This window comes from Sulfurimonas sp. (genome assembly GCF_028713515.1).
Classification (GTDB): Bacteria; Campylobacterota; Campylobacteria; order Campylobacterales; family Sulfurimonadaceae; genus Sulfurimonas.
Genome location: NZ_JAQTOD010000001.1, coordinates 1 through 57,671, shown reverse-complemented (window position 1 = coordinate 57,671; position 57,671 = coordinate 1). Strand labels below are relative to the sequence as shown.

The following is a 57,671-nucleotide window of genomic DNA, read 5'->3' as shown; positions in this document are numbered from 1 at the left end:
AACGCATTAGTGGAAATAGATGCAATAGCACTAATTAAGTAGATATTAGAAAAACTATAACCTACTCTAAACCGTAATCTTTAGCATTTTTTGGTTCTCCGTGATAGTATCCTTGGACATAGTCAACTCCAAGTTTTCTAACACACTCAAAAAGCTCTTTCGAGCTTACAAACTCAGCTATTGTCTTAACATTGACGCTTTTTGCAAATCCAACAAGCCCTCTTATCATTATCCTTGCTTTTTCAGCATCTAACAATCTCGTTGTTATTGTTCCATCAATTTTTATATAATCAATATCCAACTTAAATAGATTTGTAAAATTTGAATACCCACTACCAAAGTCATCTATAGATATTTTACAACCGTACTCTTTAACCATTTTGATAAAATTTTCAACTATTTTATATTCAACTATCTCTTCTGTTTCAACTATCTCAAAAGTAATTCTCTCTCCACCATACTTCTCAAGTCTATTCTTTATATACTCAAGCATAGTTTTTGATTTTATATTTTCATATGTCAAATTAATTGATATTTCACAGCTATTATTGCCATAGACAATAAAAACTTTCTGCATCATCTGCCTTGTAAAAAACTCAAATGTTTTATCTTCTATTGCAGTATTTAAAAAATCAATTGGTGAGATTACCCTTCCATCAGGAAGCACAAGTCTTGCCAAAGCCTCATATTTAATTATTTCTTCAGTAGAAGCAGATACTATAGGCTGAAAATACGGGACAATATGACCATCATGAAGTGCAGTTTTGTATACTCTAAACTTGTCGAGAGTTGCCTTTTTAAGCTCTAATCCATCAGCATTTTTATCATAAATCTTATAACGAGATTTAGATAGCACGGCTTCTTGTATGGCTATATTGGCTCTATGATAAAGATGGTCTCTACCATACGAAACTCCGACTGTAAAATCTGATAAAATCTCACCATAAGTTTTGGAATTATATACAGAATTATCAATATTGTTAAAAATAGAAAACTTTAGTATTGAAAAGTATCTATCAAAGAGCGCCTTATCTCTTACTAAAATAGCAAATTTCTGAAAGCTTATACTATAAAGAGAGACACCACTCTCATTTATTATGGATTTTAGCTTACTAGCCTTGTCTGTAATAACTTCTTTTAATACCTCAGCCCCATACAACTGCTTGATAGCATCTGTTTGATTAAGCTGAAAAACAATCAACATAGCCTCATCTTCCAGCAACTCTATATCTTCAATTAAAACTTCTCTGCCAGAAAGAGCGTCTATCTTTTCTACATTTTTTATTTCAAAGCTAATCTCTTCAAGATCTTTAGATTCCAGTATTGTATCAATCAATTGAAAAAATAGCATCTGCTGATTATCTGTGCTTTTTTTATAAAAATCTTTTAATTTCTCAAGATAATCTAAAATATTTCTATCTTTGTTCATGATATTCCAAACCATATAATTTCTAAAATATTTATATAAAAAAATTATAAAACTTTAGCACATATTGCTTTAATGGGTATTAATTTATTTATTGGTACAATTTTATTTTATAGGTCAGGGGCTAAATGCTACTATATATTCATATCCCATTTTGTGACTCTAAGTGTTACTACTGTGCTTTTAACTCTTATGTTGATAAATTTCATCTCAAAAATAGCTATATGCAGGCACTCTGTAACCAACTGGAATTTGAACTAAAAAGATTTGATGTAGTAGCCAAAGAGATAGAGGCACTCTTTATTGGTGGTGGAACTCCGTCTTGTGTTGAAGCAAAACTCTATAAAAAACTCTTTGAAATGCTTTCTCCATATTTAAAAGACGGTATCGAGATAACAACAGAAGCAAATCCAAATAGTGCGAATAAAGAGTGGCTAAGCCAGATGCACAACCTGGGTGTTAATCGCGTTAGTTTTGGCGTTCAGAGCTTCAATGATGCAAAACTAAAACTGCTAAACCGAGCGCACAGCTCAAAACAAGCAAAAAAGGCTATTATAAACGCTAAAGAGGTTGGATTTACAAATATTTCACTAGACATAATCTACGCAACACTAGGTGACACAAAAGAACTCTTAGAAGAAGATTTAAACACTGCATTTTCTCTGCCTATAAATCACTTAAGCGCTTATGCTCTAACCATCGAAGAAGCAACACCCTTTGCTCTAAAACCATATATGTCGAAAGAGAGACTAACTATCACAAAATGGTTGTTTAATAAAATCAAAAAAGCTGGATTTAAACAATACGAAATTAGCAACTTTGGTTCTTATAAAAGCATACACAATATGGGATACTGGCAATACAAAGACTATATAGGACTAGGTAGCGGTGCTGTTGGTAAAATGGATATGAACAGATTCTATCCAACCACAAATCTCGAAGAATATATAATAAATCCACTTAACATAAGCGTGGAGGCGCTAACAGAAGAAGATAAAAAAAGCGAACAAATTTTTCTAGGATTTCGTTCTTGTGTTGGCTTAAATAAAAACCTTTTAAATACAAATGAACTAGAAAGAGCAGATATTCTAGTTTATGAAAAAAAATTAACTCTAAAAGATGGCATATACTACAACAATAACTATCTTCTAGCGGACGAGGTAGCACTCTTTATATCCTAGTTTAATTATTCTTTAGCTAAAATTCGCCCTATTATAATTTTTAAGGATTTTTTATGTTTGGTATGGGTTTTTCAGAGATACTTCTTATCGCCATTGTAGCCGTAATTTTTCTTGGGCCAGATAAGCTTCCAAGCACAATGGTTCAAATAGCTAAATTTTTTAAACAAACAAAAGAAACGCTTGGTTCATTTAAAGACTCAATTGAGCAAGAAATGAATGTAAGAGAGCTAAAAGACGAAGCTCTGGCATACAAAAAAGAACTACTAGATGCAAGCAATACAGTTAAAAGTGCAACTGACACGAGATCTATTGCAGCAAAATTAACATCATTTGAAGATGACTCTTTTATGCACAATGATTCTCTTGATTCATTTAAAGAAAAAACAAACAAACCAGAAGAAGTGACTTTTAAAAAAAACAAAACTAAAGAAGATGTAAATGTTTGATGATATAAGACCTCACTTAGTTGAACTAAGAAAAAGATTAGTAATTTCTGTTGTGACTCTAATTGTTATGTTTTTTATTATGTTCTCTTTTAGCCAGGAACTGCTCACATGGTTGGTTCAGCCGCTGAACGATGCTCTTGTCTCGGTCGGTAAACAATCTTTAACTGATGGCACTGCAAATTTTGCAATTGATGGAAAAGTTACTACAAACCAAATAGGCGGTGCATTTTTTGTGGCAATGACTGTTTCATTTTTTGCAGCGCTCATTGCTTCTTTACCAATCATCCTTGCTCAAATATGGCTTTTTGTGGCTCCAGCTCTTTATGCAAACGAAAAAAAACTTATTATTCCTTTTGTAGTCGGCGGAACAGTAATGTTTGCACTTGGTGCCGCGTTTGCATACTATGTTGTAACTCCATTTGGTTTTGACTTTCTAATCGCATTTGGTAGTTTCAAGTTCACTCCACTTATAAATATAGAAGATTATGTAGGCTTTTTTACAAAAATTATGTTTGGCTTTGGCATAGCGTTTGAACTACCTATTTTTGCATACGGTTTGGCTATCTTAGGTTTAGTTAATGATAAGCAGATGTCTGGATTTTTTAGATACGCTATTGTTATAATTTTTATTATTTCAGCAATACTAACTCCTCCGGATGTTTTAACGCAATCTCTTATGGCAGTACCACTTGTAGTTTTATATGGGGTTTCCATAATAATAGTTAAATTTGTAAATCCTGCCGAAGATGAAGAAGAGGATGAGGATGAAGAAGACACAGAAGAGCCACTAGCGCTAGAGAATGATAACAAATAGTGCTTCTCTACTAACTTCGAGTTATGATTTTTCTCTTCCAAAAGAGCTAATCGCAACTCATCCTGCTTCACCAAGAGATAGCGCAAAACTCTTGGTTTACATCAGAGAAACAGACGAAATCATACACACAAATTTCTCTAATCTTGAGGAGTTTATCCCCAAAAATTGCGCCATTATTTTCAATGATACAAAAGTTATAAAAGCTAGACTTTTTGGTAAAAAAACAAGTGGTGCAAATATTGAACTTCTAATCAATAAGCCCTTAAATGCTCTTGATATAAGCGTTTATATTAGAGGCAAAATGAAAGTAGGCAGCGAACTTCTTTTTGATGAAAATTTAACTGCTATTGTTACCAAACTTAACGAGGACGGAAGCAGAATTGCACACTTCTTTGTTAATAAAAAACCTCTTAGATTTGAGGAGTTGCTACCCATAATAGACAAAATTGGTCATATTCCCTTGCCACCATACATACAAAGAGAAGATAATAAAGAGGACGAGAGTGAATACCAAAGTGTATTCGCAAAAGAAGATGGAGCGGTTGCAGCTCCAACAGCTTCACTTCATTTCACAAAAGAGCAGCATGAGAGAGTCTGCTCGCGTTTTACTCACGCATTTGTTACTCTGCATGTAGGAAGTGGGACATTTAAACCAGTTGAAACGGAGATTATCACAGATCATCCGATGCACTCCGAATACTACAGCATCTCCAGTGAAGCTAAAAATATACTGCTCTCGGATGCGCCAATACTTAGCGTTGGAACCACGACGACAAGAACAGTTGAGTTTTACATGAGAAACAGAGATCTGCAAAAAGGTGAGGCAAATCTATTTTTACATCCAAACAACAAACCACTCAGAGTAAACCATCTTTTAACAAACTTCCATCTACCAAAATCAACACTACTGATGCTTGTGGCATCTTTTGTTGGAATTGATAAAACTCATGAGCTATATAGGGCAGCTATAGAGAGGGACTATAGGTTCTACTCTTATGGCGATGCTATGTTAATCTTATAACAACTCCGTTAACCACTTTTATCTCTCCGTTAAGCTCTGCCTCAAAAACTCTATTTTGATATTTTTTCATAGCCTCTTCATAAGTTGGGTTTTTGCTGCAATAGAGAAGAAAATCATCCTCAACAATCGAACTGTTTTTACCTTTTAAAGTAGTGCTAAACATTGCTACAAACTCATCCATATCATAGATAGCTTTTGCTTTGCCATCTTTTAGCAGTTTATTTGTTCCTTCACTCTCACCTAGTCGCTGTGGAAGTACAAAAATCTCTTTTTTCATCTTTAGAGCAAACTCAATGCTCCTCATGGTTCCGCTATCTATATCTGCTTCACCGACAACTAAAGCATCACCAAGTGCCACTACTAGCTCATTTCTAACAACAAAACTCCATGGCGTTGCTTTAAAACCAGCATCAAATTGGCTAAGCAACAGTCCATCTTTAGCAATATCTTCTAAAAGATTTTTATTTATAGCAGGGTATCTCACATCAATGCCGCAAGGCAAAACAGCTATAGTATTTGATGCTCCGGCCCCACTGTGCGAGAGTGCATCCACACCCATGGCTCCGCCACTAACAATACAAACTCCATTTTTTGAGAGTAAAGATGAGAGTTTTTGGATTTGAGTACGAGAGTATTGTGTTGGCTTTCTACTGCCAACTATAGAAATTTTTGTTCTTTTTAGAAGTTCAAGATTTCCATCGTAAAAAAGTTTTTCAGGATAGCTTTTCATAGATAAGAGCTCTGTGATTTTATCTCGAATAACACTCATCTAGTATATCTTATCTACAAAAACCAGCTCAACACTCTTTAAAAGTTCCTTAGATTCACTAATCGCCAAGATTGTATTTTCATGAGGATGTCCAATTGCTATAGCGTTACCATGTAGTTTTGCCATCTCAACAGCTTTTTTAATTTGAGATTTTACATATCCTTTGTCAGCTTGATGGTCCAAAAATATGTCTCTACCAACATATTTTTTACCGTAGCTCTCCATAACTTTTTGAATCTTTGTTGAAGCCACTGTTCTACTATCTATAAAATTTATATTCTCTTTATCAAGCGCATATATAAGTCTGTTTACAGATGCTTCATCTGATGTAAACTTGCTGCCGGTATGATTATTTATGTAATGCACTCTTGGAAAAAGCTCTTTTATTGCTCTTACTCTTTGGGATATCTCACTTTGAGAGTCGCTTACCCTCAAAGTAAACGGCTCCTCCTTTGTGAAATTTTGAGCTTCCATTGGCAGATGCACCATATAAAACTTCTCATTTTGTGCCAGAATATTTGATTTTGGTCCATTTTCACTTGGTGGAAGAAATGACATTGTGATGGGAAGATTTAGCCCATGTACTGCGCTTACATGTGATTTTATACTAACATCATCAATAATAATTGCTAATTTTGGTTTTTCTGATGATGCACGCACACCTCTCTTTGGAGGTTGCGGCAGAGTTGATGGGTCGTACTCGTGCGAAGAATCTATAGTTTTTAGTGCTGTCTTAGTTTCAGCTTTTAGTTCTTGTTTTTTTGGCTCTTTTTCCAACTCTGCTTTAGGAGCAATTTTTACACTTTCATTAACATCTTTTTCTACTTTTTTTTCAATCTCCTGCTCTACTGCTGGTTCGTTTTTTTTTAAGAGCTCATCAGTTGTTTTATCTTTTCCAATACTCGCGTTTTCAAGTTTTTCTAACATCTCCAATCTTACTTTCTCTTTTTGAGCCATATCCTCTTTTGCTTCACTATATCCAAAATAGTAGCCCCCCAAAAGTGAAAAAAGCACAGTTGCAATAAAAATCAGTGCTATAACTATATATTTTAAACTATTTGAATTTTTACCAGAACTTCTACTTCTTCTTTTTGCCATAAACTCTCCAAAAAAATATTACTATTTTGCCCAAAAAACACTATTCTATGGACATCTCGTTTTATATAAGGGAGTATTATACTATTGTTTTTTTAAGTATTGTTTATGTATAATTCCGCGTTCCTTTCTCTTTGTATCGAAAACTCTCGATATATACTACATCCGAAAGGGAAACAAAAGCCGACTTAGGCGAAATACCAAAGGGAGATTCACTCTATGAGACATTACGAAAACTTAGTAGTCGTAAAACCAACACTAACAGCAGAAGAGATTCAAGCTAACATTAAAGTAATTGAAGAAATTATAACTTCAAATGGCGGAGAAATAGCAACAACAGACTCTATGGGAATGAGAAAATTAGCTTATCCTATAGATAGAAATGAAAGAGGTTTTTATTATGTAATTTATTACACTATAGCTTCTTCGGCAATTTCTGAAATTGAGCGTCGTTTTCGTATCAACGAAAATTTACTCCGTTTCATAACAATCAAGTATGACACAAATCGTGAAATAGTTGCTTGGAAACAGTTAGTGCAAAAAGCTATCAAAAGAGCTGGATCACCAACTTCAACTGAAGCAGAAGCAGAAGTTGCAACTAATGCAGCAGCAGAAGAAACAACTGAAGCAGCAGCAGAGTAATTGGCAAATAGCCTAAACAGATAAGGAATACTCATGTATAACAAAGTTATTTTGGTTGGAAACTTAACTAGAGAAATAGAACTTAAATACTCTCAAGGCGGGATGGCAATTGCCAACACTGCTCTTGCTACTACAAGAAAATTCACCGCAAATGGTGAGAAAAAAGAGGAAGTCTGTTTTATAGATATTACATTTTTTGCAAGAAGTGCAGAAATTGCTAATCAATACCTAAGAAAAGGGAGTAAAATCCTAGTCGAAGGTAGACTTAACTTTGATCAATGGGTTGATCAAAATGGACAAAAACGCTCAAAACACTCTGTAGTTGTTGAAACTATGCAGATGCTTGATTCAAAAAGTGATAGTCATAGTCAAAATGATTATGATGCACCTCAAAGTCAGGCACCACAAGGTCAGTCTCGCACTGAACCAGCTTATCAACAACCGAGCTATAAGCAACAGCCTCAAAGCTATCAAAAGCCAGCTCAGCAGATGCCAAGCAGTAGTCAGATTCCAGTGATCGACATAGATGAAGATGAGATTCCATTTTAGAAACAAGATAACAAAAAGGATATAAGATGGCAGAAAGAAGAAAATACAAAAAAAGATTTTGTAAATATTGTGAAGCAAAAGTTGATTTTATGGATTATAAAGATATTGGGGCTCTTCGCTTCTCTCTTTCAGAAAAATATAAAATTATGCCTCGTCGTTTAACAGGAAACTGTAAACGCCACCAAGATATGATATCTACAGTTATAAAGAGAGCTCGTGCTGTTGCATTGGTTCCATATACTGTAACAAGAAAAGCAGTAGTAACTGCGCCTTTCGAAAACTTAAGATAGATTGCTATAAAGCCTTTTTCTGGGCTTTATACTTCTTTTATATTCCACTGTTTTAAAAAAAATAATCCTAAACTTTTATTCATAAAAATTATCCTGATATAATATAAACAAAAAAGGCTTTAAAATGTTAGCTACCATAGATGGAAATAACTCTGCAATTAAAGATATATTAATACAAGAGGTAGATAAATTTGACTATAGATTTAAAAGATATGGGATAAATTACTCTGTAATGATTGGATTCTCAACTGAGCCTATTGATTTTGCACAATTTTCTTCATCTATCCGAAAAAGCGACTCTTTTGTGCTCATTGCACCAAATTTATGTGCCATAATACTTGATTCTGTGAACAACTCCAATGGGATTAAAGCAGCAAATAAGCTACTGACAAGTTTTCAACAAACATATTTCTCTAAAAAAATCTACTCTTGCGTAGTTACTGCAAGCAATCATGAAAGCGTAAAACAGATGATCGATGAGCTTTACTATCTTTTGACATATGCTATTACGAATGCCATTGACGATACTCTTGTGGATAACTCATATCTATCAAAAATATATGTACAAATTGACAAATAGGATTTTACCTATTTTATCAATATACTTAGTTATGCAACGAACATCATTTTTGCGCAAACAACTATAAAAAATCCTAGAACTATAACTAACTTGTGGAAGTGATTTTGCATAAAAGCTATCTTTTTTCTACCTGTAAGTTTTGTAAAGAGATTATAAAGAACACCTAAAATTATTATAGATGCCAAAGTAATTTTTACGACTAATATTTTTTGCAAATCAGTCTCGAAAAATCCTGCAGTAGAGTTTATGTATTTTGACATCATCATACCACCACTTAAAACTATAAAAAGAAGCGCAATTGGGAAAATTTTAAAGCTTTTAGCTCCCAGTGTTTGCTCTATCTTCTTATCATTTTCTTTACCAAATTTACCTTTTAATGCTGAGATTATAACTAAGTCAGTAAAAACATAACCTAAGAAAATTATTGCCAAAATGAGGTGTATTATATTTGCGTATGGATAGATTACTTCCATTTGAACTCCTATGTTTATTGATGTTATACACAAAAACGAACAAGTCCGTCTTTGTGGTAGGGACTCATCGTCCCTTCCGATCCCATAAAGCTACGAAAAACAAGTTTTTCGATAATTACAAGATATTTTTACGCCATTTTTTACAAAAACGCGTAGTCTCGGTGGCTAATCACGCTTTGTTGTTTTTCTTTTTTTTGACGCTGGTGCTTTTTTAGCCTCTGCTGGCTTCTTTGTACCTACCTTTTTTGAATCTAATTTTTTAAAGGTTGACTTTTTAGTGCTATATTTTTTTGAGCTCTGCTTTTTTTCAGCTGACTTATACTCACTTTTTATTTTTACTTCATCTTGATCTTTTCTTCGTACAGACTTATCTGGCTCAAAGCCCTCAACAACCTCTTTTTGAATCTTCTTTCCTATAAGCTTCTCCACTGCCTTTATATCAAAAACATCATATATATCAAGCAGTGAAATAGCTATGCCATCTTTACCTGCACGCCCGGTTCGCCCAACCCTATGGACATAATCCTCTGGAATTGATGGCAACTCGTAGTTTATAACAAATGGTAGATCTTCGATATCTAGCCCTCTTGAGGCTATATCAGTAGCTACTAAAACTTTTATTTTTCCCTCTTTAAACTCATTTAGAGTTTTAAGTCTATGCGCTTGAGTTTTATCTCCGTGGATAACGCCACACTTTAATCCATCGTTTTTAAGCTCTGCTATCAGCGAATCAGCACTTGCTTTTGTTTTTGTGAAGACTAAAACTTGTCTAAAGTTTCTTGAGCCGATTATATATGCCAAAAGCGCCGCTTTTTTGTCTGTATCCACTAAATACGCAACTTGATTTATTGTCTCAACGGTTGAATTCTTTTTAGAGACTTCTACAAAATCTGGCTTTGTCAGAAGCAATTTTGATAATTTTCTCACCTTATCACTAGAAGTAGCTGAAAAAAGTAGTGTTTGATGTCTTTTTGGTAGAAGTGGGTGGATAACTCTTATATCTTTGGCAAAGCCCATATCCAGCATTCTGTCAGCTTCATCTAACACAAAAATCTCTATGCTAGCCAAGCTAACGCCCTTACTCACCAGCTCCATAACTCTTCCAGGAGTTCCGATAATAATATCAACCCCTTTTTTGAGTAATTTTTGCTGGGTCTCTATATCTTTGCCACCCACCAAAACTGAAATATCAAGATCCATTCCTTTAGCATAATTTTGCAAATCTTCATAAATCTGAATAGAGAGTTCGCGAGTTGGCGCAAGTATAAGACCTCTTATTGCCCTGCTCTCATCTGCAGTTGTTTTTCTAAGTCGCTGAAGCATAGGAAGTCCGAATGCAGCGGTTTTACCAGTTCCGGTTTGAGCAGTTGCAAAAACATCGCTCTTTGCCAAAACTAGAGGAATGGCTCTTTTTTGAATAGTTGTAGGTTTTTCATAGCCTAAATCTTTTATAGATTTGAGAAGTTGTTTTATAACTCCTAATTTTTCAAATGACATTTTTACCTACTTTTTTATTTTGTAGCGAATTTTATCATATTATCACTCTTTATACTGACTCCAGCTAAAATTATCAAATATTGGCTCATTTAGATATAACTCATCTTTGCTTGATATGAAAAAAAGTGCTGGAAAGATTTGCGTGTAAAAAAGCTCTATTGGATAACTATTTTTATTTTCAAAGAAAACTGCTACGGGAATATATTTTTTATTTACAACTCTTATAATCTCTTCTTTTGCAAAAATATCAACCAGTATCTTCTTGGAATTTTCAGAATTATCTTTTAGTATAAGAAGCAGTATATCTTTATTCTGTGCTTTGGCTCTCAGCAGAGTCTCTTCATAACTGTTTTGCCATTTTATATAATCAGAGAACAAGAGTGAAGAGAAAAAGAGAGAGATAAATAGGATTTTTATCACCTGCTTAAGACTCTCTCTATTTTCTGTAACTCCACAACAAGTGGGTTTGGAAGTTGAGGATACATCTTTTTAACCACATCACTCACCCATTGCGGATAGATTCTAAAATTTAATTTTACTGTTACTTTTAGAGGGTATTTTAGCTCTGTTTTTATATTATAACTCTCTACTCGTCTCTCTCCGGCTGGGATTGTTGTATCACTTAAGAGTTTTGTATATCTCCAAAACATAAGCCCAACTGGCTTATTTTCATCGTCACCAAAAACTTTCATAAAGATTCTAGAATTATCTTCAATATTTCCATCACTCTTTAATTTTCCACTAGAGAGCACAACTTTACCATCTGCATCTCTTAGAGTTATATCAAGCCACAACTCTCTCAAATCTGCAACTCCAGTTGGTAAGTTGTGCCCTGCTCCAACATTTTTAATACCAACAATCAATTTCCCATCTTTAACATCAACATCCATTTTTGCAGAAGTTTTTAGAAGTTGCAGAGTTTGTGCTTCTGCTGTTTTATTTTTAAGTCCTATCAAGAAGTGATTTGAGCCTGCAAAATAGTGAGTTTTTACACTATTTTTTACTACTCCGCCATCCGTTGAAGCTCCTTTTAGTGGCGAAAACTTACCATCTTTTAGGTTGCTCATGTGGCAGTCTATACAGCTTTTGTGTTTGGTTTTATCTTTTGGATTGTTAAACGATGATTTTTCCCACTGCTCATAGGTTGATACAATCTTAATGGCTGTTTTTGGATGAAACTCATTGTGACATGAAGCACAGTATCTGCTCTGTTTGTAGAGTGGATTTGAGTAACTGTCTTTATGCTCTTTTGGTTTTGAGTTAATAAACTTCTCCCCAAACCATCGCCCAATATCAGACTTGCTATCTTCCATGACATATCTTTTTCGGTTCTTTAAATCTACTGAGTATGAGCCATTTCCAGTGCTATTTGCATCGGTTATTCTATGACACGCCACACATGAGACGCCCTCTTCTAATCTAAAATTCCCATGAGAAGCAAAATCATTTTTAAGCGACTGTGCACCACCCAGAAACAGCTCACTACGAAGAACATTGCCATCCATTGCATGAGTTGACTTTTCAAGCCCAGTCGTTAGTCCACTTGGATTATGACAGCCCATACACCATTTTCTAAACTCTACTCCCTGATCCTCTCCTGCTAAAGTTTCCATGGCCATATAGTATGGATTTGAACCTGCCATGTGATTATGATTTGAGTCTGCCCATTGGTTAAAAATTTCATTGTGGCATGATTTGCACTTTGTTGAGTTTGTCCAATCTTCGCTGTGACTTCCATTGACTTTAAGCAAAGAGAGTTTATCTTGTGCGTAAGTTGGTGCCGGAACAAATAGAGACAGTGCAAAAAATAGTGTAAATAGTTGTAGTTTTGCACGCTGTAAGTTTATGTGATAAAAAAGAAGTGCTAATAACACAAATGAGCCATAAAGATGTACATAAAAAGAGTATGTGCCCAAAAAATCTCCTCCACGGTTACCAACCAAAAAGAGATAAACTCCACTAATAGTAATTAAAAAAAGAGAGATCGCCAAAACAACACCATCAACAAATCCAGCTCTTCTTATACTTCCCCAATAACGAATATGTCTATAAACAAGTGGAATAAGCAAAAAGGTAGTTATTATTATGGCACCTATGGCGTGAATGACTTGAATAGTTGTAAAATAATTCCAATTAAGCTTTACTAAATCCATCTGCAAAACCCCACTTATAAACATAAAAAGTATGGACATTTTTATACCGCTAATTTTCATAGAGTATCATCTCCTTTTGCTTTTTTATAGTCAATCAAATCTCCGTTTAGTGTTATTAGAAATGCAACTATCTCATCAATCTGCTCATCACTTACATAGCGTCCTGTTTGATATTTTGCCATAATTTCAACAGCTTCTCTTAGCTTAGGTACGGCGCCATTATGAAAATATGGTGAAGTTTTTGCAACATTTCGTAGTATTGGAACCCTAAATAGATATTGATTGTTTCTGCCTAAGAATCCGCCTCTGTTTTCAAATGGAAACTCATACAATGAACCATCATTACCAGATTCACCATGCAAATTAACCCTAAAGTACGAAGCAAGCACAACCATTCTCACTGGAAATCTCTGAATACTCTGACCACCCAAGCTCACACCCGTATGACACCCCTTGCATCCAAAGTTTATAAAGTTTGCTAAGCCTCTCTTTGCTTCGCTACTGATTGCCTTGTTGTCTCCATCCAAGAATCTATCATAGCTTCCTCTCGTAATGAGCGTCTTTAGATAAACCGCAATAGCTTTTGAACTGTTGTTTATATTTGGTTTTTCTCCAAAAGCTTCCTGAAACTTATCTATAAAGTATCTGTTTGAACCAAGTCTCTCCTCCAGCTCTTTTGGAGATAAATTTAGTTTATGATGAGCCACGATGGAATTTGCACTCTGCTCCTCTAGGCTTTTAACCTCTGCATTCCATGTAAAGTATTTTGCCAAAGATGCATTTAGTACGGTCTGCGTATTTAGCAGTTGCGGATATTCTATACCATTATCTCCAACAGAGGATGTAAATCTATCAACTCCGCTTTGGTCCTGCAAGTGGCACATAGCACAATCTGTAAATTTTTCGTTTTTTGATAAAACAACTTTTCTAATAGCGCCTCTGTTTTTTAAATCTCTATCAAAAGAGTGACATGTTGCACAACTTGTAGCTCTGCTTTTTGATAAATTTGTATCAAAAAACAGCTCTTCGCCGAGTGAGATTTTTTGCATAGTTATTGGATTCTTTGGTGAGTCTAATAGCTTTTTGAGCTCATCTAATGTTGTAGGAGTAGATCTCAAACCTCTTGAGAGTGCTATTTCTCTTAAATTAGCATCACTATATTTTGGGAACTTTTTAGCAGGAATAATAAAAGGAATAGAAAATAAAGCGGTAACAAAAATTAGTGGAACAACAACCACATAAAATAAATACTTTTTCATATATGCTCCAAAAATATATTTAAAACGACGATTTTATTTCTACAAACAGCATTGATTACTCTTTGTATTTTACCCTATTAACCCAAATTACTGATTGTATGTGTAGCTAAAACTACTTTTGACACAAAAAGATTGCCATGATTTGATAGTTTGAGTATATAAAAAAAGAGAAATACAATCAAGAGTTTTTTGGCAGTAGAGAGATTTTATTTTAGCAGTAGAGGGATTTTGTTGTGTCTTTAGTCTTTATCATCTGCATAAAGTTTCCATTTTTAAAGTCAACAATTGTATTGGTGCACAACATTTAGCACTTGGTTAAGAAAAGCAGAGATTCATTCACAGTGGCGTTTATATTGGTTTTTTGCAAAGTTTTGCCCAAACCATTTAATGAAGCGATAAAAGAATTATCCCCTTATCGCGTTCATAGGATTTCAATGCCCCACAAAAAGAGCCGGCGTTTTCATTTTTGCAAAATACCCTCAATCTCAACATTGATCTTGACCTCATCGCCAACCATCACACCGCCTGCTTCAATAGCCTGATTCCACATAAGTCCAAAATCTTTTCTGTTAATCGTTCCACTAAGTGAAAGACCTGTTCTTGTATTGCCCCAAGGATCTTTTACTGTGCCGCCGCTAAGTTCAAGATCCATCGGTACATCTTTTGTTATGCCATGGATGGTAAGTTTTCCGTATGCTTTATTTCCAACCACTTTATCAAGAGTATAGCTTATGGTCGTGTATTTTGCCACATCGAAAAAATCTGCACTTTTAAGGTGTGTATCTCTTCTTGCATTATCTGTATTAATTGACAACACATCCACATCGCCATGCAGAGCCTGAAGCGTTTTTGTTTTTTCATCATATACAAAAGTTCCACTAAATTTTCCAAACTGACCTTTAACATTTGAAATCATCATATGTTTGACTTTAAAAGCCACACTCGTATGATCAGCATCCACTTTATAATTCCCTGCAAATAGCGTCCCCACAGATAGAAGTGACGCTAACAAAATAGTTTTTATTTTCATAATAGATCCTTTTATTGTGCTTTGTTTAGTTTTCGAAGAAGTGAAAACAGTGTATCTACCTCATCATCGCTCAAAACATCAAAGTAGTCTTCAAAATTTTTCGCATGATTTGGAAACAGATTTTCTATAATATCTTTACCTTTTTGGGTAATGCAAAGAATCGAACTTCTTTTGTCATTTTCATGTAAAACTGAACTGATCAAGCCATCGCGTTTGAGATTTTTTACCACAACCGTTGTATTGCCGTGTGTTCCCATTGTCAGCTTTGTAATCGCTCCGACACTAAGTTCACCTCTATGGTATAAAACCTCCAGCACCTGAAACTGGTTCATTGTTAAACTAAATGACTGAATATAAGCCGACTCTTTTGCTCGTATCTTATTGTACGAACGAAAAAGCTGAATCCACGCACCCATAATTCTATCAGCCCGTTTGCCATAACTTTTTGTCGGATGAATCTTCATATCAATCACCTCAATAAAACTATATTACTAATTAGTAATAATGTCAAGAGAATGTATTAGTTCACAACATTTGGCACTTGGTTAAGAAAAGTTGGGATTTACTCAGAGGGGCATTTCTCCAGTTTTTTTATTTTTAAAATAGATAAACAAAAATAAAACAAATCCCTTAAAATAGCGATTATAGAAAATTTGTTTTTTGTTTTTTATAAAATTTGTTTTTTATTTGACAATAAAATAAACCATATTTTTCTTTTCACCATCTTTTTCAACTTCACCACTTACTACCATTTTGTAAACCACTCTTCTTAAATACGAAATATCCAAATCATCTATCCTTTGATGAATTTCAGATATTTTACTTTTTGGATATCTCTCTTTGATACAAGCTCTTAGATAAAATTCCCTCTCCTCATCACTTTTAGAAGCCGATAAAAGTAGATGATTTGTCCAAGAAATTTCTGTTACCACTGGCGACACTTTTTCATTGTCTTTGTAAGTTTCATAAAATTGCTTCATACGCCAAAGACTTCTAGCTGTAAATCCATTTATCGTTGGTTCTTGCAACTTGATATAATCAGCCAACTCTTTAACTACACCTTTACCCCAATTTTCTTTGATGGTTTTGGTGCTTATTTATCTTCTTTTCATCATCCTAGTAGCTTTTTAAAATCTTCTTAAAAAACATTGCAACTTGTCATTTTATTTATTGATTTTGTATTTATTTTGAAGGTTGAGCGTTGAAAACGAGGGGAAATGCAGAACTTTTTGACATGTTTTTAAAAATAGTATATAATTCTTCCACAATTCGCCTTCGGGCACACCCGCTTTTCAAGTGGGGTCAATCAATCTCTTTATTTTCTCTTGAATCGTTTTAAAATTTTCCTTGTCAACCATCCCAATTCTTTTCATCAATCGTTTTGTACTAAAAACTTTGACTTGAAGTATCATTGCAGATGTATTTACCATCCTTTTTGATTCATGATTGTATTCAAATGTATGAAAGTAATCATCATGTTTTAGAGCAGTTGCAGTAGGAACTCCTAAAAACAGATCATGTGTCAACTTTCGGATAATAATAACGGGACGCGTAAAGTTTTCGCCTTTGCCATATTCCTCAGAACCAATATTTTGCCCAATCTTTACCCAAAATAGCTCCCGAGATTTGATACCCACTTTTCGTTCATTAACTTCTGTCTTTTTTTTCGTCTCATTCCACGCATCAAACCGTTTACTCATCATCCTCCCCTTTTTTTGTCATACTATCCTCTTTTAAAAATCTCCTTAAAAAACATTGCAATTTGTCATTTTATTTATTGATTTTGTATTTATTTTGAAGGTTGAGCGTTTGGAACGAGAGAAAGTGGAGATTCACTCACAGGGGCGTTGCTTGCACAACATTTGGCACTTGGTTAAGAAAAGTTGGGATTTACCTAGAGAGGTGTTTCTCCAGTTTTTTTATTTTTAAAATAGATAAACAAAAATAAAACAAATCCCTTAAAATAGGGATTATAGAAAATTTGTTTTTTGTTTTTTATAAAATTTGTTTTTTATTTGCCAAAAAATAAACTTTATTTTTCTTTTCTCCATCTTTTTCAACTTCACTATTTATTACCATTTGGCTAGTTCCCATCGTCTTGATGGGAATTCATACATCTATGAGAGATGGATTTGAGTATGTATTCCCAAGCTGGAGCGTTGGGAACGAGGAAAGAGACACAGGTTGTACTTGAAGCCTCTTTGTTTCAAAATATTCTTCTGCTAAAATCGTGGTAATAAAATCGGCTTCTTTATTGGTAAGTTCCGCTACAGCTGCCCTAATCATCTCAAGATCCACTTTGAAGAATTCTTTTCTTAGATTTACTGCGTTGACACGACTATTCATAAATTTCTTGTGAAGTTCCGATTCAAGCTTTGGTGCATCATCAAAAGCAATCATTGCATGAACATCAAATCTAAAAGGCACACTGGCATCCCCGAGCTCTTTGACTCTATCCATAGGGTCAAGTCGTCGCGTCATTCCTATCTTGTAGACATTTTCACCAAATGATCCAATATTGCTGATAATATATACATGTCCTCTTCGTGTTTGTTCAGCCATACTCTTTGCGCGACATTCCTTGTTTTCTGCCTCTTCTAGTTTTCTTTCAAGCTCAGCAATCTTAAATTCTGCAAGAATAATTTCCTCACCACCTGCTTTTGCAAGCTCCTCTCTCGCTTTGCTAAGCAATTCTCGATATAAATGTTCCTCTTTCTCAGCTTCTTGTATTGCCTTCTCGGCTTCTTGCATTGCCTTTTGCTCTTCTCTCATTTGCTCTCTTATGAAACGCTGTTCTTCTTTTTCTTCCTGTTTCTTTAAGGCAAATTGGTACTGAAGCTCACACTCTTCTAATTTAAGTAATATATACTCATTATTAAAACCGAATTCAAGAGTCAATGAGTTTTTTTCGATATCATTTGCTGCTTTACTAATTCTCTCAAGAGTCCTTGCAAAATTACCAGGGCTAACATTTTCAATCAAAAAGTCACATTCAATATTAAATGTTTTTAACATCATAATTATTTGGTTTTTAAATATTCCGCTATCCAGTGATGTGTATTTGGAGATGGTATTTCTTTCTGGAAATAAGACCGCTTTTTTGTCCATAATCATCTTTTTTTGTGTGTTGCGTATAATTTTTATTTCTTCAGCATATCTTGCGGAAGTCTCATAGAGATATTGAGGTATCTCAAAGTGCCCATAATCAATAAATTCATCAATTCTTGAGTAAAGGTCGGCTTTTCTTGTGATATTTTTTATTTCTGCGGTCAGTGAAGCTATTTTTGCTGCGTCTTTTTCCATTTTTTCGTTTGATGCTTGAATAGATTGTCGTAATTGCTCTTCCTGCGTCTTAAGTCTTTGCAGATCAGCTGTTTCCTTGCTTAGGCCATCAAATGAGGCTTTTGCTATTGCTATCTCATCAGAAATTTTCTTTGCTTCAACGCTCTTATTTTGTATATCATCATCAATGGTCTCAAGAGACAATTGTTTCATCTTCAGTTTAGAATCAAACCTTGAGATTTCTTCATTTTTTAACTTCACTTCTAGCTCTAGCTCAGCAATCGCATCATCAATAGAATTGAAATAAGAAATCTTTTCGTTTGTATTCTTATTTCTTTCAAACAAAAATACCATAATTGCTACTACAACCAACAATGCCAAAACGATAAATATTTTTGTTTCCATTCTTCCTCTTTACTTGATATTTTTTCGAATAAATGATTCGACTAGTCGCCGTCTATCGTCTTGTCTTAACTCAAACAATCTCCTTGAAACTTCAATCATGCTATCTAACTCATTCTTGTCGATATCTCTTTGTCTTGCTGCCTGAAGTTTGCTATTCCATCGCCGCTCCTCTTCCTCGATACGCTGTAAGTTAGCTATTCTTCCTGCCTCTCTAGCTTCTTCAGCTTGTTTGCTATTCCGTCGGCGCTCCTCATCTCTTAAAGTCTGTGCTGTGATGTGCCTCTGCCTCTCCTTCTCCTTCTCTATTAATCTTGCCTGCTTTTCTTTCTCTTTTGCAGCTTTTGCATTTGCCTTATTTATCGCTTTAGCAACTTTAACCACTGCACTAAGAAATCCACCCCTTCCCATATCTAATCCTTTAATAATCTTTGAAATTATTTATAATTGAAATTGCTTCAATATCTACATCTCTTTAATTGTCTCTTTTTGAACAGGTCTCTATCTTCCGCAAAAAGCATGGATAAGTGTAGCCAGATCAGTTCGTCAGAGGAGCGAGCTTTAGATATATAACTGAGGTAGTTTTCAAAGATATCTTCTAAAAAACCGTCTTGATAAACCTCTTCTTTAAACCCTTTGATGGCGGAGATTTTTGCTAAGTAGCTTTGAAATTTTGCCCATCTCTGTGCGACGAGACTTTCATCTTGTTTGGTGGAGTTTAGTATTGATTTTTGAAATATAGACATTTTATTACCGTACCGCTAAACTATTTTTTTATATTCTAACACAAATTATTTTTTTTCAATAAATCCTTCGGATAAACACCGTAAGTCTCATAAAAAAACTTTGAGAAGTGACTTTGATATTTGTAGCCGACCTCTTTTGCTATCTCTCCTATATTTAAGAGTTGTTCTCTTAAAAGGAGGTTTGCTCTCTCAAGACGGAGCTTTTGTGTATACTCATATATGGTGCATTTATATACTTTTTTAAAAACCTTTTTTAGTTTTGACTCGTTTGTCGCGCACAGATGAGCCAGAAGAGTGATAGTAGGAGGCTTTACATAACTCTTTAAAAGTATCTCTTTTGCACTCTTTGAGATGCACAGTTCATCATCGTCGAGATCTTTATCTACCATATCAACTAGTCGCAACCTATGGGCAATAAACTCTAAAATATTTTGCTCACACACTATACTCTTCATCACGGAGTCACTCTTTATATTTACTATTTTATCGATTATGTAAAGGCTGAGAGCATCTATGCTTTGAGTGTCTATAAGAGTGTTTGTGCTGTTTTTATTAAGCACAAACTCTTTTTTTGAGATATTTTCGACTATACTTATCTGTGCATATTTTGCTACGCAAAAAACTACCATTCTATCAAGGTTTTTTATAAGAGTGTCAATGTTGTGAAAAAAGAGTTGTACATCTAAAAAAAAGATGCCATTAGATATATCAACTCTCTTTATGTGCTCGCCTGAACTCTCAAAAAGTGTCGTAACTCTGTATTTTGTGTCAGTGATATTGAAAAATAGGCTTTCCACCTATAAACTGTAATGCTCTATAACTCGTCTCTCAAAATCTTCATCACTCAACTCTCTCTTCATAGGTATAAATTTTTTAGCTTTATCACCTACTGTTGCATGAGCATTAAAATTTGCGTTTTGATAACCATCAAATGCCTCTGTAGTCCTTGTAGCAGCATAGACCATAAAACCTTTTAACAAAAAAGCTCTACCGTAGCCTTTCCCATTCCGGAACTAGCCCCAGTTACCAAAATGACTCTATGCGTAAAAAGCTCCTATAGTTTAACTCGAATTTCTAATTTAAAATAGAATAATAATTATTAGATTAATAGAAAAAACTCACAGCGGAATTATTTTATAAATCAAGCGATTTTAAAAAAATCTAAACTAGTGATTTTACTTTACTAATACATCAAACTTGCGCTCACTTCTTTTTATCAAAACTTTTTTCTCAAGTCGGTTCAAAGTGTAAAATATAGTACCCACTACACTCAAGATCAGAGGTACAGCAAAATACCAGTGAGCTTTAATCCATGCAAGAAGAGCAAGCAGATGGTCTCCATAATAATAAGCTGGTACAATCGTAATAGAAGCCCAAATCAAGGCACTTGCTAGATTAATTATAGCAAATTGACGACCTGAATATTTTGTAAGTCCTATTGCCATTGGTATTACAGTTCTCATTCCATACATATATCGTTGCACAAAGATAATTGGCCAACCATACTTTGTTAGCAAAAGATGGGCTAGTGCAAACTTTCTTTTTTGAGAATGAAGTTTTTTATGAATATAGTTTTTGTTGTATCTGCCAATGTAAAAGTAAATCTGATCTCCGACAAAACCACCGAGTGCACCGACAACAAGGGCTATTATAAGGTTCATATCTCCAGTATGGGACATAATTCCAGCCATTACAAGACCAAGTTCGCCCTCTAAAATACTCCAAATAAACAAAACAGCATAGCCGTACTCTTTTAGCCAATCGATAAATAGATGTTCCATAAGAGCCTTTTATAAAAAAATTATTATTAAAAATTTAATTTGCAATGTAACTATTTTACATAAAAAAATTTAAACATAGGCTTTAACTGCCCACTATTGCGCAATAAAGCATATTCTAGATTATTTTAGTACTATTTACTCTTTTAAAATAAATCCATCCAACAAACGAAAATAGTGCCATACCAAGGCTAAGCAGTTGCCCAAAAGTTACAACATCACAGCAAATATAGCCGATTTGAACATCCGGTGCACGCCAAATCTCTGCGATTGCACGAAAAATACCATAACTCATGCCATACACCAAAATCAGCTCTCCGCTAAATTTTTGATATTTCCTATATAGATAAACAACCACAAAAACACCAAAGCCCTCTAAGACAGCCTCGTAGAGTTGTGACGGATGACGAAGTACACCGTTTACTAAAATTCCCCAAGGCACATCGGCTTGTCTGCCTATAAGTTCTTGATTTAAGAAGTTGCCTATTCGTCCAAACACAAAAGCAAGAGGAACACTTATGGCAACTAAATCCATAATTTTGCCAAAAGCAATTTTATGTTTTTTAGAGTAGATGTAAGTGCTAAGTAAAAAACCTATAACAGCTCCATGATAACTCATGCCTCTTATGCCCACAAATTCACCATTTACAACAGGATTAAAAATCTGCCATGGATGAGAAAGATAGTAGAGTGTTTGAGTATCGTAAAAAAGGATATAGCCGAGTCTAGCGCCCAAAATAACGCCTATCTCAACATAGATAAAATAGTTGTCTATCTCACTGTTTTTGAAATCAATTTTATCTTTTTTAATAAAATATTTTCCGAGGTACAAAGCAGTAACCAAAGCCAACACATACATAATTCCATACCAATGAACTGGTAGTGAAAAGATTTTAAAAGCTATTGGGTCAAAAACGGCATATATGTTGTTCCACGCATTCATTATGGGTGTTCTCTCAGGGCTTGGGCGATTAGCTCAATAGGATTTTTGAAAACGCTTTTCGCATCAACATAATTCATAGAAGCATTTATCTGCATTCTGCAAGCGCTACACTCCGAACTAACTATATCTGCACCAGTTTTTTTAATCATATCAGCTTTTGGGATACCAGCGGCTTTAGCAAGATGATATTTCTCACTCTGCATAGTAACACCACCAAATCCACAACAGCTATTTGGGTCGCTCATCTCAACTATTTTGTAGTTTTTACCTATAAGCGCTCTTGGCTCTTTGTGAATCCCCTGCATTTTTCTAGCATGACAAGGGTCATGATAAGTTACTATTTTTGGGTCTTGCTTCTTTGAAGCCAATAACTCTTCTAGATGTGTGTGTTGTTGCAACCACTCCGTTGCCATAAAAATTTTACTCTTAATCGCAACCGCTCTTGCTTGCCACTCAGGTTGATCGTGAAAATAGTGTTCATAGTCTATTTTAAGCATCGCACTACAAGTTGCTTCTGGAACTATAATAGCTTCAACATCTTTTGAGAAACTCTCAAAATACTCTATGTTAAATTTTGCATTGTAATCAACCGTATAAAAATCTCCAGTAAAGTAAGCAGGAGCCGAACAACACTTCTGGTCTTTAGCTAAAAATGCATCTATCTCCAAAGCTTCTAAAATCTCTAAAAGTGAATTACCGACATCTACGAAGTTATAATTACCCAAACAGCCAATAAAAATAGCAACTTTTCTCTTGCCGCCGTTACTGATATTTTCTTCATGCGAATTTAAAAATGATTTTTTTCTAAGGCTTGGAAGAAGTCTATCCGCCTTTAGCATCGGTAGGTTAAAACGAGAACTCATAGAGTCAATATCTGCTTGAATTTTAAATCCACAAGTTTGAAAAACCCAACCGAGTTTAAACGCCAAATCATTTAGCCATCTATGGCGAAGAAGCAAAAAGAAGGCTCTTTTATACCATGCTATACCAAATTTTTGTGCTATATCTGAGCGAACCTGCTCTATTACCATATCAACTGGAAGTGATTTTGGACAAACCTCAACGCAAGCGGTACATAAAAAACAGCTCTCAAAAATGGCTTTTGCGTTTGCATCTAGCTCTAAATTTCCTCGCTGATAAGCACCCAAAAGGTCCAAAAATCCCCTTGGAGATGTTACCTCATCGGCATTTACATTATGAATGGTACAAACAGGGATACACTTTCCACACTTAATACACTCATCAGTTGTCGCGCCAAAGTTAAAAATCTCTTGTGCAGATTTGCTCATCATCAAACCGTTTTAGAAAATGTTTTAGAGCTTTTTGTGTGTTTTTTCATATATGCATCAAATGGCATAGCTATATTTCTTATAAGCAAAGTACCTGTTTGACTACACTCTATATGATTTTCGTCCATAGTGAGCAGTTCATCCTCCACAAATGGCTTTAACGCTTCTACTGCGTCTGCAAAATATGTTTTAAAATTAATATTAAAGAGTTTCTCAAATCTTCTTATGTCAAGTTTGAAGTTACTCATAAGTTCCATAATCACAAATTGTCTGATTTGATCATCATCACTAAGCACAACACCTCGTTCAAACGGTAGTTTTCCTGCGTCAATTGCATCTTCGTACTCTCTCATCTCTTTATGGTTTTGCGCGTAGTAGTCTATGCCCTCGCCAATGGAGGTAAGCCCCACTCCGATTAGATCAGCTCCACCCTTTGTGGTATATCCTTGGAAATTTCTATGAAGTTCACCTTTTTCAATCGCTTTAAACAGCTCATCTTCTGGCTTTGCAAAGTGATCCATGCCAATCATTTTATAACCATTTGAGGTTAAAAAGTTGATTGTGTACTGCATAATCTGAAGCTTCTCATCCGGAAGTGGAAGAGTTGTTTCATCAATCTTACGCATAGTTTTTTTCATCCACGGCACATGAGCATAGTTAAAAATTGCGAATCTGTCTGGATTTAGAGTAAGTGTGAGTGAGAGTGTCTCTTTAAAAGTCTCTAAAGATTGGTATGGAAGTCCGTAAATAAGGTCAACATTAACGGAGTTCATATTGTACTTTCTAGCCAAATCCATAGCTTCTTTTGTTATATTGTACGGCTGAATTCTGTGAACTGCTTGTTGAACTTTTTCATTAAAATCTTGGATACCAAAACTTACACGATTAAAGCCATTTTTACTAAGCACTCTCATCTGATCTTCATTGATGTGACGAGGGTCAATCTCACAACTTATCTCAGCATCTTTAACAAAATTTGGGAAGAAAGCTCTTATCTCTTTTATAACTTCATCGAGTTGCTCGGCATTAAAAAAAGTTGGAGTTCCACCGCCAAAGTGCATCTGAATAACTTCTCTTTTACAGTTTAGATGTCCAGAGAGAATTTTTAACTCTCTTTTTAAATAATCCAAATAGCGAATCATCTTATCTTCTTTGGAGGTGAAAACTACATTACAACCACAAAAGTAGCAAGCATTTTTACAAAAAGGGAGGTGAAAATATAGGCTCAAAGGGCGAGATGAATCCTGAGAATCAAGTTTTTTTATATACTCATCATATCCAAAAGAGTCGCTAAACTCTAGTGCTGTTGGGTAACTTGTATATCTTGGACCTGGTTTTGAGTACTTTGTAAATTTTGCAAAATCTAACATTTTTCATCCTTGCATATTATTGAAACAGCAATAGTCGCTGCAGTTTGCCACTTTTTGGCAAAAAAATTATCTATATTAATCGTAGCGATTATCTCTAAAAAGTGTTGAAAATCTTATTAATTATTATTATGCAATAAAACAAACAAGTCTGTTTTATTATTAATTTAATTCTTCAACTCTCCAGCTAATCTTTGATAAACCTGCGAAGTTTCCATCAACTCATCATGATTCCCACTCGCAACAATTTTACCTTTTTGTATAACTAAAATCTTATCGGCATTTTTTATGGTGCTTAGTCTATGGGCAATTGTTATGGTGATTTTATCTTTTGTATATTCATCAAGAGCTTTTTGAATTCTCTTTTCACTCTCATTATCAAGTGCAGAGGTTGCCTCATCAAAAAGAACTAAAGATGAATGTTTATAGATAGCCCTAGCAATTGCAATCCTTTGTCTCTGTCCACCTGATAGATTTGTACCGAACTCTTCCATTTTTGTGTACATTTTATCCTCAAGAGAGTCCACAAAAGCCGAAGCATCGGCTAACTCAAGCGCTTCACTTACTCTTTTTTCATCTATCTCTTGTCCATAAGCAACATTTGCTGCAAGAGTATCTTGGAAGATGTAAACTCTCTGCGTAACAAGTGAGATATGGTGCTTCAGAGAGTCTTGGTTAAACTCTTTTATATTTGTACCATTTATCAAAATCTCGCCACTCTCTGGGTCATAAAAACGAAGAAGCATATTTATAAATGTGCTTTTCCCGCCCCCACTATCTCCGACAAGTGCAATATTTTGCCCCTTATTTATATCTATATTTATATCATCTAATGCATAAGTATTGTCATATTTTAGCTTTACATTTTTAAACTCAATATGCACAATATCATCTTCTAAAATCTTATCTCCATCCACGATTTTGCTCTGCGTATCAAGTATCTCAAAAACTCTCTCACTTGCACTTGTTGCGTCTTGAATTTTAGGGTAAATGATTCCAATTTGGCGAAGCGGTTGCATCACAAGCCCGATGGCTGTTAAAAAAGCAGTAAACTCTCCAACGCTCATGTTATTGTTATAAACTTCTCTTCCGCCGACAAATATAACCATGGCAAGTCCGACTGCCGCGACTATCTCGGTGATTGGCGAAACTATATCTCCGACATAAGCCGATTTCATATTTATTTTAAAGAATTGCCAGTTTTCTACACTAAATCTTTTTAACTCAAACTTCTGAGTAGCATTTGCTTTTATAATTTCACTACTATTAAACACCTCAGTAAGCCTACTTACAACATCCGCATTTTTTTCTTGCGACCTATGGGCATATTTTTTTAGTTTTCTAGCCACTAAAATAAGCGGATAGATGATAAGCGGCATAACAACCAGAGAGTAAAAAGCGAGGATGGGGTTCAGATATATAACATAAGCTATAAGGGCAATAGCCGTGAGTATCTCGCGGAGCAGATCTGGCAACATGCTTGAGACAAAATATCTAATTCTATCAATATCGTTTACTACTCGTGAAATCAGCTCTCCACTACGATTTGCATACAAAAACGACATATCAAGACTAATGATTTTCTCCAGTAGCGTCTCACGAAGTCTTGCGATGATATGCTGACCAATATATTTTGTAAAAACTGACTGCATGTATCTGCCAATTGATTTAACTACATAGATTCCAATTAGTCCAAACGGTATAAGATAGAGCATTTTTTCATCTTTTGCGACAAACATATCATCCATAAGTGGCTTCATAATATGTGCGGTTGCTGCTGTAGCACTAACAGTTAAAATAATACCCACAATGACTAAAAAATATTGGAGCTTATAATCCTTCATATATGGCGAATAGCGTTTAAAAATTTCTTTCAATAGTTGTTCCAATGGTTTATTTATGCGGGATTTTATCCTAAAAACTTTTAACTTATCTAGTTTTCATACCCATTAGTGTAAAATCCGTTTCATGAAAATATGTATAGTAAAACTCTCTGCTATGGGCGATATCATTCACGCTATGGTGGCTTTGCAATTTATAAAAAAAGAGATTCCAGATGCTCAGATTGACTGGGTTGTAGAAAGCGGGTTTCGCGGTGTATTAGAGAATAATCCTCACATCGACAACATTTTACCAGTAAATCTAAAATCTATAAAAACAAAAAAGAGTGAATTTTTTACTCAATACAAAATTTTAAAAGCTTACTCAAAAAACAACTACGACATCGTCATAGATGCTCAAGGATTGCTGAAATCTGCCATAGTATCAAGGATTATCGGCGGCAAAATTATTGCCGGGTTTGACAAAAACTCTATTCGAGAAGGCATTGCATCTCTATTTTATAACAAAAAAATTCATATAGCGTATCATGAAAATATTATCCTCCGTAATGTGGCAGTGATTTTGGAGCCCCTTGGAATTCATGTAAATACTCGGCTTTTGGATGCAAAAGAGAGTTATCTTTTTTTTAAAGCCGAACCAAAACTCGCCAAACCATATATACTATTTGTGATTGGTTCGTCATGGGAGAGCAAAAACTATCCAAAAGAGCAGTTTACTTCCCTTGCCAATGAGCTTAATGAACCAATATTTTTAGTTTGGGGCAACGAAAAAGAGAGAGAACTAGCTCTCTGGATTGAAACTCACACGCCAAACGCAAAAGCTTTAAACAAAATGAGCTTTGATGAGTTAAAATCCACTATTGCAAACGCATCGATTGTTATCGGCAACGACACTGGACCAACGCACATGGCATGGGCATTAAATGTCCCATCAATAACTCTTTTTGGTCCAACACCAGCGCGAAACACTTACATAACAAACATCAACAAAGCGATAGAGTCTTCATCTGCCGTTAATCCATATAAGCTCAACAAAAATGACTTCTCTATCGGCGAGATAGAACCTAACCAAATCATAAAAACAATCAAGGAAATTCGTGAACAACAAACCAAAATATCATCTCTTTAAAAACACAAAATACGCACTCGATGGATTTTTACATGCTTTCAAAACAGAGAGTTCTTTTAGATTAGAACTTCTGCTGGCGCTCTTTATCCTCCCGACTATATTTTTACTTGATTTTGAACTATGGCAAAAAACTATCCTTTTTTGCACCGCTCTCTTAGTTTTAATAGTAGAACTTCTAAATAGTGCCATCGAGAATGTTGTTGATTTGGTCACAAAAGAGATTCATCCATTAGCAAAAAATGCTAAAGACATAGGCGCCACCGCTGTGATGTTTAGCATAGCTCTTCATCTTGCCTGCTGGTTGATTTTTATTGTTACTTTAAATAAATAGGTAAAAACACATATATGAAAAACTTAAATTTCTCACTCCTTTTTAAAGCGAACTTTCTCTTAACAACTATTTTTGCTCTGTTATTTTTGCGGTACAATGTGGACTACACTACCCTTAGCCTCTCTTTGGCTATAGCTGGAGTTATCTCCACTGTTACAACAATTTACATTCTGCTTTTCATTATGCTATTTCTTTTTACATTCACAAAAAGATTTATCCTTTTCCTCTCAAGTCTCTTTTTTGTGCTTCTAAACATAGCCTTAGTCGTAGATTTTTTCATATACAACCTATATAAATTTCATATAAACGGTATGGTTATAAATATACTAACCTCGCCAGATGCCATGGACTCTATGCAAGTTGGCACAGAACCTATTTTACTTTTTATGTTTTTTGTGGTTGCTCTGGTTGCATTTGAGATATTTATCATTAAAAAAGCCATACTTGCCTCACCAGACAAAAAACATAGACTTAACAGAAAACTTAACAGAATCATCATAATTCCCGTTTTTTTAATCACTCTAACAGATAAAATTTCATACGGAGTGGCGTCTCTGCTTAAAAATAGTGATGTGGTTTCAAAATATGGCGCAATTCCTCTCTATCAACCTCTGACTTTCAACAAAATCGGTGTGAAATATTTTAAAATAAAGCAAGACAAAGAGACTCAAGACAGCATTAAACTAAACGGAAAACTTAATTATCCACTAAAACCAATTGAACTTTGTGCCAATCCAACTAGGCCAAACATAATCATCATCGCTAGTGATTCTGTTAGAAACGCTGTTCTTGGCAGTGAAGTTACTCCAAACATAGAGGAGTTTAAAAAAGATTCTTTAACATTTAACAACCATCGAAGTGGCGGAAATGCGACTAGATTTGGGATATTTTCAATCATTTATGGCGTGAACTCTACCTACTGGTTTAGCTTTTTAGATAATGCAAAAGCTCCAGTTCTTTTTGATGTACTTAAAAAATTGAATTATAAGATAGATATAACCTCTTCCACGAACACTTCATGGCCTGAGTTTAAACAAACTTGTTATGCAGATATACATGAATGCGTAAGCGATAATTTTAGCGGAATTCCATGGGAGCGAGACAAACAGAGCAGTGAACACTTTATAAAACAACTTGCTAACTATAATGGTAAAAATCCAATCTTCTCTTTTGTTTTTCTTGATGCACCGCACGGCTTTTCATATCCAAAGGAGTTTAACAAATTTAACGCAACTGGTAACAATATAAACTATTTAACCGCCACAAAAGGAAGTAAAGAGATTAAAGACGCTTTTGCTAGATACAAAAACTCCGTAGCTTATGATGATATACTCTTTAAAAATATGATAGATGAGCTCAAAAGAAAGAATCTGTATGACAACTCCATAATCATATTTACCTCAGACCATGGGCAAGAGTTTTATGAACATGGCAATTTTGGTCACAACTCCGCATTTTCAAGTGTGCAAACAAACTCGCCTTTTATCATAAAGTTTCCAAAAAATATGAAGATTCCAAAAATTGACACAAATCAGCTCACTTCTCATAATGATATCGTACCAACACTGCTAAGCATACTTGGCGTTAAAAATAATCCATCAGATTACAGTAACGGATACAATCTTCTTGATAAAAACTACAAAAGAGAGTACGCATTTTGTGCTAGCTGGAATAACAACGCCATCATAACAAACAGCTATACATATCTCTTCTCAAACAGACCGGACAAAATGTTCAAAAATGAAATTAGAGATACAAAAACATACGAAAAAGCCGAGGGTGTCAAAGTTGATAGCAAAAAGGTTTTAGATATAATCAACGAAAATAAAAAGTTTTTTAATTAAGTAGAAAATCAAAGGAATTTTATGGCTTTACCGCTTCACTCACGCCTTAGAAGGGATTTAAAAAATAGTTTTAACAAACTTCTATCGCTACTTTTTCCAACCAAAGCCAAACGAGAAATAATTCCAAGTGGGGAGATTCATCGTATATTGGTTATCCGAATCAACTATCGTATAGGAAATATTCTTTTTATGACTCCACTGCTTCGCGCACTAGAGCAACGCTTTCCTGAGGCTGACATAGATGTTCTAATTGGAGCAAAATATCCATCATCTTTGCTAAGTGGTTTTGCTACCGTTAAAAATGTCTATGACTTTCCAAGAAAACTACTCAAAAATCCAATCAATCTATTTCGTTACATCAAACAACTACGCACTCCGCACTACGATCTTGTAGTAAGCCTAAACAGCAGTTCAGCAAGTGACAAGGGTGCTACTTTTTTGGCTCGAAGCACATACAAATTGGGATTTAATTCTCCTAATAACTGGTCACCTTCAACCCATGTTGTTGATTTTCCTACAGTTAGCATACACGAAGCGCTTAAACCCCTCTATCTGATGCAGGCGTTTGGCAATAAACCAAGTGATTACCCTCAGATATTAGACATTGCCCTCAGCGAATACGAGAAAGAACAAGGGCTGGAAATGCTTAAAAAACGGCTCTTAGAACAAGGATATATCTGGGGGGAGAAAAACAAAATCATTGCTATTTTCCGTGATGCCAGATTTGAGAAAAAGATTGACAATGAGTGGTGGATAGAGTGGTACAAAGAGATGAAACAACTCAATCCAAGTGCCGTCTTTATAGATATTCTCTCTCCTGATGTGCTTGAGAAATTAAGCAATGAGTTCTACACCCTTATGGAATCCAACCTGCGAAATTTAGGTGCCATGCTCTCACAAATAGATGCTTTTGTTTGTGGAGACACTGGACCGATGCATCTAGCTAGTGCTTCAGGAGTTCCCACTATTGCTCTATTTAAAACAACCTCTCCAACTCTCTACGGCACACTTGGAATAAACGATCGTTCACTTACACTAAGTGGGTTTACTCCGCAGACAATCGCTCTGCAAGTCAGCAATCATATCGCACACAAAATAGATTAGGAGCTAAAAAATGCCAAATATTTTAAAATTAATAGATAGAGAAAAAGAGTTATTCAAAGATGACATAAAAAAATATGAAAAAGAGCTCTCAAACATTGTGTCGTCTTCAGCATTCTTAGTGATCGGTGGTGCCGGTTCAATAGGGCAAGCCGTTACAAAAGAGATATTTAAACGAAATCCTAAAAAGTTACATATAGTGGATATAAGCGAAAACAACATGGTAGAACTTGTCAGAGATATTCGTAGTTCTTTTGGCTACATTGATGGTGATTTTCAAACCTTTGCACTTGATGTTGGAAGTGTGGAGTATGACGCGTTTATTAAAGCGGACGGAAAATATGACTATGTCTTAAACCTCTCTGCCCTCAAACATGTAAGAAGCGAGAAAGACCCCTTTACTTTAATGCGAATGTGCGAGGTAAATATTTTCAACACCGACAAAACTCTGCAACAGTCCATAGAAAACGGGACTAAAAAATATTTCTGCGTAAGCACCGACAAGGCGGCAAATCCGGTAAATATGATGGGTGCAAGCAAGCGAATTATGGAGATGTTTTTAATGAGGAAATCTCTTCAAATAGATATTTCAACCGCAAGATTTGCAAATGTTGCTTTTAGTGACGGTAGTCTGCTTCATGGGTTTAATCAGCGAATTCAAAAACGCCAGCCAATTGTCGCCCCCAACGATATCAAACGCTATTTTGTCACCCCTAAAGAGTCGGGTGAACTTTGTCTCATGTCATGCATTTTTGGAGAAAATAGAGATATCTTTTTCCCAAAACTAAGCGAGGCTCTTCATCTAATCACCTTTGCCGATATTGCTGTGAAATACCTAAAAAATCTAGGTTATGAGCCATATCTTTGCGAGAGTGAAGATGAGGCAAGAGAACTGGCAAAAACCATGCCAGAGCAAGGAAAATGGCCATGTCTATTTACTGCAAGCGACACAACTGGCGAAAAAGATTTTGAAGAGTTCTTTACCGACAAAGAACTCCTTGACATGAGCAGGTTTCTAAATCTCGGCGTCATTAAAAACGAAGCCATTTTTAATGAGGATAAACTAAATTATTTCATACAAAAAATAGATAGTATGAAAAATGCAAAATCTTGGACAAAAGATCAGATCGTAGAACTGTTTCATGAGATGATTCCAAATTTTCGACACAAAGAAACCGGCAAATATCTTGATGGGAAAATGTAATGAGTTTTAAAAATATTACCACTTTTATTCAACAAACATTTGATACAGAAGCATTTATCCCACTTCATGAGCCTCGTTTTACTGGAAATGAGAAAAAATATTTAAATGATTGTATAGATTCTACTTTTGTCTCAAGTGTTGGAAAATATGTAGATATTTTTGAAAAAGAGTTTGCAAGAACTGTTGGAAGCAAATATGCAATAGCCACCGTAAATGGTACGGCGGCACTTCATATTTCACTACTTTTAGCTGATGTAAAAAAAGAGGATGAAGTGATAACTCAGCCACTTACTTTTATAGCCACATGCAATGCCATCTCTTACATCGGAGCAAAGCAGATATTTGTAGATGTTGATTTGGATACTATGGGCTTAAGTCCTGATTCTTTGAAGTCTTTCTTAGAGACAAATTGTGAATTAAAAGGAAATGCTTGCATCAATAAAACTACAGGGAAAATCATCAAAGCTTGCGTCCCTATGCACACTTTTGGACATCCATGTAGAATTGAAGAGATAAAAAATATTTGTGATATTTGGAACATTGCTTTAGTTGAAGATGCGGCTGAATCACTTGGAAGTTATTATAAAGAGAAACATACAGGCACATTTGGGAAAGTGGGTGCTTTTAGTTTTAATGGAAATAAAATCATCACTTCAGGTGGTGGCGGAGCAATAGTCACCGATGATGAAAATTTGGCAAAAAGAGCAAAACATATCACAACAACAGCGAAAATCCCCCATTCTTACGAATATGTCCATGATGAGATAGGATACAACTATAGATTACCAAACATTAACGCATCTTTATTAGTTGCACAACTTGAACAGCTTGATAATTTCTTGAAATCAAAAAGAGAATTAACCTTGAAATATAAAAAGTTTTTTTCTACAAATAATGAGATTAAATTTATAGAAGAACCAAAAGATAGCAAATCAAATTATTGGCTACAAACTGTTTTGTTAAATGATAAAATTAAAAGAGATGAATTTTTAGATTTTACTAATAAAAATGGTGTAATGACAAGACCAATTTGGCGACTTATGAACGAACTTGAAATGTTTAAAGATTGTCAATGTACCGATTTAAAAAATGCAAAATATTTAGAAGAGAGAGTTGTTAATATACCGAGTTCGGTGAGAGTATAAAAAATGAACGAAAAAATAATTCTTATCGGTGGTGGCGGGCATTGCAGAAGTGTTATAGATGTGATAGAGCAAACAAACAAATATGACATTATTGGTATTGTCGATATAAAAGAAAATATTGGAATAAAAGTTTTTGATTATGAAATAATTGGCTGTGATGATGACTTAGAAACAATTTTTCAAACTTGTAAAAATGCAATCATTACTGTGGGACAAATAAAAACAAACGATTTAAGAGTAAAAATCTACAATAAATTAAAAGGGATTGGATTTTGTTTGCCTATAATTATTTCTCCACTAGCTTATGTTTCAAAACATTCGCAGATAGCCGAGGGGACAATCATTATGCACCATGCTCTCATAAATGCAAATGCAAAAATTGGAAAAAATTGTATCATTAACACAAAAGCATTGATAGAACACGATGCGAGCATTGGTGATAACTGTCATATTTCAACCGCAAGCGTGATAAATGGTGGAGTAGAAGTGAAAGAAAATACATTTGTTGGCAGCAATGCAACTTCAAAAGAGTATATTAAGATATGTGAATTTGTAAAGGCAGGGAGCCTAGTAAAATGAGTAAAGTATTTATAATAGCAGAAGCTGGGGTAAATCACAATGGTTCAATTGAGTTAGCAAAAAAACTTATAGATGTAGCTAGTGATAGTGGAGCTGATGCAGTTAAATTCCAAACATTTAAAGCTGAAAAACTCGTATCTAGGAATGCACAAAAGGCTGATTATCAAAAGCAAACAACTGATAAAACTGAATCACAATTTGAAATGATAAAAAAACTTGAACTTGATTTGGATACACATAAAGAGCTTATCGCTTATTGTAAAACTAAGAATATCATGTTTTTATCCACCCCTTTTGATCATGATAGTATCAACCTCCTTAATGATTTAGAGCTTGAAATATTTAAAATACCAAGTGGAGAAATCACAAATCTTCCATATCTTAGACACATCGGAAGACTAAAAAAACAAGTGATACTTTCAACAGGAATGGCAGATATTGGTGAAATAGAAGATGCCTTAGATGTACTTATTCAAGCTGGAACTAAAAAAGAAAATATCACGGTTTTACATGCAAATACCATGTATCCAACCCCCATGGAAGATGTGAATTTAAGAGCAATGGTAACTATCGGAAATACTTTTAATATTGCCTATGGATATAGCGACCACACATTAGGCATAGAAGTAGATATTGCAGCAGTTGCTATGGGGGCTAGTTGCATTGAAAAACATTTCACACTAGACAAGACAATGGAGGGGCCTGACCATAAGGCAAGTCTTGAACCAAATGAACTAAAAAATATGGTAAAAGCTATACGAAATATAGAGTTGGCTCTTGGAAGTAGTGTTAAAAAACCATCAAAGAGTGAGTTGCCAAATATGAAAGTAGCTAGAAAATCAATAGTTGCAAGATGTGACATTAAAAAAGATGAGATTTTTACAGATGACAATATAACTATAAAAAGACCAGGGAATGGTATAAATCCTATGAGATGGGATGAAATTATTGGAACCACGGCAACTAAAGATTATAAAGAAGATGAGTTAGTATGAAACGCAGAATTTGTGTAGTAACTGGCACCAGAGCTGAATATGGACTGCTTTATTGGCTTATGAAAGAGATTGAAGCCAATAAAGAACTCGAACTTCAAATCATAGCTACAGGTATGCATTTAAGTCCTGAGTTTGGTTTAACTTATAAAGAGATAGAAAAAGAGTTTAAAATTGACAAAAAAATAGAGATGCTTTTATCATCTGATACTTCAGTTGGTATTTCAAAATCCATGGGACTAGCTCAAATATCTTTTGCAGAAGCTTTTGAAGATTTGAAACCTGATATGATTGTGGTTCTTGGAGATAGATATGAAATTTTTTCGGCTGTCAGTACTGCAATGATAGCCCGTATTCCTATCGCTCATCTTCATGGTGGAGAAACCACCGAGGGTGCATTTGATGAGTCTATTCGCCATAGTATTACTAAAATGAGTCATCTTCACTTTACTGCAACAGAAGAATACAAAAATAAAGTGATACAACTTGGAGAGCATCCAGAAAGAGTTTTTAATGTTGGTGGGATGGGCATAGAAAACATCAAGAGATTAAAACTCTTATCAAAAGAAGAATTTGAAAAATCTATTGATTTTATATTGAATCAAAAAAATATTTTAGTGACTTTTCATCCGGTAACTTTAGAAAGCTCCACCGCAAAAGAGCAATTTCAAGCATTGCTTAACGCAATAGATGAACTAAAAGATACAAACATCATATTTACAAAAGCAAATAGTGACACCGACGGAAGAGTCATAAATCAAATGATAGATGAATATGTTGCTAAAAATTCTCATAAATCTATTGGATTTACTTCATTAGGACAACTAAGATACTTAAGCGCTTTACAATATGTTGATGCAGTTGTAGGAAATAGTTCAAGCGGTTTAGCAGAAGCACCTAGCTTTAAGATAGGAACTATAAATATTGGGGATCGTCAAAAAGGACGCATAAAAGCAGATAGCGTGATAGATTGCGAACCTATAAAATCATCTATATTGCAAACATTTGAAAAGTTATACAGCAAAGAGTTTCAAGACATACTCACGGCAGTTAAAAATCCTTATGGCGATGGCTGTGCAAGCAAAAAAATTATCGAAGAGATTAAAAAAGTAGATTTGAATAATATTTTGAAAAAGTCATTTTATGATTTAAAGGTTTAAAATGAAAAATATACAAAACATAAAACTAAAACCAACTGCAACCATAAGAGAAGCGCTTGCCGTCATAGATAGTGGTGCGATGCAAATTGCTATCGTCGTAGATGATGAAAACCGACTTCTAGGAACGCTTACCGATGGAAACATACGCAGGGGCTTACTAAGTGGTCTTTCTGTCGATGGCGGCATCAAAGACATATATTTTAAAACACCAACCGTTGCAAAGATGAGTGACACAAAAGAAGAGATTCTTAAAGTTGCGCTTGCTAAAAAACTTCACCAGATACCGATTGTCAATGAGCTAAATTGTGTGCTAGGAATAGTGGAAATAGATGAGCTTATAAAGCCAAAAGATAAAACAAACAGAGTTGTTCTTATGGCAGGCGGGCTTGGGACTCGTTTGGGCGAACTGACAAAAACCACTCCAAAACCGATGCTTCATGTCGGCAATAAACCAATCCTTCAAACCATCATCGAAAATTTTTCAAAGTATGGATACACCAACATTATCATTAGCGTAAACTATCTCTCTCATGTAATCGAGGATTATTTCGGGGACGGCAGTACGCTTGGTGTCTCAATTGAGTATATCCATGAAAAAGAGCGAATGGGCACAGCAGGTGCACTAAGTCTAATGCGCAATCTTTTAAAAGAACCATTTTTTGTAATGAACGGCGACCTGCTAACCAATGTAAACTTTGAGCACCTTCACGATTTTCATAAATCTCAAGAAGCTATTGGCACTATGGGGGTTCGAGAATATGACTTTCAGGTTCCTTATGGGGTTGTTAATATTGAAGATGGTAGAATTTCTTCAATAACCGAAAAACCTACACACAAGTTTTTTGTGAGCGCAGGGATTTATATGCTCTCACCAAAAGCGTTATCGCTTATCCCTGATGGAGAATTTTTTGATATGCCATCTCTTTTTGAGAAGATTATAAATGAAGACAACAAAGCGCTCTCATTTCCCATACATGAGTATTGGCTAGACATCGGACGAATAAATGATTACGAGCAAGCCAATAGTGAGTATTATGAGGTGTTTTAATTGAAAATATTGTTAATTGGATATGGTTCAATTGGCAGAAGACATGAGGAAGTTTTATTCTCTTTTAGTACAATAAAAGAGATTCATATTGTAACCAAGCAAACAGTACCAAATAAAACAACCTTCAAAAACCTTCAAGAAGTTGACAATTTAGGGCAATATGATTACATTGTTATCGCCAGTGAGACATATAAGCATTTTGAGCAGCTAAAATATTTGGAAAATAATGTTTCCAATAAATTGATTTTTTGCGAGAAACCACTTTTTGAAACAGACAAAGAGTTGATAATCTTAAAAAATATAGTTTCAGTAGGTTATGTGTTAAGATTCCATCCATTGATGCAAAAATTAAAACATTATCTTAAAAATGAAAAAATCATTAGCTCTACTATTGTTTGTGGACAGTATTTACCAACATGGCGTAAAGAGATTGACTATAAAACATCATATAGCGCAATCAAAGCTCAAGGTGGTGGCGTACTTTTGGATTTAAGCCATGAGATTGATTATGCTCAATGGTTATTTGGAGACATGATAGATATTAAAAGTTATCAATTGAAAGTTTCAGATTTGGAGATAGATTCTGATGATTTAGTTACTCTTATCTCAAAAACTCAAAAAGGTGTTATTGTTACTCTATCTATTGATTATATTAGTAAAATTACATACAGAAAAATGATTATACACACTATTGAAAATACATATGAATTAGACTTCATAAGCAATCTGCTGACTCAAAAAAACAGAAATGGATTAGAACAAAAACATGAAGCAAAAAATCTAGAAAGAAATACAATGTTTGAAAAAATGCATATATCTATATTATCAAATCAGCACGATGTCTGCACCTACGAAGAGGCAAAAAATGTTATGAAAACAATCTCAATTATTCAGGAGCAAAATAAATGAGCAATATTTTATGTACAATCTGCGCCCGAGGTGGCTCCAAAGGTGTTAAAAATAAAAATATTAAACTCCTAAATGGCAAACCCCTTATTGCTTACACTATTGAACAGGCGAAACAATCAGAGTTATTCGAACATATAGTTATCAGCACTGATTCCGATGACATTGCTTCAGTGGCAATAAAATACGGGGCAGAGGTTTTTTTTAAAAGAAATCCTGAAATGGCAAGCGATACTGCAGGAAAACTTGATGTAATTCGAGATGCTTTTGTTAGAAGTGAAGAGCACTATAATAAAAAATTTGATTATTTAATAGACCTTGATGCGACGGCACCACTGCGCGCCACAGAAGATATTACTGCATCATTTGCACAATTCCTAGAGGATAAAAATGATAACCTCATTACAGCAATGCCAAGTCGCAGAAGTCCGTATTTCAACTTAGTTGAAGTAAACAGCAATGGACAAGTATCTTTATCTAAAAAATTGAGTGACTCCATTGTCAGAAGACAGGATGCCCCTAAAAGTTACGATATGAATGCATCGATTTATATTTGGAATCGTCATGCAATCTTAAACGAAAACTCTATTTTTCTACCAAAAACTGGTCTATATGTAATGCCCGAAGAGCGTTCAATCGACATTGACACAGAACTTGATTTCGAGTTTGTGGAATTCTTAATGAAAAATAATAAAAATGCTTAAGGAAATTATTAAAAAATACAAATTCGATAAAAGCGCAGATAGACTTGGTCCTGACTGCCCATTTACTCATTGGTATCTATATTTTTCTTTAAGTAAAAAAAGAATTTGCAAAAATAAATTTGGAACTTATTTGGAAGGTGCAGATTTTCGCGCTGGGGCCTATGCCGTAACTTGCTCTAAAATTCATTTGGGCAAAAATGTAGTAATTCGTCCAACAACAATGCTTTTTGCAGATCCTAGAGATGGGAAGGATGGCAGCATAATCATTGAAGATGATGTAATGCTTGGTTCTGGTGTTCATATATATGTGTCTAATCATAAATTTGACAATACATCTATTCCTATCCTAAAGCAAGGTCACAGCGATCCGAAAAGTGTCACTCTGAAGCATGGCTGTTGGATTGGAGCAAATACTATAATTTTACCAGGGATCACTATAGGTCATAACAGTGTAGTGGGCGCAGGCAGTGTAGTTACTAAGTCTATTCCCGAAAATACTGTATACGCTGGGAATCCGGCCAAACTAATCAGACAATTAAATTAATAAAGGATATTTTATGCTTAAAAATCAAGTTATCGTTATTACTGGCGGAGCTGGTCTTATCGGAAAAGAGTTTGTAGCATCCATAGTAGAGCAAAACGGTATTGCTGTTATTGCAGACATTAACTCAGAAATTGGTAATCAAGTTAAAAATGATTTATCTACCACGCTAAATACGCAAAATATTGATTTTATAGCACTCGACATCACCTCTAAAACATCATTACAAAACATGATTACATATCTTAACGCCAAGTATGGCAGAATTGATGCACTTGTCAACAATGCCTACCCTCGGAATAAAAACTATGGGAAACATTTTTTCGATGTTGAGTATGATGATTTTTGTGAAAATATTAATCTCAATTTAGGAGGCTATTTTTTGACTTCTCAACAGTTTGCATCTTATTTTAAAAATCAAGGCTATGGAAACATTGTCAACATATCATCTATCTATGGGGTAATCGCTCCAAAGTTTGAAGTTTACGACAACACCTCAATGACAATGCCAGTGGAGTATGCCGCAATTAAGTCTGCACTGGTTCTTTTAACACAATATATGGCAAAATACTTCAAAGGAATGAACATCCGCGTAAATGCAATTAGTCCTGGTGGGATTTTTGACAATCAACCGGAAGTATTTTTGGAAGCTTACAAGAAGCAGTGTTTGAACAAAGGGATGCTAGATAAAAATGATTTAAAAGGTACACTTATATATCTTTTAAGTGATATGAGTCGGTATATGAATGGGCAAAATATCGTTGTTGATGATGGATTTAGTTTATAGAAAAGTGAGGATGTTTTAATGACTACAACTTATAACCTCTTCATAGTAAGAAGTCCCCTCCAACTAATGAACGCAATTGAAGCAAAAGAGCACTTCTCAACAAAACACAATATATTATTAATTATGCATGATTCAACAATAAACCCAATTAGCACAAACTCAACTCAAATGCAATTGGTTTCAAAACTTTCAATGTTTGATGAAGAGATAGACTTTTATTACCCAAACAAATCTAAATTTTCAAAACTTTCATCTCAAGCAAAATTAATTAAAAAACTACAACAAAAAAACTATGAACATATTTTCACTGGCGATTATGGAACCATAAACCAACTTATTATTGCCAATTTAAAAACTATAAGCACATATCTATTAGACGATGGCACTATGACTATGACAACACACGCCAACAAACTGCATCCAAACCATAAATCATCATGGGAACAAAAAATAAAACTATTGCGATACAAAATCTTTGGTTTAAACACCAATCAAAATAACCCTGTAAATTTATTTACAAATTACCACATCATTCCACACGGTCATGAAAAAATCATAACAAACAACTACAGCTATTTCAAAAAAACATATACAGAAAAAGCGTTTAAGGATGAGCGTATATATTTGCTTGGCCAATCATTCACAAGTGGCAAAACAATGACAGATATAAAATATGTAAATTATATAAAAAAAATCATAGACTACTATAAAAAAGAGATTATCTACATACCTCATCGTGCAGAAATCATTTCCGATCGGCTTAAAGCTCTTACCTCAGATCAATTCACTATTCAAAAAAATGAAGGTCCAATAGAGATTGTCTTTTTGTCAAGAAATATTTACCCAATGCATGTTGTCTCTTTCTATTCCTCGGCTCTTTTTAATTTAGAGAAAATTTTTGAAACCACAACAATAGATGCAATTAAAATTGATAGTAAAGACCTGCTTAGATATCATGATGGCATTCATCTTTGTTATGAGGGAATGAAAAATACAAGAATTAATGTTATTGAGCTTGATGTCACCTCAATCTATGAAGATAACAATTGAAGAGTTTTATCTTCATGGTAATATTTTTTTGTTATCATACTCAACCTTAATATTTGGATAATTCATTGACTAAACTTTATTTTTTAAAAAATTATTTCCTTATTTTTATTGTCGCTTACCTTGTCGTACTTATTTCAAAATTTATTTTTTTATTTTATCTCTCTGACAGCTTCAATGGCATACCGTTTTCATCACTCTGCTACGCAATTTTTTGGGGATACAAGTTTGATTTCGCAACTGCTTCGTTAATTAGTTTAATTGGTTTTCTTTTTGCCTCGAATCGTAACTATTTTGCCATTGCCTCTTCTTTTTTACTATCTTTTCTTTTTCTATCCCAAAGCTCGGATATTATGTATTTTTTTGAGTCTAGCAGGCATATGGGATATGAAGTAAGTGATGCCTTAACTGATGCTTCTGGCTTGGCAATGACAGCGGCTTCGCAACATACTTTACTTACGATTAGCTCACTTATTTTCAGCGTAATTCTTTTTATTTTAATATATAAACTTTTGGTTAAAAAAAGTTTAGTGATACCTTTTAATAAATTCTATTTACCTAAACTTTTAGTCATACTCTTATTTACACTATTTTTTATGCGTGGAATGGCGCAAAATATTCCTCTTACTCCTTGGCAATCTAGCCAAATAAGAGATAGCAAGCTAGCGACTTTAGCACTTAACGGTACTTACAACGCAATATTTTCACTTACGAATAGAGATAAAAAACTCAAACTACTAAAGATTCCAACCATAGACAAAGATGTGATGCAAAGTGAGATGCAAAAACTCTATCAAAATAGTTATACTCCTTACAATAGACCCCTGCATAAGCCAAATGTTGTGATATTTTTCCTTGAAAGTTGGAGTGGAGTCAATATCAAAAATTATGGGTTCAACAAATCATCTATCTCTACTACTCCATTTTTTGACTCCATCTTAGCGCAATCAATCAGACCAAAGGCAATGATAGCGGGAGGACATAGAACAACTGAGGGGATATTTGCAACTCTTTGTTCATTTCAAAATCCACTAGGAAAGACAGTAGCAAAAACACAACTACAAGATTTTAAGTATGAATCTTTAATCAACATTTTCAATCAAGCAGGATACAGAAGTGCATTTTTCCAAGGTTCAGCCAAAGAAACAAGCGGAACTGGAGCTTTTGCGCAAAGTATAGGATTCCAAGAAAGTTATGGGAAAAAAGATGTGATTAAAAGGGCATATGAACAAAACAATTGGGGAGTTCATGATAGCGATCTTTATAATTTCACAATCGATACAATTCAAACATCAAATAAGCCATTTATAATAGGAATAAATGGAGCCACAACACATGACGATAAAATCCCACAAGGGGTAGAAAAAATCAATTTTGTAGCAGATAAATCACTAAACAATCAACTAAATGCTCTTCATTTTTCAGATATGGCACTCCAAAAATTTGTAGAAATAATGAAAAAAAAATATCCAAATACACTTTTTGTCTTTGTAGCTGATCATTGTGGTGGAGTAAAAGGAAGTAATTTTGAAAATTATCTAATCCCTTTTGCACTTTATCACAAAGACTTAAAGCCTTTCTATAGTAATAATTATCTTTCCCAAAGAGATATTGCCCCAACTATCTTGGACGCTGTTTTTGGTGACTACAAAAAGATAACAACTAAGTTTAGTGGTCGTTCTTTGTTAAGTGAAAATGATTTTTTTGCTGACTATTATCATAATGGTTTTTTAGGCTGGATTGAAAAAGATAATCTTCTTGAGATAAATACAGCGACCAATAAGCATAAATGTTACGATATATCCACCTTTACAGATAGAGAGATTGGGTGTACAAATGATATAATAAACTTCAAAAACAGAGCATTAAGTTTTACAAACGCCTCCCAAAAGCTTCTTTTTGATGGAAAAACAAAAAATTTCAGACAGTATAAAGGAAAGCAATCAGAGTAAAAATAGCGCGTATTTGCTAAAATTTTATCTCTTATTTTTTACCAAGAATCTTATACAGTTCATGAGTTGAATTTTCTTGTAAAATAAAATGTTAATCATAATGGAATAAAAAAATGAAACTTGAATCAGTAGATACCAACTCCAAATTATTATTAAAAAATATAAAAAAACATTTCAAAAACTCCGATAACTCTATACATAAGGCGAGAAATGAGATAAAAGTTATAAACTTTGAAAACAAAGAATTAATTATAAAATCTTTTAAAATCCCAAATATCATAAACAAAATAGTTTACTCATTTTTCAAAGACTCAAAAGCAAAAAAATCTTATGACAATAGCTTAAAGATAGTAGATTTTGTGCCAAAGCCTATAGGTTTTATTGAGTTTAAAAAATTTGGCTTAATTAATGAGAGCTATTTTGTAAGCGAGAAGTTTGGCTACGATTTTACAATACGAGAGCCTCTACTAGATAGAGGTTTTTCAGACAGAGAAGCTATTTTTATGGCTTTTGCAAAATTTACATTTTTACTTCATGAAAGCAACATCTTTCATCTTGATTACTCTCCGGGAAATATTCTCATAAAAAAAGAGAGTGATACTTACACATTTAAAATCGTAGATATAAATAGAATGCAATTTAAAACTCTTACTTCAAATGAGAGACTAAAAAATTTTTCCAAACTTTGGGCAAAGGATGATGATTTAAGATTTATCGCAAAAGAATATGCAAGACTTGCGGGCTTGGATACACAAGATTGCATTGAAGTTGCACTTAAATACTCACAAACTCACAAAAATAAAATAAATACAAAAAAAAGATTAAGAGGAATCGAAGTTGTTGATTAGTGTAATGTATCATCATGTAAACAGTGACAGATGCTCGAATAATTTAGAAATATTTGAGCAACACTTGTCTTATATACAAAAAAATTTTACGACTGTTCTACCTGGTGAAAGAATAGATGAAAATTCTATATGTCTAACTTTTGATGATGCGTATAGTGATTTTTATTTTCTTATATACCCTCTTTTAAAAAAATACAACCTAAAGGCGCTTCTTGCGGTTCCAAGTAATTATATTTTAGACTATTGCGATTTAGAACCAACAATAAGAATGGGATTTGAGCATAATGACCTTTTCAAAAATTACACAAAAGGAACATTTTGCACATATACAGAGCTTCTTGAGATGATAGGTAGTGGACTAATAGTTATTGCTTCTCACTCTTGCACACATTCAAATTTAATTCAAAAAGAAATTAATTTGGAACAAGAACTAGAGCATTCTAAAAAAACACTAGAATCAAAGCTAAATGTGACTGTAGATAGCTTTGTTTTTCCATTTGGTAAATACAACAAAGAAATTTTAAAAGAAACAAAAAAGTATTATAAATATGCTTTTAGAATCGGTAATGCTGTCCAAGAAGATTTTTCTGGTATCAATGGCGTAATCTATAGAATTGACGGGGATAAACTCGATACCAAAAGTAGTATTTTTGAGTGGAAAAAGATTCTCAAGTATAAATTTAAAGCATTTACAAAAAAGGTAACAAATGGCTAGTAATATATCGGTTGTAATGATTGTAAAAAATGGCGCTCTTACAATCAAAAACTCTCTTGAAAGTCTTATAGGTTTTGATGATGTGGTTGTTTATGATAATGGCTCTGAAGACGAAACAGCAAATATAGCATCAAAATTTTCCAATGTTAATTTTATTCAGGGAGAATTTATTGGTTTTGGAGAAACAAAAAACAAGGCAGCTAGCTATGCAAAACATGAATGGATACTTATTCTAGATAGTGATGAAGTTGTGGATAGTAATCTTTTTAAAACTCTAAAAAATACAGATTTAGATAACAATAGTGTATATTTACTAAATTTTCATGCTTTTTATAAAGAAATTCAGATAAAACATTGTGGCTGGAATAATCAAAAAATAAAACGGCTCTATAACAAGACAAAAACAAAATTCAACTCAAATTATGTTCACGAAAATATAATAACCGACAAGATGAATACCGTTGAGCTTAATGGTGGAAATATTCTTCATTATAGCTATCACTCCATAAGTGATTTTATTAAAAAAGCAGATAGATACTCTACGCTTTTTGCACAAAATAATGTTGGTAAAAAAACATCTTCGCCAGCAAAAGCGCTTTTTAATGGAATTTTTTCATTCATAAAAACATACTTTTTTAAACGAGGTTTTCTTGATGGTTACGCTGGGCTCGTTATTGCATTTTCTCATATGGCAACAAACTTTTATAAATATATCAAGCTTTACGAGCTAAATCATGAGGCAAAAAAGTGAACCTACTTATAACAAGACATGACAAAATCGGGGACTTTGTAGTAACTCTACCTCTTTTTAAAGCAATAAAAGAGCAGTATCCAAATACAAAAATAACTGCGCTCGTATCAAAAATAAATTATCAATTTGCATCACAAATAGATTTCATAGATAATGTGATTTTGTATGACAAAAATGATTTTATGGGAACATTGCGCAGAATCAGAGCCCATAAATTCGACGCTAGCATCAGCGGATTTATAGACACAAACCTCGGTGTTCTTCTTTTTTTAAGCGGCATAAAACAGAGGGTTGCACCATCCACAAAACTTGCCCAATTTTTTTTCAACAAAACAGTAGCCCAAAGAAGAAACAAAGCAGAGAAAACAGAGTGGCAATATAATCTTGATCTGGCAAAAGAGATTTTTGCGGATATAAAGCTTGATTTTTCAAGACCTCTCATAAAATCTTCGTTTTCTACTCCTTCCTCACAAAAAACGGTTGCCCTTCATCCCGGTTTTGGCGGCAGTAGCGATGGCAACTTAAAACTTGATGACTATTTACGCCTCGCAAAAAGAGCAAGCGAACTCCAAAACACAAAGGTAGTTTTTACTTTTGGTCCAGATGATACAAAGTCAAAAGAATACATAGAAAGTCATCTTGATTTTAAAGCTGAACTTTTAGTTTCAAAGATGAGCCTCATGGAGTTTTGCCAGTTTTTGGCTGGCTGTGAGCTGTTTATCAGCACCTCAACCGGGCCCATGCATTTAGCCGGTGCCGTCAACACGAACACACTCTCATTTTTTGGCAACACTCTTTTTGCAAGTGCCCTAAGATGGGCAACCGTAAGCGAGAAAAGCAGGCAACACAATTTTATGATACCTGCCGATTATGATGAAAACTATTACAATACAGTCGAAAGCAAGATGATTGAAATAGTTACAAGCAGATAATCAAATTACCAACCATATCAAACTTACTAAAAACTACTCTCTTGTTAAACCAATTTTGCATTTCACTTGCTTGTTTTCTTTTACTTTGTTGAAAACTTTCATAGATTTTTCAGCATCGGCAGGACTATACACCTCTTCATGATAGAGATGAAACACAAATGATCTATTTCTTATACGCTTAAAGTTACATCCCTTTAATCTCAATCTATACTCTATATCTGTATCTTCGCCGACCGATGGAGAAACATAATCTTCATTAAAGCCATTTATTTCAATCAAGTCACTCTTGTTTATACCAAAATTACATCCAAGAACTGATGCCTCTTTACCTTTATGTTTTAGATTAAACAACAAGTCTCCTAAATAAATTCCCTCTTCAAAATGCCTAGTGTTGTCCTCTCGAAAATTAAATATATTTAATAAATAGTTCTTTTGAATATCTAGAATATTTAATTTTCTCTCTCTTATCTGTTTTGTAAATCTACTTCCAAGCTCTACTCGTCGTCCACACAACACCGTGTTTTTTTCTTTTTGCTTATTGTACTCTCTAACAAAATGAATATTTGGTATACAGTCACCATCTATAAACAGTAAAAAATCAGAACTCGCGACTCTTATGGCATTGTTTAGAGATGAGTTTTTTCTCCAACCAACATCTTTTTGAGTGGTATGTTTTAAATTTAGATGTGCATAATTTTTTATACAATTTTTAATTTCATCAGATTCACAATCCTCAGCAACAATAATCTCAAAATTCTTATAGGACTGTTTCTCCAGCGCCTCCAAAATAAGACTCAAAGACTGGGCATCCTTATAGACAGCTACAACCAAACTAATATCTGGGGAAACAGGTTGCATAAACACTCCAACATACAAAACTTTATTTTGTATATTTTAACAAAATTGTGCTAAATAAATACTAACTAATCCTCTGTGGTTTTTGACTGGTTTAATACCAAAAAAGATATAATTCTTCTTATGAAACAGCCTTTTATATGGGATAACTATTCCGACCAGCCATATCCACTAAAAGATAAAATCTATAAAAAAAGCATGAGGAAGAAAGAGTTTTTATCTCTTTTAAAAACATTCCTTATATCAATTTTTACATTACCGATTTCGCTCCTTGCTATCCCGTTTGTACGAAAAAAGAGTATTAAAAATAGCGACTTTTTCTGTATTGGTGTTGATTACCAACGCGAAAAGGATGTAACGATAGAGCTCATTAATGAACTCGGAGCAGAAAGAGTTTTGGTGCGTTTTAAACTTTGGGAAATGGAAACCCTTAATGAGCTCAAAGAATTTATCCTTGCCATGAGTCAGAGAAAAATAACTCTTAAAATTCTTCAAGATAGAGAACATATAGAAGATTTGGGGCTTTTAAAAAAAGATTTAGACACCATTTTTAGTACACTTCATGAAATAGTAGATATTTTTGAGATTGGCTCAACTATAAATCGTGCAAAATGGGGATTTTTTAGCGTAGATGAGTACAATCGTTTTTATAAAGTCGCATATAATCTGAAAATTTCAAAATTCCCACACACCAAGCTTATTGGCAGCGGAGTCATAGATTTTGAGTACCATTTTACCGCTCATACTCTTTTTAATTTTTTTAGATACCGCTATGACGGAATCTCTTCGCTTTTATATGTTGATAGACGAGGTGCACCGGAAAATATGCAGCTGGGATTTAATCTCTCAGATAAAATAGCACTGCTTAGCGCTATGGTTTGGCTTAGTCCAAAAAGCACCCATGAACTTCACATCACAGAGACCAACTGGCCAATTACGGGTACTGCTCCATACGCTCCAACAAGTGAGCATGAGTGTGTAAGCGAGGAACTTTATGGGGATTTTATGCTTAGATATTATCTACTTGCTTTTGCTTCTGCTCAGGTTAATTCAGTCTCGTGGCATCAATTAATAGCCCCAGGCTATGGACTTGTGGATAACAGGGACGGTATAAGAAAACGAACAGCATTTACAGCCTATAAGTTTATGGTAAGTAGTCTGAAAAATGCACAGTTTTTGAGACTTGATATAAAGCGTCATTACTATATTTTCCAGTGCCTTGTTGATAACAATCTTTTACAAATTCACTGGTCACTAAAACCAACAACTCTAAAAAATGAAGACTATTTTGAAGTATTTTCTAAAAATGGTAAAAAAATCGAAAATGAAATATTAAATATCGGCTCATCACCAATTTACATCTACATAAAAAATGGAACTAACTAATGAACATACTAATTATTCTGCCAAACTGGCTAGGAGACGCCGTTATGGCAACTCCAGCTATTGAACTTTTAGCAACCTACTATCCAGATGCGAACTTTACTTTTGTTGGCAGTTACGCATCAATTGAGGCATTAAAGTATCATCCTCTCTGCAAAAATGCAATAGTGGACGAGACAAAAAAAGCCAAAAACAGGATTAAAGCAACTTATGAGCTTGCAAAAAAACTAGGCAGTTTTGATATAGCAATCTCTTTTAGGAATCAGATTCACTCATCACTGCTTCTTAGACTAACGGGCAGTGTGATTTGTATTGCAAAGCGTTCATGGCACTCCATGTTTTTGCTCTCACACGCACCAAATATAAAAACAAATAAACATCTCTCCAAACAGTATGCGGAACTCGCTATGACAAATACAGATTTATGGGACGGTAATACACCAAAACTTAAACTCTATATAGAACCAAAGAATCTTGAAAAACAGACTTTAGGAATTAACGCAGGTGCAACATATGGAAGTGCAAAAAGATGGTATCCAGAACGATTTGCCCAAGTAGCTCATGAGCTTAGCAACAGATATGATATAGTTATTTTTGGCGGACCAAACGAGACCGAGATGGCAAACGAGATAGAGTCATACCTAAAACAGTACGGCGTTAAAAATTACACAAATCTAGCAGGCAAAACCACCATAAAAGAGCTTTGCGAAAACATAGGCGGATGTTCACTTTTTATAACAAACGATAGCGGTCCCATGCATGTAGCAGCAGCTTATGGTGTGCCTAGCGTATCCATCTTTGGGCCCACAAAACATACGGAAACTTCGCAGTGGATGAATGAGAGAAGTAAAATTGTAAGACACGAGATGGAGTGCTCACCATGCATGAGAAGAGAATGCCCTCTTGGTCATCATGAGTGTATGAAAGGCATTATGTCGCCAGAAGTCATTAAAGCTGTACGAGAATTAGATATTTAAACCTATTCTCCAAGTCACAATTTAGAATATATTAAAATAAGAATCTAAAACCACCGTAGAATGATTTGTTATACTCAACATTTCCACTCTCATAGTTTGTATTCATATCTCTAAATCCAACTGTTACAAAACCATTTTTTATAACCTCAGCATCCACTGTCACACGATACTCTAGATAGTTATCAGCTTTTTCAAAAGCAAGAACTCTCGGAGCATAATACAAGCTACCACCAACATAAAACGGCACACTAGACTCTATTGGCAACTTATAAGCAGCCTCTACACCCAGAGGAGCTGATGTAAAATCTTTTGTGTGGTTCAACTTTACGCCAAGTCCTATTTTTAAATCCTTGCTTGCATTTTTCATCATTAAAAAATTCGCCTCATAATAATCATCTACATTAGAGATATCACTGTGGCGTTCATCAACATTTAGGTATTTAGCTCCTATAAATATTGTATTTGGTTCAACTTTTTCATTTACTTGACCGATATCAAATTTTGCTGAAAGCTCTAAATCCGTATTATTTACATTAATCTCCGCTGAATGCATCGCAAAAACAGAGACTGCTGATAGTGTCAATAAACTTACTTTTTTTAACATGAAATTCCTTGTATTTTTTCTATAGTTTTTGTTGTGCTTTTTCCATTAATAAACTCAACAAGTTTTAATTCTCTAGCAAATTCTGTTCCGACAACCTCTTTACCCTCATAGTCTCCGCCTTTTACAAGGGTATCCGGCGCTATCATTTTTATAAGCTCATACGGCGTATCATCACCAAATGAGACAACAAAGTCAACCGCCTCAAGAGCTGCCAACAGATACGCTCTGTCTTCTGCTACATTTACGGGGCGGGTTGGACCCTTAATCCTCGATACAGATTCGTCGGAGTTAAGTCCAACTATCAAAACATCTCCAAAACTTTTCGCCTCTTGCAGATATTTTACATGTCCCACATGAAGTATGTCAAAACAGCCATTCGTAAATACAATTTTTTTACCATTTTTTCTATATCGCTCTACTATATTTTTTATATCCTCAAAGCTCTTTATGTGAGCATCTGAGGTGCTTTTATGTAGAGTTGCTTCATACTCTTCAATCTCATCAAGTGTGACAGTTGCTGAGCCAATTTTTCCAACAACAACACCAGCTGCAAGGTTTGCAAATGCCGATGCTTCTTCGATATTTTTACCAGCACTAATCGCAAAAGCAATGGATGCTATGACGGTATCGCCTGCTCCAGTTACATCAAAAACCTCTTTTGCAACAGTAGGAAACAGTTTTAACTCATCATCATAAGTGGCTATTCCATCTTCTGATAGCGTGATTAAGGAGATAGCCAAATTACAATCTTGCTTTAGTTTTAAAAGTGCACTTTTTAATGATTGAGTATCTTTTATATTTATACCAGTGGCAAGAATCGCCTCTTTTTTATTTGGCGTTAAAAGATAAGCTCCACTATATTTGCTGTAGTCGCTTCCCTTTGGATCAACTAAAACTTTTATGCTATTTTTATTGCAAAGCCCTATAACTCCTCGACACAAATCGCCACTTAAAACACCTTTTCCATAGTCCGAGAGCACAACTACATCATAATCACAAATAACACCAGCCAAAGAGTTTAAAATCTCATCAGATGCAGATTTTGATATCTGCTCTTTGCTCTCCATATCATACCTAAGCACCTGTTGTGAGCTCGCTATTACACGGCTTTTTTTTGATGTTTTTCTATCTTCTAGTTTAATAATTTTAGCTGTATCTACACTTATATTCTCTAGCATCTCAAGTAGTTCTAGTCCGTTATCATCGTTTCCTATAACACTGCTAACAAAAACTTCAGCCCCAAGAGCCCTTAGGTTATTTATAACATTTCCAGCACCGCCTAAAACTGTTGTCTCATTTTTTATATCAACAACTGCAACAGGCGCTTCTGGAGAGATTCTATCACAGCTTCCCCACAGATAGTGATCTATCATCAAGTCACCAACAACCAAAATCTTAGGGGTTAAATTTTTAAAATTTTTCATCTCTTAACTTCTTCGTTATAAACTCTTTTGATTTCATCTATGTAGGATTTTATACCATCTTCCATCTCAAACTTAGGTTCATATCCAAGAGCATCTCTTGTTGATGAAATATCAGCTTCTGTATGAAATTGATAACTTCCAACAAATGGGTTTGGGATATATTCACAGACAAGAGAAGTTTGAAGTTCATTTTGTAAGATATCTACAATATCTTGAAAACTTCTAGCTTTTCCTGTTCCGACATTATAAATTCCGCTCTCTTTTGGCTCCATAGCTTTTATATTTGCTTGGATAACATCCTCTATATATATAAAATCACGCAAAATTTTGTCACTATTTTCAAAAAGTCGTGGATTTTTACCTGAGAGTATCTGATGACCAAACTGCATAATCATAGATGCCGTTGTATTTTTAAAATACTCTCCTCGACCGTAAACATTAAAATATCTGAGACCAACAATTGAGATACTATTTTTTTTCATATATTCTCGGCTCAAATTATCCATACAAAGTTTAGAAAATCCATAAACATTTTGTGGTGCTTCACGCCCTACTCTTTGTGGTGACTCGGCATTTCCATATGTTGCTGCTGATGAGGCGTAAATCATGTTTGCGTTATGTTTGATTGCAATTTTAAGCAGATCTTTGTAAGCATTAACATTTGTTTTTATCATCAAATCTTGTTCTTGTGCTGTTGTATCGGAAATTGCTGCTTCATGAAAAATATAATCAAATTTATAGTTTGCATCCAAACTACTTAACAAGCTTTTGTCATTAATATCACCGCTTATGATTTCTCCTGTAAAACCGATTAAGTTTTTAAAATGTCCAAAACTTTTTAAATTTCCATTTGATAATTTCTCGCCACTTCTAAAGCAATCAACCACAACAACTTTTGCATCAGGATGGTTATTTTGAAAATAAAATGCCAAGTTAGAACCTACAAATCCGGCTCCGCCGGTAATTAAAATCGTCTTTTCTTTTAAATCATCTTTTATATATCTCATCTGCTCACCGTAGTTATTTATTTAGCAAGATGATAACAAATAAACAATTAACATCCATTTAAGAGAAACATATATATAATTTCGGTCGAATCAAATCATAAGGAAATAAAATGAAAAAAATCGTTATCGCTTCAATCGTTGCTTTAGCTGCAACTTCTTCTTTAATGGCTGCCGTAAACGCTGCTGCATGTGTTGGTTGTCATGGTGCTGACTGGAGCAAAGCTGCTCTTGGTAAATCTAAAATTGTTGCAACTTTACCTCATGCAGAAATCGCTGCTGCACTTAAAGGTTACAAAGTTGACAAAGGTGGACCAATGAAAGGTCTTATGAAAGGTCAAGTTTCTAAGTATTCTGATGCTGAACTAGATGCATTCGCACTAACTATCGGTAAATAATTTACCAAGCAAGATTGTTCATTAGACAATCTTGCTACTCTAGAATAAAGAATTATTCTGGTCTATACTCTCTCTTTAATTTATCCTTCTTTTGCTCCTGCTTGGCCATATCATTTAACTCATCTTCTCCATCAAACTTTACACCATTTAGAAATTTCTCTTCATCATCAAACTGACCATTTTTAACAGCCCATAAAAATCCAAAAAGTGCAATCGCCCCTAAAAATATAGAGACACCTAGCATCATAACAATTACCCAGCTATCCATTTTTGCTCCATTTTTTACGATTTCTTATAGAGTTGCCAACAACTAAAAGGGAGCTAAAAGACATAGAGATTGCTGCAAAAAGTGGTATAACAAACCCAGCCATTGCAAGAGGAATTGTGATTGAGTTATATAGAAGTGAAATAGCAAGATTTTGTTTAATCAAACCAAAAGTGCCTCTGCTTATTCTAATAGCATCATTTATTGACTTTAATGAATTATCAAGCAGTACGACATCACCACACTCAACCGCAATATCGCTTCCACCGCCCATAGCAATAGCAATATCAGCAGAAGCTAAAGCAAGTATATCATTAATACCGTCTCCAACCATAACAACTTTTTTCCAATCGCCATGTAATCTATCTATGTATTTTGCTTTATCTTGCGGGGTTTGCTCAAACAAAAAATTCTCTATTCCAGTCTCTTTTGCCACTTTTTTTGTTATGTTTTCATGATCTCCACTAAGCAACACTACTTCTATCTTGTATTGCTTCATACTATCCATCAACTCTTTAATTCCACTTTTTATCTTGTCTTTAAGCTCATAAATCGCCACAACTTCATTATTTACTGCAAAATAAAAAATTGACTCTTCAGCCACAAAATTTGTTTCTATGCCATACTCTCTAAGCAGTCTAATATTCCCACCTAAATATTCTATGCCTTTATATTTTGCCCTAATTCCTTTAGCTGGAATTTGCATATATTCATCAAATAGCACTTCTTCAACCGTACTCTCTTGTTCTTTTATATATTTTGCAACTCCACTAGCCATTGGATGGTTTGAAGTTTTTACTAGTGAGTAGAGCAAATTTTTATCAAACTCACTATAAAAATTTCCCTTTATGACCTCTGGTTTTCCTTGCGTAATCGTCCCTGTTTTATCCAAAACAAGAGTATCTATTTTTGCCATTGTCTCTAAAAATGCTGCCTCTTTAAACAAAATACCTCTTGAGGCACTTGCACTTAGTCCAACAAGGGTTGCAACTGGAGTGGCAAGTGCAAGGGCGCAAGGGCAAGCGATAATTATCACAGATATTGCTACCATAAAAGATATCTCAAAATTATGTGATGTTATCCACCAAAAAGCAAATGTAGCAAAAGATAAAAGCAAAATTATTGATGAAAAATACTCAGAGAGCCTGTTTGCAAGTTGTTCTATTTTTGGTTTTTTGTTGATTGCTGATTCCAACAGAGAGATAATATTTGAGAGTGTAGAGTGTTTAAAATCTTTTATTGCTTTATAATGTATATCTGCATCTATACTTGTTGTACCGCTTATTACACTATTGCCAATGGTTTTATAAATCTGATTACTCTCGCCAGTTAAACTAGACTCATCAAATGAGCCATCACCTTTTACAATTACGCCATCGAGTAAAATCCTCTCTCCAGAAGACACAATAACAACATCTCCAACCATCACATCATCAAGCGCACATATAACTATCTTCTCTTCTTTGATTACTTTAACTTCTGTCGGAATATTTTTTGTAAGAACATCAAGCGCGTCGGAAGCACTTTTCTTACTTAAAACTTCTAAAAATTTACCGATAAGAACAAAGGTAATTATCATACTAACCGAATCAAAATACGCTTCGCCAATGTGCATAATCGTTACATATATTGAGTAGATGTAAGTAAGAGTTGAGCCTGTTGCAACCAAAAGGTCCATATTTATAGTTTTTCTCTTAAGCCCATAATAAGCGCCTCGAAAGAAAATCCAACCGCTATAAAAAAGAACTGGAGTTGATAAAATCCATTCTGCAATATTTAGTATTGTTTTTATATCCTGAGTGATTCCACTAAAATAGCCAGCATATTGAGCAACAGCAATCCACATAATATTCATAGATGAAAAAATAGCAACTGCCATTTTTAGATAGTAAGCTTTTCTCTCTTTGTTGATATAGAGCTCTTGTAGCAAAGGATCATATGCAAAAGCATCATATCCAACAGACCTTATCATCTCAATAATTTCAGATAATTTTACAATGCTGCCCGCCCAAACAATGGTTGCCTTGTTATTTGTAAAGTTTATATTTGCTTCTATAACTCCATCCATAGAGTGAAGTGCCTTCTCATTTAACCAAATACAAGCCGAGCAGTGAATACCTTCTATTATTAAAGAAACTCTATTAAATCCGTCGCTATCTGTTTTTACAAATCTCTCATAAAACGATGCAACATCAAAGTTTGACGAATCTGTAAAAGTTTCTGGCGGAGGAGAGAGGGTTGCATTTTTACTTTTATCATAAAAGCTATCAAATCCCTTATCTTTAAGAAGATGAAACACACTTTGACACCCTTTGCAGCAAAAATAATAGACATTAGAGCCAGATGCAGAATCCGTTTTATCAAGAGAATGCTCTTCCTCTTGAATCATTACCCATTTATCAAACTCTATATGACAATGGGAGCAAGCAACACTATTGGACAACTTCAAATTTTCCAAATTTTCTGTTTTTTACTAATTTATTCCATGGTTGGACATATCCACTCATACATATATAAACACCTGCACCTGAGACACCATTTGCAAAACCGATTGCCATTCCAATATTTAAAGCTGCTTCAACATTGTCTATCTCAAAAGGCTTCATTGCTCCCACTAATACAATCTTTCTATCGTCAAATATTGTTGATAAAAACTCAGCGGTGGTGTGCATGGTGTCAGTTCCATGAATTATTATAAACTTATCATCTTTTGACTCCATGATAACTTTTGCAATTGTTTTTCTGTCATCTAGTGTCATGTCTAAGCTATCTTTGTAAACAATTCCTGCAAGATCATAAATATTGCCAGTGCTCTCTAGTATAGTTTTTATGGCGTTGTTATCAAATGGAACCATCAGTTCGCCATTTAACGGATTGTATCTTTTATTGAGGGTGCCACCACTATTTAGTATTAACATTATAAATATCCTTTAAGCTAGAGACTATTTTTGTGGCTCTTGAAAATTTTACTTTTTTTGTCTCATCAAAAAGGTAACTCTCTTTAAGTCCAGCACCGATAGCCGCCTCAATGTCACTCTCTTTATCGCCAATCAAAATTGAATTTTCCAAATCAATATCAAACTCATTCCTTGCTTGTAACAACATTCCAGAATTTGGTTTTCTACAACTACATTCGCCGGATATCTCAGGAAAATGTGGACAGTAATATGTTTTTTTTATCTCAATGCTATGCTTTAAAAACTCTTTTATCATCCATGAAGTTAATGTATTAAAATTTTCATCCGTATAGTAACCTCTAGCGATTCCAGATTGATTAGTTACAACAAATAAAGCATAGCCTAACTCTTGATAATGCTTACACAATTCGAATATTCCATCCACAAATATAAAATCTTCAATTTTATAAAGATAGTTAATTTCAATATTTACGACACCATCACGATCCAAAAAAAGTGCTTTGTTCATAAACTGCTAGTTAACTCTAGTGCCAAAAAGCTCTTTTTCTATGATGTCGCACATAATATGACCAATCAAGATATGAGACTCTTGAATTCTTGGAGTAGAATCAGATGGAACAATTAGTGATATATCAGCTATTTTTGCCATATCTCCGCCGTCTTTACCAACTAAAGCAACTGTTGTAATGCCTTTTTCTTTTGCTCTCTCAAATGCATTTATAATATTTTTAGAGTTCCCAGAGGTTGAAATTCCTATAAAAATATCCCCTTTCTGCCCCATTCCCTCAAGCTGTCTTGAAAAAATTTTATCATAGCCGTAATCATTTCCAATTGCCGTAATATTGGATGTGTCTGTCGTTAACGCTAAAGAAGCAAGTGAAGGTCTATCAAAACCATATCGCCCAACAAGCTCAGCGGCAATATGTTGCGCATCAGCAGCACTGCCGCCATTTCCAGCCAATATAGTTTTATTTAAACCTTTTTTATAGAGTTCTACACAAAGAGTAGTTACTTCTTTGATTTTATTGATTAAAGATTCATTTTCATATATTAGTTGCTTTGTTTCGTAAGATTTTTTAATCTGATCTTTGATGTAATTATTCATGTGGCATCCTAAAATAGTATGCAAAATAATACCACATAATCAATTGTTATATTTTAAAGTTTACACCAATATTTCGGCTTACTTGATAAAATTAGCGTTAAAACTAAAGAAGAGTGAAGAAGATTAAAATTTTGATTATTAAAAGTAAG

At 34.3% G+C, this 57,671-nt stretch carries 63 protein-coding genes (1 of these 63 running past the window's edge); 32 read left to right on the top strand and 31 right to left on the bottom strand.

Features of this window, described 5'->3' with window-relative positions; translation table 11 throughout:
- Positions 1-42, top strand: partial view of a RidA family protein gene (locus tag PHV22_RS00315; RefSeq protein WP_295020760.1) — the 3' portion only. It extends 333 nt beyond the left edge of the window; the window shows 42 of its 375 coding nt (coding positions 334-375); the start codon falls outside the window, past its left edge; it ends in the stop codon at positions 40-42.
- A 19-nt stretch (positions 43-61) separates the two neighbouring features.
- On the opposite strand, the gene PHV22_RS00310 is transcribed toward PHV22_RS00315, so the two are convergent.
- The gene (locus PHV22_RS00310; RefSeq protein WP_299945020.1) at positions 62-1,444 is read right to left on the bottom strand and encodes an EAL domain-containing protein; all 1,383 of its coding nucleotides are present in this window, start codon (positions 1,442-1,444) and stop codon (positions 62-64) included.
- Between the two features lie 110 nt (positions 1,445-1,554).
- Here PHV22_RS00310 and hemW point away from each other — a divergent pair, with 110 nt between their 5' ends.
- Genes hemW through queA form a run of 4 tightly spaced genes read left to right on the top strand, consistent with a single transcriptional unit; the run spans position 1,555 to position 4,888 of the window.
- On the top strand, positions 1,555-2,607 hold the full coding sequence (gene hemW / locus PHV22_RS00305) for a radical SAM family heme chaperone HemW (RefSeq protein WP_299945017.1): 1,053 nt from the start codon (positions 1,555-1,557) through the stop codon (positions 2,605-2,607).
- 53 nt (positions 2,608-2,660) lie between these two features.
- Complete coding sequence (tatB, locus tag PHV22_RS00300) at positions 2,661-3,053, top strand: Sec-independent protein translocase protein TatB (RefSeq protein ID WP_299945015.1); 393 nt, start codon at positions 2,661-2,663, stop codon at positions 3,051-3,053.
- A complete protein-coding gene (tatC, locus tag PHV22_RS00295; protein ID WP_295020756.1) occupies positions 3,046-3,867 on the top strand; it encodes a twin-arginine translocase subunit TatC in 822 nt (273 codons plus the stop codon). The genes tatB and tatC overlap by 8 nt, the downstream gene beginning before the upstream one ends.
- The gene (queA, locus tag PHV22_RS00290; RefSeq protein WP_299945012.1) at positions 3,854-4,888 is read left to right on the top strand and encodes a tRNA preQ1(34) S-adenosylmethionine ribosyltransferase-isomerase QueA; all 1,035 of its coding nucleotides are present in this window, start codon (positions 3,854-3,856) and stop codon (positions 4,886-4,888) included. The genes tatC and queA overlap by 14 nt, the downstream gene beginning before the upstream one ends.
- Here queA and PHV22_RS00285 read toward each other — a convergent pair.
- Together PHV22_RS00285 and PHV22_RS00280 are read right to left on the bottom strand one after the other, a co-directional pair.
- A complete protein-coding gene (locus PHV22_RS00285) occupies positions 4,872-5,657 on the bottom strand; it encodes a DNA-processing protein DprA (protein ID WP_299945009.1) in 786 nt (261 codons plus the stop codon). The two genes, queA and PHV22_RS00285, sit on opposite strands and share 17 nt — an antisense overlap.
- Positions 5,658-6,755 (bottom strand): divergent polysaccharide deacetylase family protein, encoded by a 1,098-nt coding sequence (locus PHV22_RS00280; RefSeq protein ID WP_299945006.1) that lies wholly within the window; start codon positions 6,753-6,755, stop codon positions 5,658-5,660.
- Between the two features lie 216 nt (positions 6,756-6,971).
- On the opposite strand from PHV22_RS00280, the gene rpsF reads away from it, so the two are divergent.
- The 4 genes from rpsF (at position 6,972) to PHV22_RS00260 (ending at position 8,813) form a co-directional block, all read left to right on the top strand.
- Positions 6,972-7,394, top strand: coding sequence for a 30S ribosomal protein S6 (rpsF, locus tag PHV22_RS00275; protein ID WP_295020750.1), 423 nt, complete (start codon positions 6,972-6,974; stop codon positions 7,392-7,394).
- Positions 7,395-7,427: 33 nt separating this feature from the next.
- Complete coding sequence (locus tag PHV22_RS00270; protein WP_295020747.1) at positions 7,428-7,943, top strand: single-stranded DNA-binding protein; 516 nt, start codon at positions 7,428-7,430, stop codon at positions 7,941-7,943.
- Between the two features lie 26 nt (positions 7,944-7,969).
- Positions 7,970-8,233, top strand: a complete 264-nt coding sequence (gene rpsR, locus PHV22_RS00265; protein WP_295020745.1) for a 30S ribosomal protein S18 — start codon at positions 7,970-7,972, stop codon at positions 8,231-8,233.
- Positions 8,234-8,357: 124 nt separating this feature from the next.
- Positions 8,358-8,813 (top strand): hypothetical protein, encoded by a 456-nt coding sequence (locus PHV22_RS00260; RefSeq protein WP_295020743.1) that lies wholly within the window; start codon positions 8,358-8,360, stop codon positions 8,811-8,813.
- Between the two features lie 29 nt (positions 8,814-8,842).
- On the opposite strand, the gene PHV22_RS00255 is transcribed toward PHV22_RS00260, so the two are convergent.
- The 19 genes from PHV22_RS00255 to PHV22_RS00165 all read right to left on the bottom strand — a co-directional run bounded on the left by PHV22_RS00255 (position 8,843) and on the right by PHV22_RS00165 (position 26,876).
- Positions 8,843-9,286 (bottom strand): hypothetical protein, encoded by a 444-nt coding sequence (locus PHV22_RS00255; RefSeq protein ID WP_295020740.1) that lies wholly within the window; start codon positions 9,284-9,286, stop codon positions 8,843-8,845.
- 165 nt (positions 9,287-9,451) lie between these two features.
- A complete protein-coding gene (locus PHV22_RS00250; protein ID WP_295020738.1) occupies positions 9,452-10,783 on the bottom strand; it encodes a DEAD/DEAH box helicase in 1,332 nt (443 codons plus the stop codon).
- A 42-nt stretch (positions 10,784-10,825) separates the two neighbouring features.
- Positions 10,826-11,203, bottom strand: a complete 378-nt coding sequence (locus tag PHV22_RS00245) for a thioredoxin family protein (protein ID WP_295020736.1) — start codon at positions 11,201-11,203, stop codon at positions 10,826-10,828.
- Positions 11,200-12,996: a multiheme c-type cytochrome gene (locus PHV22_RS00240; protein WP_295020734.1), complete on the bottom strand. Its 1,797-nt coding sequence runs from the start codon at positions 12,994-12,996 to the stop codon at positions 11,200-11,202. Before PHV22_RS00240 ends, PHV22_RS00245 begins: the two co-directional genes overlap by 4 nt.
- Positions 12,993-14,195 (bottom strand): cytochrome c peroxidase, encoded by a 1,203-nt coding sequence (locus tag PHV22_RS00235; protein WP_299944997.1) that lies wholly within the window; start codon positions 14,193-14,195, stop codon positions 12,993-12,995. Before PHV22_RS00235 ends, PHV22_RS00240 begins: the two co-directional genes overlap by 4 nt.
- Before the next feature lie 460 nt (positions 14,196-14,655).
- On the bottom strand, positions 14,656-15,225 hold the full coding sequence (locus PHV22_RS00230; RefSeq protein ID WP_295020730.1) for a YceI family protein: 570 nt from the start codon (positions 15,223-15,225) through the stop codon (positions 14,656-14,658).
- An 11-nt stretch (positions 15,226-15,236) separates the two neighbouring features.
- The gene (locus tag PHV22_RS00225) at positions 15,237-15,689 is read right to left on the bottom strand and encodes a MarR family winged helix-turn-helix transcriptional regulator (RefSeq protein ID WP_295020728.1); all 453 of its coding nucleotides are present in this window, start codon (positions 15,687-15,689) and stop codon (positions 15,237-15,239) included.
- 219 nt (positions 15,690-15,908) lie between these two features.
- Positions 15,909-16,322 carry a DUF1016 N-terminal domain-containing protein gene (locus PHV22_RS00220; protein ID WP_295021566.1) on the bottom strand — a complete coding sequence of 138 codons (414 nt, stop codon included), beginning with the start codon at positions 16,320-16,322 and terminating at the stop codon, positions 15,909-15,911.
- A gap of 195 nt (positions 16,323-16,517) precedes the next feature.
- The gene (locus PHV22_RS00215) at positions 16,518-16,925 is read right to left on the bottom strand and encodes a type II toxin-antitoxin system PemK/MazF family toxin (RefSeq protein WP_295020726.1); all 408 of its coding nucleotides are present in this window, start codon (positions 16,923-16,925) and stop codon (positions 16,518-16,520) included.
- 409 nt (positions 16,926-17,334) lie between these two features.
- Positions 17,335-18,912 carry a DUF4041 domain-containing protein gene (locus PHV22_RS00210; RefSeq protein WP_295020725.1) on the bottom strand — a complete coding sequence of 526 codons (1,578 nt, stop codon included), beginning with the start codon at positions 18,910-18,912 and terminating at the stop codon, positions 17,335-17,337.
- Positions 18,913-18,921: 9 nt separating this feature from the next.
- A complete protein-coding gene (locus PHV22_RS00205; RefSeq protein WP_295020724.1) occupies positions 18,922-19,320 on the bottom strand; it encodes a hypothetical protein in 399 nt (132 codons plus the stop codon).
- A 47-nt stretch (positions 19,321-19,367) separates the two neighbouring features.
- On the bottom strand, positions 19,368-19,655 hold the full coding sequence (locus PHV22_RS00200; protein ID WP_295020723.1) for a hypothetical protein: 288 nt from the start codon (positions 19,653-19,655) through the stop codon (positions 19,368-19,370).
- A gap of 35 nt (positions 19,656-19,690) precedes the next feature.
- Positions 19,691-20,452, bottom strand: a complete 762-nt coding sequence (locus PHV22_RS00195; protein WP_295020722.1) for a helix-turn-helix transcriptional regulator — start codon at positions 20,450-20,452, stop codon at positions 19,691-19,693.
- A complete protein-coding gene (locus PHV22_RS00190) occupies positions 20,453-20,635 on the bottom strand; it encodes a hypothetical protein (protein WP_295020720.1) in 183 nt (60 codons plus the stop codon).
- Between the two features lie 195 nt (positions 20,636-20,830).
- The gene (locus PHV22_RS00185) at positions 20,831-21,436 is read right to left on the bottom strand and encodes a DedA family protein (RefSeq protein ID WP_295020718.1); all 606 of its coding nucleotides are present in this window, start codon (positions 21,434-21,436) and stop codon (positions 20,831-20,833) included.
- A gap of 115 nt (positions 21,437-21,551) precedes the next feature.
- Positions 21,552-22,376, bottom strand: a complete 825-nt coding sequence (lgt, locus tag PHV22_RS00180) for a prolipoprotein diacylglyceryl transferase (RefSeq protein ID WP_295020716.1) — start codon at positions 22,374-22,376, stop codon at positions 21,552-21,554.
- Positions 22,376-23,665 (bottom strand): (Fe-S)-binding protein, encoded by a 1,290-nt coding sequence (locus PHV22_RS00175; RefSeq protein WP_295020714.1) that lies wholly within the window; start codon positions 23,663-23,665, stop codon positions 22,376-22,378. The genes lgt and PHV22_RS00175 overlap by 1 nt, the downstream gene beginning before the upstream one ends.
- A 2-nt stretch (positions 23,666-23,667) precedes the next feature.
- Positions 23,668-25,035 carry an oxygen-independent coproporphyrinogen III oxidase gene (gene hemN / locus PHV22_RS00170; RefSeq protein WP_295020712.1) on the bottom strand — a complete coding sequence of 456 codons (1,368 nt, stop codon included), beginning with the start codon at positions 25,033-25,035 and terminating at the stop codon, positions 23,668-23,670.
- Between the two features lie 164 nt (positions 25,036-25,199).
- On the bottom strand, positions 25,200-26,876 hold the full coding sequence (locus PHV22_RS00165; RefSeq protein WP_295021564.1) for an ABC transporter ATP-binding protein: 1,677 nt from the start codon (positions 26,874-26,876) through the stop codon (positions 25,200-25,202).
- 124 nt (positions 26,877-27,000) lie between these two features.
- Between PHV22_RS00165 and waaC the strand changes: the two genes are divergently transcribed.
- The 20 genes from waaC to PHV22_RS00065 all read left to right on the top strand — a co-directional run bounded on the left by waaC (position 27,001) and on the right by PHV22_RS00065 (position 46,589).
- On the top strand, positions 27,001-28,002 hold the full coding sequence (gene waaC / locus PHV22_RS00160) for a lipopolysaccharide heptosyltransferase I (RefSeq protein ID WP_295020711.1): 1,002 nt from the start codon (positions 27,001-27,003) through the stop codon (positions 28,000-28,002).
- Positions 27,971-28,333, top strand: a complete 363-nt coding sequence (locus PHV22_RS00155) for a diacylglycerol kinase (protein ID WP_295020710.1) — start codon at positions 27,971-27,973, stop codon at positions 28,331-28,333. The genes waaC and PHV22_RS00155 overlap by 32 nt, the downstream gene beginning before the upstream one ends.
- Positions 28,334-28,431: 98 nt before the next feature.
- On the top strand, positions 28,432-30,177 hold the full coding sequence (locus tag PHV22_RS00150) for a sulfatase-like hydrolase/transferase (protein WP_299944985.1): 1,746 nt from the start codon (positions 28,432-28,434) through the stop codon (positions 30,175-30,177).
- A gap of 21 nt (positions 30,178-30,198) precedes the next feature.
- Positions 30,199-31,281, top strand: coding sequence for a glycosyltransferase family 9 protein (locus PHV22_RS00145; protein ID WP_295020705.1), 1,083 nt, complete (start codon positions 30,199-30,201; stop codon positions 31,279-31,281).
- 10 nt (positions 31,282-31,291) lie between these two features.
- Positions 31,292-32,482: a UDP-N-acetylglucosamine 4,6-dehydratase gene (locus tag PHV22_RS00140; protein ID WP_299944982.1), complete on the top strand. Its 1,191-nt coding sequence runs from the start codon at positions 31,292-31,294 to the stop codon at positions 32,480-32,482.
- On the top strand, positions 32,482-33,627 hold the full coding sequence (locus PHV22_RS00135) for a LegC family aminotransferase (RefSeq protein ID WP_295020701.1): 1,146 nt from the start codon (positions 32,482-32,484) through the stop codon (positions 33,625-33,627). The genes PHV22_RS00140 and PHV22_RS00135 overlap by 1 nt, the downstream gene beginning before the upstream one ends.
- A 3-nt stretch (positions 33,628-33,630) precedes the next feature.
- The gene (locus PHV22_RS00130) at positions 33,631-34,206 is read left to right on the top strand and encodes a NeuD/PglB/VioB family sugar acetyltransferase (RefSeq protein WP_295020699.1); all 576 of its coding nucleotides are present in this window, start codon (positions 33,631-33,633) and stop codon (positions 34,204-34,206) included.
- A complete protein-coding gene (gene neuB / locus PHV22_RS00125) occupies positions 34,203-35,201 on the top strand; it encodes an N-acetylneuraminate synthase (RefSeq protein ID WP_295020698.1) in 999 nt (332 codons plus the stop codon). The genes PHV22_RS00130 and neuB overlap by 4 nt, the downstream gene beginning before the upstream one ends.
- The gene (neuC, locus tag PHV22_RS00120; RefSeq protein ID WP_299944976.1) at positions 35,198-36,358 is read left to right on the top strand and encodes a UDP-N-acetylglucosamine 2-epimerase; all 1,161 of its coding nucleotides are present in this window, start codon (positions 35,198-35,200) and stop codon (positions 36,356-36,358) included. Before neuB ends, neuC begins: the two co-directional genes overlap by 4 nt.
- A 1-nt stretch (position 36,359) precedes the next feature.
- Positions 36,360-37,406, top strand: coding sequence for a nucleotidyltransferase family protein (locus PHV22_RS00115; RefSeq protein WP_299944973.1), 1,047 nt, complete (start codon positions 36,360-36,362; stop codon positions 37,404-37,406).
- Positions 37,407-38,315, top strand: coding sequence for a Gfo/Idh/MocA family oxidoreductase (locus PHV22_RS00110; RefSeq protein ID WP_299944969.1), 909 nt, complete (start codon positions 37,407-37,409; stop codon positions 38,313-38,315).
- Entirely contained in the window at positions 38,312-39,016 is a 705-nt protein-coding gene (locus PHV22_RS00105; protein WP_299944966.1) for an acylneuraminate cytidylyltransferase family protein, read from the top strand. The genes PHV22_RS00110 and PHV22_RS00105 overlap by 4 nt, the downstream gene beginning before the upstream one ends.
- Positions 39,009-39,560 carry a DapH/DapD/GlmU-related protein gene (locus PHV22_RS00100; protein WP_299944963.1) on the top strand — a complete coding sequence of 184 codons (552 nt, stop codon included), beginning with the start codon at positions 39,009-39,011 and terminating at the stop codon, positions 39,558-39,560. Before PHV22_RS00105 ends, PHV22_RS00100 begins: the two co-directional genes overlap by 8 nt.
- Before the next feature lie 13 nt (positions 39,561-39,573).
- Positions 39,574-40,344 (top strand): oxidoreductase, encoded by a 771-nt coding sequence (locus PHV22_RS00095; RefSeq protein WP_299944959.1) that lies wholly within the window; start codon positions 39,574-39,576, stop codon positions 40,342-40,344.
- A gap of 18 nt (positions 40,345-40,362) precedes the next feature.
- Complete coding sequence (locus PHV22_RS00090) at positions 40,363-41,394, top strand: polysialyltransferase family glycosyltransferase (protein WP_299944956.1); 1,032 nt, start codon at positions 40,363-40,365, stop codon at positions 41,392-41,394.
- A 377-nt stretch (positions 41,395-41,771) separates the two neighbouring features.
- The gene (locus PHV22_RS00085) at positions 41,772-43,343 is read left to right on the top strand and encodes an LTA synthase family protein (RefSeq protein ID WP_295020685.1); all 1,572 of its coding nucleotides are present in this window, start codon (positions 41,772-41,774) and stop codon (positions 43,341-43,343) included.
- Between the two features lie 113 nt (positions 43,344-43,456).
- On the top strand, positions 43,457-44,191 hold the full coding sequence (locus PHV22_RS00080) for a lipopolysaccharide kinase InaA family protein (RefSeq protein WP_295020683.1): 735 nt from the start codon (positions 43,457-43,459) through the stop codon (positions 44,189-44,191).
- The gene (locus PHV22_RS00075) at positions 44,181-44,906 is read left to right on the top strand and encodes a polysaccharide deacetylase family protein (RefSeq protein WP_295020681.1); all 726 of its coding nucleotides are present in this window, start codon (positions 44,181-44,183) and stop codon (positions 44,904-44,906) included. The genes PHV22_RS00080 and PHV22_RS00075 overlap by 11 nt, the downstream gene beginning before the upstream one ends.
- Complete coding sequence (locus tag PHV22_RS00070) at positions 44,899-45,657, top strand: glycosyltransferase family 2 protein (protein WP_295020680.1); 759 nt, start codon at positions 44,899-44,901, stop codon at positions 45,655-45,657. Before PHV22_RS00075 ends, PHV22_RS00070 begins: the two co-directional genes overlap by 8 nt.
- Entirely contained in the window at positions 45,654-46,589 is a 936-nt protein-coding gene (locus PHV22_RS00065) for a glycosyltransferase family 9 protein (RefSeq protein WP_295020678.1), read from the top strand. Before PHV22_RS00070 ends, PHV22_RS00065 begins: the two co-directional genes overlap by 4 nt.
- 33 nt (positions 46,590-46,622) lie before the next feature.
- Here the strand turns inward: PHV22_RS00065 and PHV22_RS00060 are convergent, their stop codons facing one another.
- Complete coding sequence (locus PHV22_RS00060; protein ID WP_295020677.1) at positions 46,623-47,447, bottom strand: glycosyltransferase; 825 nt, start codon at positions 47,445-47,447, stop codon at positions 46,623-46,625.
- Positions 47,448-47,567: 120 nt separating this feature from the next.
- Between PHV22_RS00060 and PHV22_RS00055 the strand changes: the two genes are divergently transcribed.
- The gene (locus tag PHV22_RS00055; protein ID WP_299944949.1) at positions 47,568-48,830 is read left to right on the top strand and encodes a glycosyl hydrolase; all 1,263 of its coding nucleotides are present in this window, start codon (positions 47,568-47,570) and stop codon (positions 48,828-48,830) included.
- Positions 48,830-49,804 carry a lipopolysaccharide heptosyltransferase II gene (waaF, locus tag PHV22_RS00050; RefSeq protein WP_299944946.1) on the top strand — a complete coding sequence of 325 codons (975 nt, stop codon included), beginning with the start codon at positions 48,830-48,832 and terminating at the stop codon, positions 49,802-49,804. Before PHV22_RS00055 ends, waaF begins: the two co-directional genes overlap by 1 nt.
- A gap of 31 nt (positions 49,805-49,835) precedes the next feature.
- Here waaF and PHV22_RS00045 read toward each other — a convergent pair whose 3' ends face one another.
- Genes PHV22_RS00045 through rfaD form a run of 3 tightly spaced genes read right to left on the bottom strand, consistent with a single transcriptional unit; the run spans position 49,836 to position 52,839 of the window.
- Positions 49,836-50,408 carry a hypothetical protein gene (locus PHV22_RS00045; protein WP_295020674.1) on the bottom strand — a complete coding sequence of 191 codons (573 nt, stop codon included), beginning with the start codon at positions 50,406-50,408 and terminating at the stop codon, positions 49,836-49,838.
- Complete coding sequence (gene rfaE1 / locus PHV22_RS00040; protein WP_295020673.1) at positions 50,402-51,832, bottom strand: D-glycero-beta-D-manno-heptose-7-phosphate kinase; 1,431 nt, start codon at positions 51,830-51,832, stop codon at positions 50,402-50,404. Before rfaE1 ends, PHV22_RS00045 begins: the two co-directional genes overlap by 7 nt.
- On the bottom strand, positions 51,829-52,839 hold the full coding sequence (gene rfaD, locus PHV22_RS00035; RefSeq protein WP_295020672.1) for an ADP-glyceromanno-heptose 6-epimerase: 1,011 nt from the start codon (positions 52,837-52,839) through the stop codon (positions 51,829-51,831). Before rfaD ends, rfaE1 begins: the two co-directional genes overlap by 4 nt.
- A 110-nt stretch (positions 52,840-52,949) precedes the next feature.
- Between rfaD and PHV22_RS00030 the strand changes: the two genes are divergently transcribed.
- On the top strand, positions 52,950-53,234 hold the full coding sequence (locus tag PHV22_RS00030; protein WP_295020671.1) for a cytochrome C: 285 nt from the start codon (positions 52,950-52,952) through the stop codon (positions 53,232-53,234).
- 52 nt (positions 53,235-53,286) lie between these two features.
- On the opposite strand, the gene ccoS is transcribed toward PHV22_RS00030, so the two are convergent.
- From ccoS to gmhA, 5 genes are read right to left on the bottom strand one after another with little or no spacing between them, the layout of a single operon-like run.
- The gene (ccoS, locus tag PHV22_RS00025) at positions 53,287-53,502 is read right to left on the bottom strand and encodes a cbb3-type cytochrome oxidase assembly protein CcoS (protein WP_295020670.1); all 216 of its coding nucleotides are present in this window, start codon (positions 53,500-53,502) and stop codon (positions 53,287-53,289) included.
- Positions 53,495-55,942, bottom strand: coding sequence for a heavy metal translocating P-type ATPase (locus tag PHV22_RS00020; RefSeq protein WP_299944940.1), 2,448 nt, complete (start codon positions 55,940-55,942; stop codon positions 53,495-53,497). The genes ccoS and PHV22_RS00020 overlap by 8 nt, the downstream gene beginning before the upstream one ends.
- A complete protein-coding gene (locus PHV22_RS00015) occupies positions 55,932-56,417 on the bottom strand; it encodes an asparaginase domain-containing protein (RefSeq protein WP_295020668.1) in 486 nt (161 codons plus the stop codon). Before PHV22_RS00015 ends, PHV22_RS00020 begins: the two co-directional genes overlap by 11 nt.
- Positions 56,401-56,925, bottom strand: a complete 525-nt coding sequence (gene gmhB, locus PHV22_RS00010; RefSeq protein ID WP_295020667.1) for a D-glycero-beta-D-manno-heptose 1,7-bisphosphate 7-phosphatase — start codon at positions 56,923-56,925, stop codon at positions 56,401-56,403. Before gmhB ends, PHV22_RS00015 begins: the two co-directional genes overlap by 17 nt.
- Positions 56,926-56,931: 6 nt before the next feature.
- Positions 56,932-57,522 (bottom strand): D-sedoheptulose 7-phosphate isomerase, encoded by a 591-nt coding sequence (gmhA, locus tag PHV22_RS00005; RefSeq protein ID WP_295020666.1) that lies wholly within the window; start codon positions 57,520-57,522, stop codon positions 56,932-56,934.
- Between the last annotated feature and the right edge of the window lie 149 nt (positions 57,523-57,671).

Bases quoted from the DNA above. Each gene is read 5' to 3' on its own strand.
- rfaE1 (WP_295020673.1), bottom strand. From the start codon at position 51,832: ATGAAAAATTTTAAAAATTTAACCCCTAAGATTTTGGTTGTTGGTGAC.
- PHV22_RS00230 (WP_295020730.1), bottom strand. From the start codon at position 15,225: ATGAAAATAAAAACTATTTTGTTAGCGTCACTTCTATCTGTGGGGACG.
- PHV22_RS00090 (WP_299944956.1), top strand. From the start codon at position 40,363: ATGACTACAACTTATAACCTCTTCATAGTAAGAAGTCCCCTCCAACTA.
- tatC (WP_295020756.1), top strand. From the start codon at position 3,046: ATGTTTGATGATATAAGACCTCACTTAGTTGAACTAAGAAAAAGATTA.
- gmhA (WP_295020666.1), bottom strand. From the start codon at position 57,522: ATGAATAATTACATCAAAGATCAGATTAAAAAATCTTACGAAACAAAG.
- PHV22_RS00045 (WP_295020674.1), bottom strand. From the start codon at position 50,408: ATGTTAAAAAAAGTAAGTTTATTGACACTATCAGCAGTCTCTGTTTTT.
- PHV22_RS00135 (WP_295020701.1), top strand. From the start codon at position 32,482: ATGAGTTTTAAAAATATTACCACTTTTATTCAACAAACATTTGATACA.
- PHV22_RS00235 (WP_299944997.1), bottom strand. From the start codon at position 14,195: ATGAAAAAGTATTTATTTTATGTGGTTGTTGTTCCACTAATTTTTGTT.
- PHV22_RS00175 (WP_295020714.1), bottom strand. From the start codon at position 23,665: ATGAGCAAATCTGCACAAGAGATTTTTAACTTTGGCGCGACAACTGAT.
- PHV22_RS00280 (WP_299945006.1), bottom strand. From the start codon at position 6,755: ATGGCAAAAAGAAGAAGTAGAAGTTCTGGTAAAAATTCAAATAGTTTA.
- neuC (WP_299944976.1), top strand. From the start codon at position 35,198: ATGAAACGCAGAATTTGTGTAGTAACTGGCACCAGAGCTGAATATGGA.
- rfaD (WP_295020672.1), bottom strand. From the start codon at position 52,839: ATGAGATATATAAAAGATGATTTAAAAGAAAAGACGATTTTAATTACC.
- PHV22_RS00015 (WP_295020668.1), bottom strand. From the start codon at position 56,417: ATGTTAATACTAAATAGTGGTGGCACCCTCAATAAAAGATACAATCCG.
- PHV22_RS00255 (WP_295020740.1), bottom strand. From the start codon at position 9,286: ATGGAAGTAATCTATCCATACGCAAATATAATACACCTCATTTTGGCA.
- queA (WP_299945012.1), top strand. From the start codon at position 3,854: ATGATAACAAATAGTGCTTCTCTACTAACTTCGAGTTATGATTTTTCT.
- PHV22_RS00270 (WP_295020747.1), top strand. From the start codon at position 7,428: ATGTATAACAAAGTTATTTTGGTTGGAAACTTAACTAGAGAAATAGAA.
- PHV22_RS00030 (WP_295020671.1), top strand. From the start codon at position 52,950: ATGAAAAAAATCGTTATCGCTTCAATCGTTGCTTTAGCTGCAACTTCT.
- PHV22_RS00310 (WP_299945020.1), bottom strand. From the start codon at position 1,444: ATGGTTTGGAATATCATGAACAAAGATAGAAATATTTTAGATTATCTT.
- PHV22_RS00105 (WP_299944966.1), top strand. From the start codon at position 38,312: ATGAGCAATATTTTATGTACAATCTGCGCCCGAGGTGGCTCCAAAGGT.
- PHV22_RS00225 (WP_295020728.1), bottom strand. From the start codon at position 15,689: ATGAAGATTCATCCGACAAAAAGTTATGGCAAACGGGCTGATAGAATT.
- rpsR (WP_295020745.1), top strand. From the start codon at position 7,970: ATGGCAGAAAGAAGAAAATACAAAAAAAGATTTTGTAAATATTGTGAA.
- PHV22_RS00080 (WP_295020683.1), top strand. From the start codon at position 43,457: ATGAAACTTGAATCAGTAGATACCAACTCCAAATTATTATTAAAAAAT.
- PHV22_RS00185 (WP_295020718.1), bottom strand. From the start codon at position 21,436: ATGGAACATCTATTTATCGATTGGCTAAAAGAGTACGGCTATGCTGTT.
- ccoS (WP_295020670.1), bottom strand. From the start codon at position 53,502: ATGGATAGCTGGGTAATTGTTATGATGCTAGGTGTCTCTATATTTTTA.
- PHV22_RS00210 (WP_295020725.1), bottom strand. From the start codon at position 18,912: ATGGAAACAAAAATATTTATCGTTTTGGCATTGTTGGTTGTAGTAGCA.
- waaC (WP_295020711.1), top strand. From the start codon at position 27,001: ATGAAAATATGTATAGTAAAACTCTCTGCTATGGGCGATATCATTCAC.
- PHV22_RS00140 (WP_299944982.1), top strand. From the start codon at position 31,292: ATGCCAAATATTTTAAAATTAATAGATAGAGAAAAAGAGTTATTCAAA.
- hemN (WP_295020712.1), bottom strand. From the start codon at position 25,035: ATGTTAGATTTTGCAAAATTTACAAAGTACTCAAAACCAGGTCCAAGA.
- PHV22_RS00240 (WP_295020734.1), bottom strand. From the start codon at position 12,996: ATGAAAATTAGCGGTATAAAAATGTCCATACTTTTTATGTTTATAAGT.
- PHV22_RS00070 (WP_295020680.1), top strand. From the start codon at position 44,899: ATGGCTAGTAATATATCGGTTGTAATGATTGTAAAAAATGGCGCTCTT.
- PHV22_RS00250 (WP_295020738.1), bottom strand. From the start codon at position 10,783: ATGTCATTTGAAAAATTAGGAGTTATAAAACAACTTCTCAAATCTATA.
- gmhB (WP_295020667.1), bottom strand. From the start codon at position 56,925: ATGAACAAAGCACTTTTTTTGGATCGTGATGGTGTCGTAAATATTGAA.
- PHV22_RS00260 (WP_295020743.1), top strand. From the start codon at position 8,358: ATGTTAGCTACCATAGATGGAAATAACTCTGCAATTAAAGATATATTA.
- PHV22_RS00100 (WP_299944963.1), top strand. From the start codon at position 39,009: ATGCTTAAGGAAATTATTAAAAAATACAAATTCGATAAAAGCGCAGAT.
- PHV22_RS00085 (WP_295020685.1), top strand. From the start codon at position 41,772: ATGGGATATGAAGTAAGTGATGCCTTAACTGATGCTTCTGGCTTGGCA.
- PHV22_RS00115 (WP_299944973.1), top strand. From the start codon at position 36,360: ATGAAAAATATACAAAACATAAAACTAAAACCAACTGCAACCATAAGA.
- PHV22_RS00060 (WP_295020677.1), bottom strand. From the start codon at position 47,447: ATGCAACCTGTTTCCCCAGATATTAGTTTGGTTGTAGCTGTCTATAAG.
- waaF (WP_299944946.1), top strand. From the start codon at position 48,830: ATGAACATACTAATTATTCTGCCAAACTGGCTAGGAGACGCCGTTATG.
- tatB (WP_299945015.1), top strand. From the start codon at position 2,661: ATGTTTGGTATGGGTTTTTCAGAGATACTTCTTATCGCCATTGTAGCC.
- PHV22_RS00215 (WP_295020726.1), bottom strand. From the start codon at position 16,925: ATGAGTAAACGGTTTGATGCGTGGAATGAGACGAAAAAAAAGACAGAA.
- PHV22_RS00095 (WP_299944959.1), top strand. From the start codon at position 39,574: ATGCTTAAAAATCAAGTTATCGTTATTACTGGCGGAGCTGGTCTTATC.
- PHV22_RS00205 (WP_295020724.1), bottom strand. From the start codon at position 19,320: ATGGGAAGGGGTGGATTTCTTAGTGCAGTGGTTAAAGTTGCTAAAGCG.
- PHV22_RS00055 (WP_299944949.1), top strand. From the start codon at position 47,568: ATGAAACAGCCTTTTATATGGGATAACTATTCCGACCAGCCATATCCA.
- PHV22_RS00165 (WP_295021564.1), bottom strand. From the start codon at position 26,876: ATGAAGGATTATAAGCTCCAATATTTTTTAGTCATTGTGGGTATTATT.
- PHV22_RS00200 (WP_295020723.1), bottom strand. From the start codon at position 19,655: ATGTCTATATTTCAAAAATCAATACTAAACTCCACCAAACAAGATGAA.
- PHV22_RS00130 (WP_295020699.1), top strand. From the start codon at position 33,631: ATGAACGAAAAAATAATTCTTATCGGTGGTGGCGGGCATTGCAGAAGT.
- hemW (WP_299945017.1), top strand. From the start codon at position 1,555: ATGCTACTATATATTCATATCCCATTTTGTGACTCTAAGTGTTACTAC.
- neuB (WP_295020698.1), top strand. From the start codon at position 34,203: ATGAGTAAAGTATTTATAATAGCAGAAGCTGGGGTAAATCACAATGGT.
- lgt (WP_295020716.1), bottom strand. From the start codon at position 22,376: ATGAATGCGTGGAACAACATATATGCCGTTTTTGACCCAATAGCTTTT.
- PHV22_RS00145 (WP_295020705.1), top strand. From the start codon at position 30,199: ATGGCTTTACCGCTTCACTCACGCCTTAGAAGGGATTTAAAAAATAGT.
- PHV22_RS00285 (WP_299945009.1), bottom strand. From the start codon at position 5,657: ATGAGTGTTATTCGAGATAAAATCACAGAGCTCTTATCTATGAAAAGC.
- rpsF (WP_295020750.1), top strand. From the start codon at position 6,972: ATGAGACATTACGAAAACTTAGTAGTCGTAAAACCAACACTAACAGCA.